50 protein-coding genes (2 of these 50 running past the window's edge) are annotated in these 57,671 nt (G+C 43.5%); 20 read left to right on the top strand and 30 right to left on the bottom strand.

Going from position 1 to position 57,671, the window contains the following annotated elements; translation table 11 throughout:
- Nucleotides 1-641, bottom strand: the 5' portion of a protein-coding gene (locus tag ACAM39_RS05275; RefSeq protein WP_369628481.1) for a hypothetical protein. It extends 22 nt beyond the left edge of the window; the window shows 641 of its 663 coding nt (coding positions 1-641); the start codon lies at nt 639-641; its stop codon lies beyond the left edge, outside the window.
- Between the two features lie 448 nt (nt 642-1,089).
- Between ACAM39_RS05275 and ACAM39_RS05270 the strand changes: the two genes are divergently transcribed.
- On the top strand, nt 1,090-1,362 hold the full coding sequence (locus ACAM39_RS05270) for an HU family DNA-binding protein (RefSeq protein WP_007116691.1): 273 nt from the start codon (nt 1,090-1,092) through the stop codon (nt 1,360-1,362).
- Nucleotides 1,363-1,523: 161 nt separating this feature from the next.
- Here ACAM39_RS05270 and ACAM39_RS05265 read toward each other — a convergent pair whose 3' ends face one another.
- Both ACAM39_RS05265 and ACAM39_RS05260 read right to left on the bottom strand, forming a co-directional pair.
- A complete protein-coding gene (locus ACAM39_RS05265) occupies nt 1,524-4,562 on the bottom strand; it encodes a LysM peptidoglycan-binding domain-containing protein (RefSeq protein ID WP_369628480.1) in 3,039 nt (1,012 codons plus the stop codon).
- Between the two features lie 227 nt (nt 4,563-4,789).
- On the bottom strand, nt 4,790-5,299 hold the full coding sequence (locus ACAM39_RS05260) for a hypothetical protein (RefSeq protein ID WP_369628479.1): 510 nt from the start codon (nt 5,297-5,299) through the stop codon (nt 4,790-4,792).
- Between the two features lie 346 nt (nt 5,300-5,645).
- Between ACAM39_RS05260 and yajC the strand changes: the two genes are divergently transcribed.
- The 5 genes from yajC (at nt 5,646) to ACAM39_RS05235 (ending at nt 10,497) form a co-directional block, all read left to right on the top strand.
- The gene (gene yajC, locus ACAM39_RS05255) at nt 5,646-5,990 is read left to right on the top strand and encodes a preprotein translocase subunit YajC (RefSeq protein WP_081454568.1); all 345 of its coding nucleotides are present in this window, start codon (nt 5,646-5,648) and stop codon (nt 5,988-5,990) included.
- A 155-nt stretch (nt 5,991-6,145) separates the two neighbouring features.
- Entirely contained in the window at nt 6,146-8,041 is a 1,896-nt protein-coding gene (gene secD, locus ACAM39_RS05250; protein WP_369628478.1) for a protein translocase subunit SecD, read from the top strand.
- A gap of 10 nt (nt 8,042-8,051) precedes the next feature.
- Entirely contained in the window at nt 8,052-9,302 is a 1,251-nt protein-coding gene (gene secF / locus ACAM39_RS05245) for a protein translocase subunit SecF (RefSeq protein ID WP_369628477.1), read from the top strand.
- A gap of 70 nt (nt 9,303-9,372) precedes the next feature.
- Entirely contained in the window at nt 9,373-10,080 is a 708-nt protein-coding gene (locus ACAM39_RS05240) for an AzlC family ABC transporter permease (protein ID WP_369628476.1), read from the top strand.
- A gap of 45 nt (nt 10,081-10,125) precedes the next feature.
- On the top strand, nt 10,126-10,497 hold the full coding sequence (locus ACAM39_RS05235) for an AzlD domain-containing protein (protein ID WP_369628475.1): 372 nt from the start codon (nt 10,126-10,128) through the stop codon (nt 10,495-10,497).
- A gap of 43 nt (nt 10,498-10,540) precedes the next feature.
- Here the strand turns inward: ACAM39_RS05235 and purF are convergent, their stop codons facing one another.
- The 12 genes from purF to ACAM39_RS05175 form a co-directional block, all read right to left on the bottom strand.
- Nucleotides 10,541-12,076, bottom strand: a complete 1,536-nt coding sequence (gene purF / locus ACAM39_RS05230; protein ID WP_369628474.1) for an amidophosphoribosyltransferase — start codon at nt 12,074-12,076, stop codon at nt 10,541-10,543.
- 130 nt (nt 12,077-12,206) lie between these two features.
- Nucleotides 12,207-12,713: a CvpA family protein gene (locus ACAM39_RS05225; protein WP_369628473.1), complete on the bottom strand. Its 507-nt coding sequence runs from the start codon at nt 12,711-12,713 to the stop codon at nt 12,207-12,209.
- A gap of 24 nt (nt 12,714-12,737) precedes the next feature.
- Nucleotides 12,738-13,781: a quinone-dependent dihydroorotate dehydrogenase gene (locus tag ACAM39_RS05220; protein ID WP_224053862.1), complete on the bottom strand. Its 1,044-nt coding sequence runs from the start codon at nt 13,779-13,781 to the stop codon at nt 12,738-12,740.
- Nucleotides 13,782-13,984: 203 nt separating this feature from the next.
- Nucleotides 13,985-14,497 carry a DUF4870 family protein gene (locus ACAM39_RS05215; protein WP_228288372.1) on the bottom strand — a complete coding sequence of 171 codons (513 nt, stop codon included), beginning with the start codon at nt 14,495-14,497 and terminating at the stop codon, nt 13,985-13,987.
- Between the two features lie 74 nt (nt 14,498-14,571).
- Nucleotides 14,572-15,624, bottom strand: coding sequence for a hypothetical protein (locus ACAM39_RS05210; protein WP_369628472.1), 1,053 nt, complete (start codon nt 15,622-15,624; stop codon nt 14,572-14,574).
- 61 nt (nt 15,625-15,685) lie between these two features.
- Entirely contained in the window at nt 15,686-16,996 is a 1,311-nt protein-coding gene (locus ACAM39_RS05205) for a TolB periplasmic receptor (RefSeq protein ID WP_369628471.1), read from the bottom strand.
- Nucleotides 16,997-17,134: 138 nt separating this feature from the next.
- The gene (gene tolA / locus ACAM39_RS05200) at nt 17,135-18,100 is read right to left on the bottom strand and encodes a cell envelope integrity protein TolA (protein ID WP_369628470.1); all 966 of its coding nucleotides are present in this window, start codon (nt 18,098-18,100) and stop codon (nt 17,135-17,137) included.
- 132 nt (nt 18,101-18,232) lie between these two features.
- Entirely contained in the window at nt 18,233-18,700 is a 468-nt protein-coding gene (tolR, locus tag ACAM39_RS05195; protein WP_369628469.1) for a protein TolR, read from the bottom strand.
- Between the two features lie 63 nt (nt 18,701-18,763).
- The gene (gene tolQ / locus ACAM39_RS05190; RefSeq protein ID WP_369628468.1) at nt 18,764-19,492 is read right to left on the bottom strand and encodes a protein TolQ; all 729 of its coding nucleotides are present in this window, start codon (nt 19,490-19,492) and stop codon (nt 18,764-18,766) included.
- 287 nt (nt 19,493-19,779) lie between these two features.
- Nucleotides 19,780-20,532, bottom strand: a complete 753-nt coding sequence (locus ACAM39_RS05185; protein WP_369628467.1) for a hypothetical protein — start codon at nt 20,530-20,532, stop codon at nt 19,780-19,782.
- 137 nt (nt 20,533-20,669) lie between these two features.
- Nucleotides 20,670-21,029 carry a hypothetical protein gene (locus ACAM39_RS05180; RefSeq protein ID WP_369628466.1) on the bottom strand — a complete coding sequence of 120 codons (360 nt, stop codon included), beginning with the start codon at nt 21,027-21,029 and terminating at the stop codon, nt 20,670-20,672.
- 283 nt (nt 21,030-21,312) lie between these two features.
- Nucleotides 21,313-22,437, bottom strand: a complete 1,125-nt coding sequence (locus ACAM39_RS05175; RefSeq protein ID WP_369628465.1) for a DUF805 domain-containing protein — start codon at nt 22,435-22,437, stop codon at nt 21,313-21,315.
- A 255-nt stretch (nt 22,438-22,692) separates the two neighbouring features.
- Here ACAM39_RS05175 and ACAM39_RS05170 point away from each other — a divergent pair, with 255 nt between their 5' ends.
- Nucleotides 22,693-23,646, top strand: a complete 954-nt coding sequence (locus ACAM39_RS05170) for a LysR family transcriptional regulator (protein ID WP_369628464.1) — start codon at nt 22,693-22,695, stop codon at nt 23,644-23,646.
- 46 nt (nt 23,647-23,692) lie between these two features.
- On the opposite strand, the gene lipB is transcribed toward ACAM39_RS05170, so the two are convergent.
- Both lipB and ACAM39_RS05160 read right to left on the bottom strand, forming a co-directional pair.
- The gene (lipB, locus tag ACAM39_RS05165; protein WP_060995006.1) at nt 23,693-24,373 is read right to left on the bottom strand and encodes a lipoyl(octanoyl) transferase LipB; all 681 of its coding nucleotides are present in this window, start codon (nt 24,371-24,373) and stop codon (nt 23,693-23,695) included.
- 43 nt (nt 24,374-24,416) lie between these two features.
- The gene (locus ACAM39_RS05160) at nt 24,417-25,760 is read right to left on the bottom strand and encodes a calcium-binding protein (RefSeq protein ID WP_369628463.1); all 1,344 of its coding nucleotides are present in this window, start codon (nt 25,758-25,760) and stop codon (nt 24,417-24,419) included.
- A 303-nt stretch (nt 25,761-26,063) separates the two neighbouring features.
- Here ACAM39_RS05160 and ACAM39_RS05155 point away from each other — a divergent pair, with 303 nt between their 5' ends.
- From ACAM39_RS05155 to accC, 6 genes are all read left to right on the top strand, one after another.
- Nucleotides 26,064-27,578: a protein adenylyltransferase SelO gene (locus tag ACAM39_RS05155; protein WP_369628462.1), complete on the top strand. Its 1,515-nt coding sequence runs from the start codon at nt 26,064-26,066 to the stop codon at nt 27,576-27,578.
- Nucleotides 27,579-27,719: 141 nt separating this feature from the next.
- Nucleotides 27,720-30,026, top strand: a complete 2,307-nt coding sequence (locus ACAM39_RS05150; protein ID WP_369628461.1) for an NADP-dependent malic enzyme — start codon at nt 27,720-27,722, stop codon at nt 30,024-30,026.
- An 83-nt stretch (nt 30,027-30,109) separates the two neighbouring features.
- Complete coding sequence (locus ACAM39_RS05145; RefSeq protein WP_369628460.1) at nt 30,110-31,291, top strand: tRNA nucleotidyltransferase/poly(A) polymerase-related protein; 1,182 nt, start codon at nt 30,110-30,112, stop codon at nt 31,289-31,291.
- A gap of 10 nt (nt 31,292-31,301) precedes the next feature.
- Entirely contained in the window at nt 31,302-31,781 is a 480-nt protein-coding gene (gene aroQ, locus ACAM39_RS05140; protein ID WP_369628459.1) for a type II 3-dehydroquinate dehydratase, read from the top strand.
- Nucleotides 31,782-31,949: 168 nt separating this feature from the next.
- On the top strand, nt 31,950-32,369 hold the full coding sequence (gene accB / locus ACAM39_RS05135) for an acetyl-CoA carboxylase biotin carboxyl carrier protein (protein ID WP_062330390.1): 420 nt from the start codon (nt 31,950-31,952) through the stop codon (nt 32,367-32,369).
- Nucleotides 32,370-32,425: 56 nt separating this feature from the next.
- Nucleotides 32,426-33,793, top strand: coding sequence for an acetyl-CoA carboxylase biotin carboxylase subunit (gene accC, locus ACAM39_RS05130; RefSeq protein ID WP_369628458.1), 1,368 nt, complete (start codon nt 32,426-32,428; stop codon nt 33,791-33,793).
- Between the two features lie 48 nt (nt 33,794-33,841).
- Here the strand turns inward: accC and ruvA are convergent, their stop codons facing one another.
- The 4 genes from ruvA to ACAM39_RS05110 all read right to left on the bottom strand — a co-directional run bounded on the left by ruvA (nt 33,842) and on the right by ACAM39_RS05110 (nt 37,606).
- Nucleotides 33,842-34,462 carry a Holliday junction branch migration protein RuvA gene (gene ruvA, locus ACAM39_RS05125; protein WP_062330386.1) on the bottom strand — a complete coding sequence of 207 codons (621 nt, stop codon included), beginning with the start codon at nt 34,460-34,462 and terminating at the stop codon, nt 33,842-33,844.
- Between the two features lie 124 nt (nt 34,463-34,586).
- Nucleotides 34,587-35,624, bottom strand: a complete 1,038-nt coding sequence (gene fba, locus ACAM39_RS05120) for a class II fructose-bisphosphate aldolase (RefSeq protein ID WP_369628457.1) — start codon at nt 35,622-35,624, stop codon at nt 34,587-34,589.
- Between the two features lie 211 nt (nt 35,625-35,835).
- Nucleotides 35,836-36,240, bottom strand: coding sequence for a hypothetical protein (locus tag ACAM39_RS05115; protein ID WP_369628456.1), 405 nt, complete (start codon nt 36,238-36,240; stop codon nt 35,836-35,838).
- A 175-nt stretch (nt 36,241-36,415) separates the two neighbouring features.
- Nucleotides 36,416-37,606: a phosphoglycerate kinase gene (locus ACAM39_RS05110; protein WP_369628455.1), complete on the bottom strand. Its 1,191-nt coding sequence runs from the start codon at nt 37,604-37,606 to the stop codon at nt 36,416-36,418.
- A 289-nt stretch (nt 37,607-37,895) separates the two neighbouring features.
- Here ACAM39_RS05110 and ACAM39_RS05105 point away from each other — a divergent pair, with 289 nt between their 5' ends.
- The gene (locus tag ACAM39_RS05105) at nt 37,896-38,222 is read left to right on the top strand and encodes a TraR/DksA family transcriptional regulator (protein ID WP_369628454.1); all 327 of its coding nucleotides are present in this window, start codon (nt 37,896-37,898) and stop codon (nt 38,220-38,222) included.
- Nucleotides 38,223-38,333: 111 nt separating this feature from the next.
- On the opposite strand, the gene ACAM39_RS05100 is transcribed toward ACAM39_RS05105, so the two are convergent.
- Together ACAM39_RS05100 and ACAM39_RS05095 are read right to left on the bottom strand one after the other, a co-directional pair.
- Entirely contained in the window at nt 38,334-39,368 is a 1,035-nt protein-coding gene (locus ACAM39_RS05100) for a D-alanyl-D-alanine carboxypeptidase family protein (protein ID WP_128677915.1), read from the bottom strand.
- A 356-nt stretch (nt 39,369-39,724) separates the two neighbouring features.
- Complete coding sequence (locus ACAM39_RS05095) at nt 39,725-41,476, bottom strand: glutamine--tRNA ligase/YqeY domain fusion protein (protein ID WP_369628453.1); 1,752 nt, start codon at nt 41,474-41,476, stop codon at nt 39,725-39,727.
- Between the two features lie 212 nt (nt 41,477-41,688).
- On the opposite strand from ACAM39_RS05095, the gene ACAM39_RS05090 reads away from it, so the two are divergent.
- Both ACAM39_RS05090 and ACAM39_RS05085 read left to right on the top strand, forming a co-directional pair.
- Nucleotides 41,689-42,198 carry a peptidylprolyl isomerase gene (locus ACAM39_RS05090; protein WP_060994994.1) on the top strand — a complete coding sequence of 170 codons (510 nt, stop codon included), beginning with the start codon at nt 41,689-41,691 and terminating at the stop codon, nt 42,196-42,198.
- A gap of 9 nt (nt 42,199-42,207) precedes the next feature.
- Nucleotides 42,208-43,011, top strand: a complete 804-nt coding sequence (locus ACAM39_RS05085) for a UDP-2,3-diacylglucosamine diphosphatase (RefSeq protein WP_369628452.1) — start codon at nt 42,208-42,210, stop codon at nt 43,009-43,011.
- A gap of 104 nt (nt 43,012-43,115) precedes the next feature.
- Here ACAM39_RS05085 and tkt read toward each other — a convergent pair whose 3' ends face one another.
- From tkt to ACAM39_RS05070, 3 genes are all read right to left on the bottom strand, one after another.
- Nucleotides 43,116-45,113, bottom strand: coding sequence for a transketolase (tkt, locus tag ACAM39_RS05080; protein WP_369628451.1), 1,998 nt, complete (start codon nt 45,111-45,113; stop codon nt 43,116-43,118).
- A gap of 189 nt (nt 45,114-45,302) precedes the next feature.
- Nucleotides 45,303-46,001, bottom strand: coding sequence for an N-acetylmuramate alpha-1-phosphate uridylyltransferase MurU (gene murU, locus ACAM39_RS05075; RefSeq protein WP_369628450.1), 699 nt, complete (start codon nt 45,999-46,001; stop codon nt 45,303-45,305).
- A 6-nt stretch (nt 46,002-46,007) separates the two neighbouring features.
- Nucleotides 46,008-47,150: an aminoglycoside phosphotransferase family protein gene (locus ACAM39_RS05070; protein ID WP_369628449.1), complete on the bottom strand. Its 1,143-nt coding sequence runs from the start codon at nt 47,148-47,150 to the stop codon at nt 46,008-46,010.
- A 165-nt stretch (nt 47,151-47,315) separates the two neighbouring features.
- On the opposite strand from ACAM39_RS05070, the gene lptD reads away from it, so the two are divergent.
- Nucleotides 47,316-50,285 carry an LPS assembly protein LptD gene (gene lptD / locus ACAM39_RS05065; RefSeq protein ID WP_369628448.1) on the top strand — a complete coding sequence of 990 codons (2,970 nt, stop codon included), beginning with the start codon at nt 47,316-47,318 and terminating at the stop codon, nt 50,283-50,285.
- Between the two features lie 247 nt (nt 50,286-50,532).
- Nucleotides 50,533-52,188 carry a peptidylprolyl isomerase gene (locus ACAM39_RS05060; protein WP_369628447.1) on the top strand — a complete coding sequence of 552 codons (1,656 nt, stop codon included), beginning with the start codon at nt 50,533-50,535 and terminating at the stop codon, nt 52,186-52,188.
- Between the two features lie 57 nt (nt 52,189-52,245).
- On the opposite strand, the gene pgeF is transcribed toward ACAM39_RS05060, so the two are convergent.
- From pgeF to ACAM39_RS05045, 3 genes are all read right to left on the bottom strand, one after another.
- On the bottom strand, nt 52,246-53,145 hold the full coding sequence (gene pgeF / locus ACAM39_RS05055; RefSeq protein WP_369628446.1) for a peptidoglycan editing factor PgeF: 900 nt from the start codon (nt 53,143-53,145) through the stop codon (nt 52,246-52,248).
- A 69-nt stretch (nt 53,146-53,214) separates the two neighbouring features.
- The gene (prpF, locus tag ACAM39_RS05050) at nt 53,215-54,396 is read right to left on the bottom strand and encodes a 2-methylaconitate cis-trans isomerase PrpF (protein WP_472828250.1); all 1,182 of its coding nucleotides are present in this window, start codon (nt 54,394-54,396) and stop codon (nt 53,215-53,217) included.
- A gap of 142 nt (nt 54,397-54,538) precedes the next feature.
- On the bottom strand, nt 54,539-55,585 hold the full coding sequence (locus ACAM39_RS05045; RefSeq protein ID WP_369628444.1) for a hypothetical protein: 1,047 nt from the start codon (nt 55,583-55,585) through the stop codon (nt 54,539-54,541).
- Between the two features lie 147 nt (nt 55,586-55,732).
- Here ACAM39_RS05045 and ACAM39_RS05040 point away from each other — a divergent pair, with 147 nt between their 5' ends.
- Both ACAM39_RS05040 and ACAM39_RS05035 read left to right on the top strand, forming a co-directional pair.
- Complete coding sequence (locus tag ACAM39_RS05040) at nt 55,733-56,620, top strand: glycerophosphodiester phosphodiesterase (protein WP_369628443.1); 888 nt, start codon at nt 55,733-55,735, stop codon at nt 56,618-56,620.
- 35 nt (nt 56,621-56,655) lie between these two features.
- The gene (locus ACAM39_RS05035; RefSeq protein ID WP_007116746.1) at nt 56,656-57,111 is read left to right on the top strand and encodes a DIP1984 family protein; all 456 of its coding nucleotides are present in this window, start codon (nt 56,656-56,658) and stop codon (nt 57,109-57,111) included.
- Between the two features lie 213 nt (nt 57,112-57,324).
- Here ACAM39_RS05035 and ACAM39_RS05030 read toward each other — a convergent pair whose 3' ends face one another.
- Nucleotides 57,325-57,671, bottom strand: the 3' portion of a protein-coding gene (locus ACAM39_RS05030) for a ribonuclease HII (RefSeq protein WP_369628442.1). It continues 376 nt past the right edge of the window; 347 of the gene's 723 nt are visible here — the last part of the coding sequence; its start codon lies off the right edge, out of view — the gene reads right to left on this strand; it ends in the stop codon at nt 57,325-57,327.

Below are 57,671 nucleotides of genomic sequence, written 5' to 3'. Positions count from 1 at the left end.
GCACAAATGATGAATAATACAAAAAATGCGATTGCCGCGCGTTTCATCCATTTATTTTTACTGTTTAATTCTAAAATTTGTGCTTCAAGCGCTGTTTTTTGTAGGGCTGCGGCGTTGACTTGGGTATTGAGTGCTTCGACTTGTTGTTTATAGTCAGCATCGGTTTTGATAGGTTTTTTGACTTTTGGCTGGTCTTTATCGCCTTTGACTGCTTTTGTGATGACTTGTAATAGCTGATTGATACCAATTTGATGTAAAAAAGCCTTCACCTCTGCCGTCTTTTGTGCTTCGCCGCGAATTTGTAGCTGCTCGATGGCTTTGGGCTGATTGGTAAATAAATTCTGGGCGATTTGCCAAGTAAAGCCGTTGATGGTCACGTCGACCTGCTGAGAAGGCTGTAATTGACTGTCTAACAAAATGCCGTTAACGGTAAAGGTCACATAAAAGGTGACGTTTGGGATATAAGCGTGAATACGAACGACAGTATTGGTAGTGGCTAAAGGATAGACAACCTTACGAAGATCGGCATCAAAACGTAGCAACAGGGTCAGCAAGGTTTCAATAATCACTAATACCACATTGAGCGCTGTGGTGGCTATATTGCTTGGGGCATTGGTCGAAGTTTGAAAATTATCGTTCATTAAATTTCCACAAAATTAATCAAATATGGGTTTTGTAATTTGTCGATAGTGTAGCTTTAAAAGGGTATTAATAACATTAATTATTGTAAGTCTGGTATAAAACACTGTCAGTCGCTGAGTATTAGTCAAGAAATCATTGCGAGATTGATTTTTAGCCACTTTTACTCACTATAGCTGTATATATCAAGTTTTAGCGGTTTTTGTTGAAATAAAATGTTATCGTTTGGTGTGCCAACCGCTATATTTTGCAAAAACACGTTAATCAATGCTTAATTGCACAGAAATTATGATTAAACTGCTTGTTAAGCCGCTTGAGTTTACTTATAATCGAAGCATAATTACTTATGCAACACTTGATACTCAAGGCTTTGAGCCTAATTACTTGTCAAGCGTATGCTTTGTATATATAACGTTTATTTTCATCCCTAAAAATTTGAAGGATATTCTTATGAATAAGTCAGAATTAGTTGATAGCATTGCTAAAAAAAGTGGCCTTTCTAAAGCCCAATCAACTGAAGCATTAAATGCCTTTATCGCAACGATTGGCGAAGCGATGAAAGCTAATGATACTGTATCGCTCGTTGGCTTTGGTACGTTTAGTGTCAAAGAACGCCAAGCACGTACTGGCCGTAACCCACAAACTAAAGAAGAAATCCAAATCCCAGCAAGCAAAGTCCCAAGCTTTAAAGCAGGCAAAAGTTTAAAAGATATGGTTAACTAATTAACCCTTATCTCTTTATAGCTAAAAAAGCGTATTTTTAATTAAATACGCTTTTTTATTGCCTTATAATTTCCTTACTAAGTATAAAAAATGAGTAAAAACTTAAGTAAAAAACCACTATTTTACATAGTGGTTTTTTTGTTTGACAAGATTTGGTTCATCTATCTTGGCACCGTAATGATTTGACCCACTTTTAGCGACGCCGTTGGTGACAAGTTATTTAAACTAGCCAGTTCTTTAGGGCTGATGCCAAAGCGTCCCGCCAAAGAAATTAAGCCTTCGCCTGCCTTAACTTTATAGGTTGTTGTGGTTTCTGGGATTTTGATGTTTTGACCAATCAATAACGACTCATTACCTTTTAAATTATTTAAGGCGGCAAGTTCGCTTTTGGAAACGCCATATTTTGCACTCAAGTTTGTCAGGCTATCACCAGATTTTACCTGGTAGCTTTGCGTATCACCACGGCTATATTTGCTTACTGGTTTTGACGCTGGCTTGTTATCATCCTCTGATTGGGTATCTTTGGCTGTTTTGGTCTCTTTTTTTGTTTCTTTTTTGCTCTCTGGTTTTGCAGAGTCCTGCTTGCTCATCGGTTCGCGGGTCGCTGTCACGCTAGCCACCGTACCCAATCCTGCTTGAGGAATAACCAGTTTTTGCCCTTGAATTAAATTTGCCGTCGGTTTTAGATAATTGGCTTTGGCTAAAGCTACTACCGTTAAATCAAAGTTATTGGCGACGCTACCTAAGCTATCACCTGGGCGTACCGTGTAGTTAATCGATTTGCCAGCTAGCGCATATTTGACCTTTTCAACTGTGACAGGCACGATGATGACTTGCCCTTTTTGCACACGATAATTGGTGTTAAAACCATTGATATCGGCAATGTCTTTGGGCGATACGGATAATCTATCAGCGATACCCGATAAGGTATCACCCGTCTGAACGGTATAACGACTTGATACCGGTTGCACTTCGGCTCTAGCAGGGGCAGGCTTTTGCGCTGCGGGCTGTGCTACTGGCGGCTTTGGCATTTTGTCTGGAATTAACCACAAGTTTTGGTTGGTACGCACTTGATAAGTGACTGGTAAATTATTAAATTTTGCTAACTCACTGACATTTAGATCAAACTTGTCGGCGATGCCTGTCAAGGTATCCCCCGCTTGCACGATATAGCTATTGGCTTTACGTTTTGGCGCTTCCGCTACTTTGGGTTCGATAGGCTTGGCGTTGTATAAGTAAAGTGTTGAACCTGCTAGCAAGGCAGCATTTGGGTCAATTTGGTTCCATTCAGCGATATCTCGCCAATTCACACCCATTCGACTGGCGATATTTACTAAGTTGTCGCCAGCTTTAACTTGATAGGTGCTGCGTGTGCCGCTTGGACGTTTTTTAGCAGCCGACTTGCTAACCGTGACAGCTTTGCTTTCACTGGTGGTATTGGATTTGCTCGTAGTTGCTGCTTTGCCATTTAAGCTCGACGCTTGGGTAATTTTGACCTCTTTTGGCAACACCACTGGCGGTTCTTCGTAACTGAGTTTTTTGGTTTCGCCTTTGGCTTCTAGCACAGATTGCTGGGTCTGAATGGCATTGAGCTTGATATTACCATCGGTAGGGTTAATGGCTTGCTCTACTTGTGGTGCGGTTTTTTCAATTTCTTTAGCAATCAAGTTACGCTCTTGATTGGATAAAGGCGGCTCTTGCACCACGGTGTTATTGGCAGTAACAACGGCTGAAGTGGTGGGTAATGTATTGGTAGACTGCATTTCAGCGGTCACTAATTTTTGCTCGGTTGCGGTAATCGGCGGTTCTTTGATGACCGTATTACGGCTTTGGATACTTGGCGCACTAGGAATGGGGGCGATATAAGTCGTGGTTTGGTTTTTAACCATATTATTTGCCATCGCCGCCAAGTCGCTGCTAGAGGATGGCAAGGTAACTTTTTCTTTTTTGCTATAGGCTTGCTTGGCAGCACTGATTGAATCACCCTGACGTGTGGTGGTAGTTCGGGTTTGGTTGCCAGAATTTGTCGTCGGTGTGTTATAAGTAGGCGTAGCAGTTTTAGGGGTGACATAACTATTGTTTGCCAAATAACCTTGTTGACTCATATAACCATTACCGCGTAATTGGGTGATTTTACGGTCAATTGATTCATTGAGATCATTGGGAATCAGAATACGGCTTGGGCCTGACATATCTACCGTACCTGCAATCAACGCAGGATTTAGGGCGCGCAGTTCATCGTAGCTTAGGCCTGTCAGACTGCCAATTTCATACAAGCTCACGCCAACATTGGCAGGGACACTTCTAAAATGTTGACGGTTCGCAATTGCGGGTAAATACACATTGTAGGCACTCGGATTTTTGACAATTTGCGCCACAGCCAAAAACCGAGGGACATAGTTCATCGTTTCAGTGGGTAATTTGAGCGACCAATAATCCGTGGGTAACCCACGTGCTGCATTATAATTAATCGCCGATTGGACACGGCCTGGACCGGCATTGTATGCTGCCAATGCCAACTCCCAACTCCCAAATTGGTTATACAAGGCGGTCAAAAAGTCATAAGCGGCACGGGTTGACTCAATCACATCACGACGACCATCAAAGGTACTGGTTTGATTCAACCCATAAATACGACCTGTACTTGGAATAAACTGCCATAACCCTGCAGCCGATGCGTTACTGTTGGCATTGGGATCATAAGAGCTTTCAATGACAGGCAATAATGCCAGTTCGGTTGGAATATTGCGACGTTCAGCTTCGCGCACTGTGTAGTATAAATAGCGGCTAGCACGCGCTGTTAATCGGTTTAGATAATCTTGGCGGCTAATAAACCAACTTTTCTGCGCTTCAATACGCGGATCGTACACGTTGGAGTTCATACGAAAATTGACGCGCAGCCTATCCCACAGATTACCATAGCGCTGAACCAACAAAGCGTTATTCTCTACCATGGTCATGTCGGTGGCTTCCAGCAGGCCTTCAAGCTCATCCAAACTATCCATATCCAGTAAGGCTGCATTTTCTTGTGCGCTACTCACCGTGCTTTTGCTGTGACTGGACGATCCAACCATGGGTTTACCCGCTGGACTGGTGGTGCTGGTTGGCGCACTGCTACAGGCTGCCAAAATAATAGAGGAAATAGCTAAACTTAACGGTTTGATAGTTTTTTTTGATGAATGGCTTATCGAAAGCAACATGATAATTCCTAGCTCTTTTTTGCAATTTAGATGTAGCACATATACCCATCCCATAGCGTAACACTATGAACGAATATAAGCTAAAATTTGACATTATAAATAAAAAAACGGCTGTGATTTCAAGACAGTGAAATTAAATATTGGCTGAAATTATACTAGAATCGATAAAAAAAGTGGCACAAAACTTTTGCACCACCCTTTTTAACACCACTTTTTATACCACTAACTTAGTGCTTTTCAATCACAAGTTGGCTAATCGCCCTAGACAATAACACCGAATTACCGCTTTCAGTAAAGGTAATACGTGAAGTTGTTACTAAACGTGTCGTCACGTTATTTTCGACGATGACTTCTGTCGTTACCGCATCTGCCTTAGCCTGGTTACCGCTAAATACCACGTTGTTTAATTGTATATCATAGCGATATTGCGTTGCTTTTGACCAGTTGTTTTGCAGCAGGTTTAGATAATTGCTTTTATTTAAGGTGGTGGTTTTTCCTTTACGCGACACAGATATCAAGGCATCATCTGCCACTAGGCTTGCAACGCGCGAAATACTTTTGGCATTTGCGGCAGCCGCCATTGCAGTAGCGTAATTGTCGATATCACGCTGAGTGATTTCAGCATTTGCCAGCGTTGGGACGGTTAACGAAGTCGCCATGACTAACCCTAAGCATAGTTTTGATCTCAGCTTTTTTTGGATTTTATCAATCGGTTGAAAATTTAATGTGATAGTCATGAGATTTTCCTTCAATTGGTAACACCCAATTGTTTGACCCTAAAAGAAATAATTTGTTACATCTAAGCATAGCATAACCATTAACTTTATTGTTACTTCATTGTTAATAATCAAGCATAAAATAGTGAATAACCCCAATAAAACCCTGTGACCCTACTATCCAAAACTATCCAAAATCGCTGGATTACCAAATCAATCATCGTTTCTACAGCGGTGAATTATTTCAGCAAACAAGGGTTAATCATTTATTAATTTGGCTAAATCGGTTATCATTACAGGTTGTTTTTATCACCATTTTATGACTAAATCTCAATTTAAGGGTATTTCAACTATGCTACTTACCGCTATTTTAGCATTTATCCAGTCTGCCCATGCGGAAGGTGCGGCAGCAGCGCCTACTGGAACAGGTGCTTCTACCATCATGCAAATGCTATTGCCATTGGCTTTTTTTGCTATTTTTTACTTCATTATTATCCGACCACAAAGCCGTCGTAATAAAGAGCATCGTCAAATGATTGATGCTATTAAGGAAGGCAATGAAGTGGTATTTGCCGGTGGCTTGATGGGAAAAATCAAAAAGCTTCAAGGTGAATATGCGGTCGTTGCATTAAACACTACCCAAGAGGTGATGGTGCAACGTGCCTCAATCATCTCAGTATTGCCTGTGGGTACCATTGATAGTCTTAAATAATTGCTGATGCAGCTCACCTGTCAGGTTGGCGACCTAGCAGTCTGTTAAGTTGCCAACTGGCTATTATGATATTGTACTGCCTTGTTGATCGCGGTTAATAGACCTAGTAGAACAACTAGTTACCTAAAAAAAATCAAGTTTAAGAAGTCAAGATTATGCACTACCCTGCTTGGAAATACTTTTTAATCGGCATTGTGCTGCTACTGAGCACCCTGTATGCCCTACCAAACCTTTATCCAGACAAGCCCGCCGTTCAAATCACGGGGGCTTCTGCTAGTACCACATTGACCAATGATGTGCTAAAGCAAGCGGAAACCATCCTAAACGCCGCCAGTATCCCAACCAAAAACAACAGTTTTGATGGTAAATCAGCCTTGTTAAAAATTGCTGATGAGTCGACTGAAACGCAGCTTAAAGCGCAACAAGTGCTAAAAGAAAAGCTTGGTGACAATTATGTTGTGGCGTTGAACTTGGCACAAACCACGCCAGCATGGCTACGTAATATTGGCGGTAATCCTATTAAATTAGGGTTGGACTTGCGGGGTGGTGTACGGTTTGTACTAGAAGTTGATATGAGCAAAACCGTCTCTCAGCGTTTGGAAAACTTAATCCGAGATGTTCGCACAGAGCTACGCATCCAAAAAATTGCCGTGACCAATTTACAAGCAGGGCAAAATAATCTGACGTTAAACTTTGTCGATAATGCCGCGCGTGATCAAGCCATTAATGTGTTACGTAATCGCTTTGGGACAAATTACGAGTTACAACCGCTCATCAATGCAGGGGGTCCAGCGATTAACATGACCTTGACCCAGTCAACGATTTCACAAATCTCTCAAGATGCGGTCACCCAGAACTTGACGACTTTGCGTAACCGTATTAATGAGCTAGGCGTGGCTGAAGCCGTGGTGCAATCACAAGGTGCCAATCGTATTGTGGTGGAATTACCCGGGGTACAAGATACCGCAGAAGCCAAACGGGTCATTGGTCGTACCGCCAATCTCGAATTTCGCATGGTGTCTGACCAAAACAATACTTTCCAAGCCAATCCATCTGGGGTATTGCCTGCAGGCACTGAAGCCTACTCATTTGGTGAGGTCGATAGCCCACAAAAAACCTTATTGGAACGTCAAGCTGTGGTCACCGGTCGAAACGTACAGGATGCCCAAGCAGGGATGGATGAAAACGGTCGCCCCCAAGTGAATATTACGCTGGATAATGCGGGTGGTCGTTTGATGCAAAATACCACAGCAAAATCAGTGGGCAAACAAATGGCGGTGCTGTTTATTGAAAATAAGCAGCGTGTCACCTTCCAGCCAGACCCAGTGACGGGTCAAAATAAAGAAGTAAGAACACCTTACGCAGAAAGCCACATTATCAATCAAGCGACCGTTCAAGGGGTGTTTGGGTCAACTTTCCAAATCACAGGCTTAGATAGTAATGCAGAAGCCTCAGAGCTGGCTTTGTTACTTCGTGCAGGTGCGCTAGCGGCGCCCATGTATTTTGTTGAAGAACGTACTATTGGTCCATCATTGGGACAAGATAACATCCAAAAAGGTATGTTCTCTACCCAAGTCGGCTACTTACTCGTGTTCTTATTTATGATTATTTTTTATCGTTTATTTGGTTTAATTGCCAATATCGCGTTGATTTTTAACTTAATGATGATTCTAGCCATCATGTCATTGATTGGTTCTGCCCTAACCTTGCCGGGTATCGCAGGTATCGTGTTAACCATCGGGATGGCGGTGGATGCCAACGTACTGATATTTGAACGCATCCGCGAAGAGCTTGCCAACGGTGCCAGACCCAAATCTGCGATTGTGGCGGGTTTTAACCGCGCATTTACCAGTATTTTTGATGCGCAGCTGACCACCTTGATTGTCGCATTTATTTTATTTGCGATTGGTACAGGTCCGATAAAAGGTTTTGCTGTCACCTTAGCCATTGGTATTGCCAGCTCTATCTTCACCTCAGTGACCGTCACTCGTGCACTGGTACAGTTAGCTTATGGCTACCGCAAAACTGTCAAACGCCTAAGTATTGGTTAAGGAGCGAATAATGAATGATGACAAATTAGAGGACCTAGACGGTTTAGACGGCTCAGAACCCATCAACCCCGAGCAAAAACTCTCAGAGCTGGGCGTACGTCGTAGTGATGAAATAGCATCAAATGCACAGCACCGCAAAACACCGCGCCGTAACGGTAAAGGGGTGAATAAAAATTTGGTCAAGCAGCCTGCTACTCCCACCGATACGATACCCCAAAACCCTGGGTTAGCGGTGGCTAACGCTGCCACGTCTGAATTTTCAGCAGAAGATTTTGGCGGTGAAAAATTCTTTGCCGGTCGGCGTATCATTGATTTTTTAAAGGTAGCTAAACCTTTTGCCATATTATCCGCCATCTTAACGATTCTTGGTTTGGTCGCTATTTTAACCAAAGGTTTAAATCTAGGCTTAGATTTTACTGGTGGTGTGTCAGCCACGGTTGTATATGAGCAACCGGTGCAACAAGCCCAAGTTCAGTCAGCCTTAGCCAGCCATAAAATCAATGACAGTGTGGTGCAATATTTGGGCAGTAACAAAGAAATTTTGGTACGCCTGCCGCCGCAAAAACAAATCGAAGGGTTATCAAACTCTCTTGATGCTGCGTTAGATTTACCCAACAACAATGCCACCATCAAGAATATTGACGTGGTTGGCAGTCAAGTAGGTAATGAGATTTATGTCAGCTCCTTGGGGGCAACGGCACTGGCATTACTGTGTATGTTTATTTATGTCATGGTGCGTTTCCAAGCCAAATTAGCCTTAGGCGCGGTGTTGGCGTTATTTCATGATAGTATTATCACCGTAGGTATTTTCGCACTTTTCGGATGGCCGTTTGATTTGACCGTGCTTGCAGCCGTGTTATCATTGATTGGTTACTCGATTAACGATACCATCGTCGTCTTTGACCGTATCCGTGAGAATTTCCGCCGTGTCCGTGGTGCCAGCCCAACGCAAATTGTCAATTTATCGCTCACTGAAACGCTACGTCGTACTATTATGACCATTTCAACGGTGTTGCTGGTGGTTGTCGCGATGCTGCTGCTTGGCGGCGAAAGCTTACATTGGTTCTCTGTAGCATTGCTCATTGGCTTGATTTTAGGTACTTTCTCATCAGTGTATATCGCCAGTGCAATTCCACTGTGGCTCGGTATGTCGCGCAAAGACTTTATTGTCGAAGTCAAACCAGAATTTGTTGAGGACGAAGTGGTTTTTGAAGACCGCAATGCGCCTATCTATGACAACAAAGTAGTAGATAATCAATAAATGATTTGAGCGGCAAAAATACCCTACTTGCTAGGGTATTTTTATGGCTAGAATCTAAACAAGAATAGCAATGATGAAAAATGAATTAATGAAAAATGGGTTATGGCAACAGGCGTTTAAAGTAAGTTTTCCTGTGGCAATGGGCTATATCCCCGCAGGGATTGCCTTTGGCGTGTTGTTTGTGGCAGCAAAACTTCCTATATGGGCGGCGATTTTATCTAGTGTGGTGTTATACGCGGGTGCGGCGCAATATGCTTCTATTGCGCTGTTAGCGAGCGGGGTTGGAATCTCAACCATCGCCAGCAATACCTTAGCGATAAATTTGCGCCATGCTTTTTATGCCATTCCTTTGTTAAAACAATTACCAACAAATCCTATCAGTCGATTTTATTGCTTGTTTGCGTTAACCGATGAAACTTTTTCCGTGTTAACCACCCTTCATGAAAATGAACGCCAAAAGCTCATATTACCTGTGAGTTTGCTCAATCAGTGTTATTGGGTTATCGGTACCATATTGGGGATTTTGCTGGGTGCAGGGCTCAATGATTGGGTGCCACATTTGGATTTTGCATTAGTGTGCTTATTTGCTATTTTAGCCTACGAGCAGTTTAAAGCGGTCAAGGCTTACTATCCCATCTTCATCGCCATCATTGCGTTCACAGCGGCGTTTTATTTTATACCCGATTGGCTTTTACTATCAGCGATTTGCGTGAGTTTGGGACTCATTATCATCCACTTTTTTATGGATAATAAATCCACTCATCAGCAAGCTCTCTGACACTTCACCTATAGAAAAATTTATTTGATTAATCGTTAGAATATTATGAACACACCACCTGATAACTTTTATTTAGTCGCCGCTACTTTTGCCATGGCTTTGGTGACTTTTCTCACCCGCTTAACCCCGATAATTTTGCCGAAGCGATTATTGGATGCGCCATTGTTGCTCGCGGTGAATAAAGCATTGCCATTATCGGTGATGACGCTGTTGATTTTAACTTCCTTGCATTGGCAGCAGCCTAAGCCTATAAGTATGAGTCTGGGCTTATCGCCATTACTTGTGGCAGAGATATTAGCGCTTTTAGTGGTATTGCTCAGCTATCATTGGAAAAAGCAATTACTGCTAAGTATGCTGGTGGGGATTGCTAGCCTTAATGGATTTTTATGGGGATTGAATCTGATAGGTTTTCAATAGCCATAAAAAAAGCCCAACTTGGGCTTTTTTTATTAAGGATAATTTACACCTCGGTTTGTACTCCGACGATATCTACGGGCGTATCAGCCACGTCTTGTATCCCAGATTTTTTCTGTTTGGCTTTATCACTGCGTCTACGCTGCAATTCATCCAAATAGTCTTCATCAATACCACCGGCGATGTATTTGCCGTCAAATACCGAACAATCAAATTTTTTGGCATCGCTGTGTTTGTCTTGTACCGCTTCAATCAAGTCATCCAAATCTTGGAATATTAAACGATCCGCGCCGATGATTTTACACACTTCTTCCACACTATGACCTGAGGCAATCAGCTCATTGCGCGCTGGCATGTCAATACCATACACATTGGGATATTTGACGGGTGGCGCCGCACTGGCAAAATACACATTATTGGCGCCAGCATCACGTGCCATTTGGATAATCTCGTGACAGGTCGTGCCACGTACAATTGAATCATCGACCAACAATACGTTTTTATTTCTAAATTCAAAAGGCACCGCGCTTAGTTTTTGACGTACCGATTTTTTGCGCTGCTGTTGACCTGGCATAATAAAGGTGCGACCGATATAACGGTTTTTCATAAAGCCTTCACGGTATTTTACGCCTAGATGCTGGGCAAGCTCCATCGCAGAAGTACGTGAGGTATCGGGAATAGGAATAACCACATCAATCCCGTGATCTTCGCCCCATTCTTTGATGATTTTCTGCGCTAACGATTCGCCCATACGCATACGGGCTTTATAAACAGAAATATTATCTATAATTGAATCTGGGCGGGCAAAATAGACGTATTCAAAAATGCAAGGTCTAAACTCTTTGGCTTCGACACACTGGCGACTAAAGAAGTTATTGTTTTCATCAATAAAAATCGCTTCACCGGGCTTCACATCTCGAACGATATCAAAACCCAATGCAGTTAACGCAACTGACTCAGATGCCACCACATATTCAAAACCGCCATTTTCCGCTAATCGTTGACCAAAAATCAGCGGACGAATGCCATTGGGGTCACGAAATGCCAAAATACCATAGCCCGTAATCATAGCGACAACCGCATACGCGCCTTCGATACGTTTGTAGACAGATGTCATCGCTTCAAAAATATCATCGGGGCTTGGATGCTGGATACCGAGTTTTTGCATCTCATGCGCTAGCACATTGAGCAAGACTTCTGAATCAGAATCGGTGTTAATATGGCGCATATCTTCCATAAACAGTTCTTTGGCAATCTCTTCGGCGTTGGTCAAATTACCATTATGCGCTAAGGTAATACCATACGGTGAATTGACATAAAAAGGCTGAGCTTCCGCACTGCTAGATGTACCAGCCGTCGGGTAGCGTACATGCCCGATGCCTTGATGACCGACAAGACGCATCATATGACGTGTCATGAACACATCGCGCACCATGCCATTTTCTTTACGCAAAAACAGACGGCCATCTTGACATGTCACAATACCCGCAGCATCTTGCCCGCGATGCTGCAGCATAGTCAGCGCATCGTATAGCATTTGATTAACTTCACTGTGAGCGGCTATACCGACAACTCCACACATATTTTACCCCTTTGATTTTTCACGGATGGCTATGAGACCTGATGAAAATTGAATGAAACTACCTTATTTGGCGGCTGACAATACTTTAGCCGTCAGTCAAACTTACCAATGCTATTGCCCATTTGCCCCACTATTGACCTATTTTATCGGTAGCGGTTTTACCGAGCGTGGTAGCAAGCTGTTGGGTGATTTGTGTCGCAAAAGGTGCCAGTGGCAGTAGCGCATTGGCAAACTTAGACTGCTGCCAAAAGTCACGTTGACTGACAAAAGGCGCCAATAAACTGAGCACCATTAACACAATGACCAGATTTTTGACCAAGCCAAACCCCGCGCCCGCCAATTTATCTAGGATGCTCAGTCTCAGCCCCTGCAAGGTTTTACTCATCACCCATAATACGATTTGCAGTCCCACGATGACAAATAAGCCAATTGCCAAAAATGCGGCAATGATACTAAGGCCGGTTGAGCCAGTCAGCGACACAAAAAACGGCGCTAAAGGTTTTGCCAAATAACTGGCTAGCAGCAGCGCCAATAGCCAACCGAACATGCCCACCAGTGAGCGCAGCAAGCCATTATTAAACCCCTGCCACAACCCCATAAACAATACAAACAACACTACCATATCTAACAAAGTCATCGGGTCAAGCTCGTATCATGGGATTTACAAAGTAGCGGGTGAATGTTGGCTTAAACGATAACCGTCAATGGCTTCAACACAGGTTTGAATGAGTTCAGGTCCTTCATAAATCAAACCACTATAGAGCTGAATCAAATCCGCCCCTGCTTCAATCTTTTTAACCGCACGTTGACCATTGTCAATGCCGCCTACGCCAATAAGCGCAACTGAGCTTGGTAAGCGTTCGGCAAACTGCTCAAGGACTTGGGTACTGCGGTGACTGAGTGGTCGACCTGATAGCCCGCCTGCTTCTTGACTGGTTTTGTAGTCTTCTACCCCGTTACGGCTTAAGGTGGTATTGGTGGTAATCAGCCCATCAATATCAAAACGCACCAATTCTTTAGCAATATAATCAATTTGGTCTTCTTCCAAATCTGGGGCAACTTTCAGCACTAATGGTACATAATACTGATGTTGGGTAGCCAGTTGGCTGTGACGTGATTTGATACCATCAAGCAGCGCCGTGAGCGCATCACCACTTTGCAAGTCACGCAGGTTTTTGGTATTGGGAGAGGAGATATTCACCGTAATATAAGACGCGTAAGGATACACTCGCTCTAGACAATAAATATAGTCATCTAGGGCATTTTCAACCGGCGTGCTGGCATTTTTGCCAATATTAATACCCAAAATACCTTGATATTTTGCACGCTTGACTTGCTCAATGAGATAATCGACGCCTTTATTGTTAAATCCCATGCGATTGATAATGGCATGGGCTTCTTTGATACGAAATAGACGCGGTTTGTCGTTGCCAGGCTGTGGTTTTGGGGTAATCGTACCAATTTCGATGTAGCCAAAACCCAATGCCGCTAACGCATCGATATATTCGCCGTTTTTATCAAGCCCTGCTGCCAAACCAACTGGATTGGTAAAGGTTAACCCCATACATTCGGTTGTTAATTCTTGTTTACCGTACAAAAACCCGAGCATGCCAAATTTTTGCGATTTTTCAAGTAACGATAACGTGATTTCGTGGGCTTTTTCAGGATCGGTATTAAATAAGAACGGACGAAGAAAGGCATACATAGTTGAATAAGCACTCACATTGCATGGGTGAATCTAATTGACTCTGCCCTTTATACAAGCAGAACTAACCTATTTAGCTTGAGAGATAGCAGCCGTTGACGCGCTGTCTAGACTACCTCGTCAAAATCAGAAAAGCTATTATATCAGTGTTGACGCTAAATAAACACCTGCAATTTTCTTTGCCTTCACCGCTATATCGAAGGCTAAGGCACAGCTCGACCATTTGACAAGGCAATCCAACCGCGAATAATGCGATACAGATGCCATAAGGCTGTGGCGACGATTATCAAGCCGCCTAAAACACCGACAATAAAGCTACCACCCATCGTATGATTGCTATCAACGGCGGCGCCAAAAAATAGCCCACCCGTTGCAAAAATCACCATGACAAAACCAATCAGCCAAAAAAATATACTGTACCAAAACGTTTTGATTTGCCAATCAAAGTGACTATAAAGCCACGTGTTTCTAGCCTCATCACGCTTTAAATAATTCATCACAATCGGAATAATCCAAGTCAGTCCTGCAGTAAAATAACTAAACAGCGCCAACGCATAAGTAATGTGGTTATAATTGATTTGACTTTGGGTCACCGGTAAGTTTTGACTAAGCTGCGTGTATTGCGGTAACGCTGATGGATAACCATTCGCCCCACTACCAAATTGTGGGTTGACTGGGTCAGGTGTGTGAGCATCTGTTGGTTTTTCTAGGTTCATTATAATTTTCCATCAATGATTATTACTTTTTTTATCGGGTCATACAGTAGAATTTCAATTGATTGTTATGGACTTTAGGGTATTACCCAAATCGGTTCTCGAATGGTAAATGGTTGGTGGTTGCTATCGGCAAACTCGATCGTCCAGCTAACAGGGGATTGCTGTGGTGTCAACGCCTCAAAGGTTGGTACTGGGATGATTTTTATGCGATTTTTTGCCGAATACAACAAATAGTTGCCATCGGGCGAAAAGTTGGCAGGTTCAGCCAATCCTTCATTATTAATAGCAATGCTTTGTTTAGTTGCCATATCTGCGAGCCTGCCTTGGCTATTATCGCTGACATAAGTTATCAAACGCCCTGTGGGACTAATCCGAGCGATGGCATTGGTTTTACCAGGCAAGTTTAAAGGCAGAAATTGTTGTTTTGCAAAATAGTATTGATAAAGTTGCGGTTGTAAAAATTTGGCTTTATCCGACGTAAATATAAATGACTTGCCATCTGGCAGCCACACAGGGGCTAAATCAATCGCTGGTTGCTGGGTCAATTGTTTTTTTATATTGCCGCTGCTATCAGTCAAAAAAATCTCTGGATTGCCCATTTGGCTATTTGCTAGTAACAATTGGCGTCCATCGGGGGAGATTGCCCCACTAAAATTATGGGTGCGTTTGGCAGAAACCCCCGACACCCCAGAAACCCCAGAAACCCCAGAAACATCAGAAACATCAGTGACTTGCAAAGTCGCTCTATCAAGGATAACAACTTTAGGATAACTTTTGCCTGCTTGAACCGTAAAAATCAGGCGGTCGCCTAAGCGACTGGCGGATAAGCTCATTATCGTCCCATTGACCTTATACAAAGTCTTTGGGTCGCTGCCATCCATTTGGGTTTCAATCAGCTGCGCTTGGCGATTTTCCCCAAAGCCGGTTAAATAAATAAAAATTAACTTGCCTGGCAGCTGGTTAGCATCCATGTGCGGCAAATTGGTTGGCGCAGTCGCTACCACTTTGGGCAGTGAGGACGAACTTTGCAGGATGGTGTTAGATAAGGTTGTTGATGGCGAATGCATGGTCTGACACCCTGTCATCGCCAAGCTAATTGCCATGACAATTGCCATGACAATTGCCATAACAGGGGCGCACCATAAACGGGGTAAGGGATAAACATATTTCATGTTATTTGTGGCTAGGCTACGGCAAAACATTATTGGCGTCTGGATTGAGCCAAAGTGGTCCATAAATCAAGCCATTGGGTACGCCATTTTGGGAGGGGCTAATACTGATGGATTTGCCATTGGAGACAATGGTAATGACATTTTTATTGGAGTAAATATAGTGTTGTCCATTGGGTGAGACACCTGGGGCTTCACTTAACCCAACGTTATTTACAGCAGTTACCGAGCGCGAACCCAGATCCATCACCACGCCTTGATTAGCACCCGACAAATAGGACATTTTTTTACCATCATTGCTGATGCGCCCCATGCTGCTCAGTCCGCCGCCCGTCAAACGCTGCTCACTACCGGTTGCCAAATTGTATAGATAAATTTGACCTTTATTACCGCCTTTTTTACCACCGGCTCTATCTGAAGTATAGACAAATGACTGCCCATCAGGCGCCCAACTAGGATAAATAGCCCCTACAGGGTCATTGGTCAAGCGACGAGAACTGCCACCTTGCGCCAAATAAATCTGCGGTATGCCGTTTTCAAAACTGCTACTAAATATCACGCGGCCATCTTTACTCACGGACGCACCATAGTTCATGGCTTTAAAATTCGTCAAATTGCTGACTGCCCCGCTGACAATATTGGCAGACATGACCTGCGGATAGCCTAGCGTGTCGGGCTGAACTTGGAAAGTGAAAGTTTGATTGTCAGCAGAGGTGTTTAGGGTTTTAATGGTACCGTTAAACTCATAAATCACTTTTGGGTTAAACCCATCCACATCAGAAATGACCAAACGTGACACACGGTTTTTAGGCTTGCCTGTTTCCACCACATACGCAATTCGCCCAGAAAAATCGCCTTTGATGCCTGTCAATATCTCATAGATACGGTCTGCAATCTTATGCCCTGCCATACGCAAACTTTGCGAGTTATTTTTGGTGGTGACGGTTTGCAGACCTTGCATCACCTCGCCTGTCGCCACATTAATGACTTCAAAATTAATTTCAACATTGCCCCGATTGCTGCGCGTATTGCCGACCACCAGATAAGGGACGGCTTTATGCTGCCAGACAGGCAAAGTGACTTCACTACTGCTATGAGGCCGCTCTGGCAAATTACTATCTAAAGTAAATTGCCCCAAATTGGTCAAATCATTGGTGACAATCCCTGAGATACTCTCTGCGCCAGCAAATGGTACGATGGCAACTTGCAAGTTTGACCGTGGTGCCTGCTTGACTAGAGTAAAGTCAACTTTATCGGCAGCGTTCGCTAGAGGTGGCATCGCAGTGGTAGCCAAGGCAATGACTGCCGCTTTAAAAAAAGTTCTGTTCATAATTAGCCTGCAATATTTATAATTATTAAAAAAGTGGTTTTCAGATAATAGCATTGTTTTAATCGCCAAAAAAGACTGGGCAAGACTAAGCGCTACAACACTATTAGCTTTACTACTTAGCTTTACTACTTATTTTTACTATTTAGCTTTAAAGTTGCCTGTCATGGTTCTTGCGCCATTGGGTGGGGGTGGCAGTGGACTTGATTGGTTGATTGCTTGTTGTAGGCTTGCTTTAAAAGCGGCATCACTACTGCCGCGAATAGTGATATTACTAATTGTACCATCCGCCGCAATGCTAAATGACGCCGTTAATGAATTGCCATTACTATTGGTTGGCACATTCCAGTTTGCATCAATCATCGCCATGACTTGGCTGACATAGCCTGCCGAGCTCCCACCCGATGCACCACCACGTCTGCTAGAACCTTGACCACCAAATGATTGCGATTGCGCTGCACCTGTAGATTGACCATCTTTACCCAAATCCAGTGATTTTATACTATTGTTACTTTGCCGCTCGCTATTGGCATTGAGGTTTTTATTGTAGGCGGCATTGTTGGCGCGTATTTCGTTTTTTACCTCATCAATATTGCTTTCGGCAATTTTATAATCTTGCAGATTTCGCTGCTGGGTTTCATTGCGCTGGTTTAATTCATCAATCACGCTCTGTCTTTCAGCGGCTACTTCCCGGTCTAGCTTTTCAGCAAATAATGCCTGCTCTTTTTCCCATTGCGCCTGCTTGGCGGCCAAATTATCTTTGACCATTTCAATTTGGTTGGTTGAGGTCGAATGAGGCGTGTTCATTGGCACAGTGGATAGGGTTTGGGAATTTAAAGACGGTGTGGGCGCACCAGCCATCTCGCCAGCCGTGGCTTGGTTTTGCGCAAGCTCATTTTGTTGGTTGGCTTTGATTTGCCCTTGCATTGCCGACAACTGCTCAGGGGTAATCAAAGAGGTTTCCATGGGCGCGGGCGGGGCGTTATGATAAAAGAAAAACAATAACCCAACCACCAACGCATGGGCAATGGCACTGAGCACAATCGCCCATACCGGGTAATCGGGTGTTTTGACGGGTACATAGACTGAGGTCACTTCAGCATACATCGTCTCAGTATTTCCTTATTCTAGCAAAAATGTTCAATCAAAAATTAAAAGGTCATCGTATTAGAAGGCTGCTTGATTAAAAAGCTACTTCATTAAAAAGCTACTTGATTAAAAGGCTACTTGATTAAAAGGCTACTTGCTGGCTGCTTTTGGCGGTGCCGTTAACAGCCCAACCTTTTGAATGCCCGCTTGCTGCAAGTTTGCCATCAATTGGATAATATCACCATATTGGTTATTTTGATCGGCATTAATCATCACATTGACATTGGGCTTACCATCGAACTGATATTGAGGTTGAGATTGTAAATTATTCAAAGTGGCGATTAACGCCGCTTCGCTCATTGGCTCATCGGTTTTGTCTTGGGTACTTAAATATAGCTGTCCATCAGATTTTAGTGACACAATCACCGGTAACTGCGTGCCTTGCTGCAGTGATTTGGTTTGCGCTTTTGGCAAATCAATATCTACTCCCGTCGTTAACATAGGCGCGGTCACCATAAATATAACCAGCAGCACCAACATAACATCAATATAAGGCACCACATTCATACCCGCATTGAGTTTTTGTGGACGGCTACGGCTGTAAGGGTTTGCTTTCATAGTGTCAAGTTGTTCAATAAAATTTATCTAACATTCATTTAGCGTTTAGCATTCAGCGTTTGTCTAGCGAGCGAGCGGTGGCATCATGGCAGCTGAATTCATCCCCGTGGGTAAATTGGTAGCCGTATCCACAGTTTGTCGCAACAACATGCCTGTCATCTCATCACAGAACAGGCTACGACTTTGATAAACTTTATCGTTTTTTGCGGTAAAATGGTTGAAAGCCAGTGCCGCTGGAATCGCAGCAAACAACCCGAGCGCCGTGGCAATCAAGGCTTCAGCAATACCAGGCGCAACCGCAGCCAGTGTGGCTTGCGCAGAAGTCGATAAACCCATAAAAGCCGTCATAATCCCCCAAACCGTGCCAAGCAGACCGATATAGGGCGAGACCGAAGCAATACTCGCTAGCAACGGCAATCCTTGCTCAAGCTCGAGTTGTTGACGACCCAAGCCAACGCGAAGTTTGCGCTCGACGCCTTCAATGACGTCGCTACGGGCTTGGGTGTTTTTGAGCAGTTTTAAAAACTCACTAAAGCCAATAAAAAAGATTTGCTCAAGTCCACTTCTATCAGGATTGCCTTGAACACCTTTGTATAGGGTTGGCAATTCAACCCCTGACCAAAAGGTTTTCTCAAAATAATTATCGGCGCGCGTGGCAATTGCCAAACGACTGCTTAAACGAAAAATAGTGACCCAACACAACAAAGAAGCAAATAATAAAATGCCCATGATAATTTTGACGAAAATACTGGCATGCGTCACCAAACTAACGAGATCAATCGAGCCTTCCATAAGTTATGCTTCCCCAACCATCCAAATCACTAAATATAAATTACTAAATATAAATCACTAAATATTTTGATGCCAGCCTGTCAACAGCCTGCTAGCAATACCCGATTAAAACCAAAAACCAAAAACCAAAAACTAGTGCAATTATAAGGTCGAGCACTAGAATTAACATAAGCATATTGTAACCAATAACATTGGCTAATCGTATAAAAATTTTGGGGCGTTGCTAGTATTGATGATGGCATGGCTACTATGACTAAAAGCTAAGGCTAAAAAGCTACTGATAAAAGTCATGGCGCTGCAATAAACTGCTGTGTTTGGGCATAAGATTGTGCTTCTGATTTGATTAGCGTCAACCATTCATTGGCAATGACAGGATGCGACTGAAAATATGCCATCATCCAATGGGCTAACGGCGTAGGCACGGGCACAAATTGGGTGGAAGGCAAAATGGATTGGGTGCCATTGGTTTCATCACTGTCATACACAAGCTCAACCTGCGGATTTTTTTGAATAATTTCTACCCCGATAATCTGCCAATTGGTAAAAGCATTATCAATCGCATAAGGCAAAGCTTCTGTTTTAGATAATTTTGATGAGAGGTAGATAGGCTCAAATGTTTTGCTAGTATTCACCCAATGCAAACGCAATGCAATATCAGGTTGTTGGTAAAACACCACCAATTTGCCAGCAAACTTTATTTGCCAAGGATTGACAACTTGGCTTAGATGAATGCCAAGCATTTGCGCAAATTGTTCTCGCGTCAGCAATCGATCAAAGCTTGCTAGCAATTGACCATTTAATGAATGTTGCAGTTTGAGTAAGTCGGATAAATACTCATAATGGTAAATAAATTTCATAGGCAGGTGCTGTGAGATAACCCCGTCCGTCACTTGACACCGATGCACTTTCCACTGCGGCATGGTATCGGTAATAAGCGCAAGCAAGTCTATGATTGTATTGTTTTTAGTTTTGGTTACGGTTTGATTATCGAGCGTTGAATCGATAGTTGGCGTATTAGCATCCGTTTGAGTGACTAGCAAGCGATTTCCTTTTAACTGGTTGGTTTATCACAATTGCTTCATTATAAAACTTTTTTCATGCATTTGAGCCAAAAAAAATCATCACATGGTGAAATGCAATGATTCATCTAAAAAACTGTTGTAACTAATAGTTTTAGTTAATAATAGGCAGCGTTTAGCAATAAACCCACCGCTAAAAAGAACCAAATCATAAATACGACACTGAGCCATTTACGATGATATCGCCAAGATTCATTATCGATTTTGTTATCGGTTGTCAAATCATCCGTCGAATCATCTATGGCTGATTTTCTTGGTAACTTTGCAGACTTTTTAAAAATATCTTTAAATCGTAAGTCTCTGGTTAAGTGATTGTCCTCATCTTTTATGGTAAAAAAATTAGATGAGTAATCTGCCAAATAAGTTTGAGGATTAGTCGAACTCGGTAATACCGATTTGACGGTTGCTTGGCGATAATCATGCTCAAGCACGTCAGCAAAAACTAACTGAGACGCCAAACTTTGAGATGCTAAGCCACTCCTTATTAAGCCACCCCTTATATTGTTATGTGTTTTGTTAATCTTCATGTTAAATACCCCTTCTTGATAGGTAACATTATAGGGATATCATGCCGTCATTTAATCATAGGTTTGATTGTGGTTTTGTTATACTTAGCTAACTTGTATTAGCAAATGTGCAGATTTGAAACCGTTTGTAAATCGTGCATAGTTAAATTCATTGACAATTAATTTACACTTTGGTCAGGATTAAAGCATTGATTTAGCCTTAGCTTTAAACAAATTATCTTCTATCGATAAATATTTGTTGTTCAGAGGCTTTGACAAAGTCTTCATAAGAAACTACCCCTTGACTACTAGGGGCATCCGTTGTTGAATTACTGCCCGTCTGCGCGCGCTCATCTGAACCTTGATTTAGGTTATTGGGATTTGAGCCATTAGGATTTAGGGTACTGGGATTAGCGGTGTCAGTTGGCGCATCAGGCATCTGATTAGTCCTACTTGGCGTGTTGGCGAGCGTATCTGTTGACACTTGATTGGTGGTTGTAGCGGGATTGACATTCGCTGGCGCGGTGGGTTGTGGGGTGGAAGACACGCCGTTTCCTAATTGCTCACCGGTAATTACCACCGCTTCTGTTCTTAAATTCTCTGGTTGAGTAGTCGAGGCAGCAACCGCTGAAGCAGTTGCAGGCAATGTCTGCGCCGATTGGCTAGGGTTTGTTGCCGTCACAATGACATTGTTTTGGGCGTCTCTACTGTTTCTTATCGCTTGATAACTGTGATAGCTGGGCAAGACAATTTGGGTTAACAAACCGATGAGTGAAATGACTAAAAGCGGAATCAATACCATCAGTACCGTTTTTAACTGGGTAGCAGGTCTAGCAGGTAAGCCATAATAATTGGAGCCTGCCGTCCCTTCGACTGCTAGCAAGTAAAGGTAAACTAAGATATTTACCCCAGGCACTAACATCAATAGCACAAGCCACCCTGTTTTGTTAAGGTCATTGAAGCGCCGTTTGCTAACGGCAAGCTGTAGATAAAACAAAACCGCCACACCCACACTACTTGCGCCAAGCAAACTCATCGGCAACTGCTCACTACTGGCATTCACCATGCCCTGAAAGCCACCAATCGTCACAAATAGCAAAGCGACCAGCATTAGTGCTATCAATGCATTAAAGGTGGAATACGCTAAAAATTGAACACGACTAACCCGACCGTGCCAATCAAAAAACCGACGATTATTAAAACCTTCTTGCATCTCGGTTAACGTGACAAAAGACCTGCCTGCTTCAGTTGCAATTATTTCATCAACTTGCATTTCATTAACTTGATGCACATTATCGAAACTGGGTTCAATGGGCGGTAAAGACTGGGCTTTTTTTGGCTTGGGTAGACGGATGGCCATAATGAGCAACTTAATCTAGAGGTTTAAACTTTTTTTAGCGTAAGGTTTTTAGCATAATATTTTTAACGTAGTATTGCCCAAATTTTATAATATATTGGTTAGAATATCTTGAAATGGCGACATAAATTTGACATTTTTTGTAACATTGATTTAGTGACATTGATTTAATGGTTTGGCTTGATAGCAAATTTATTGAATGAGTAAACAGCTTTTAACCCCGATAACACAACGCTGTAATTATCATTGAGTATTGATATGGATATTTCACAACTCACTTATTTTGTGGTAGTGGCAAAAGCAGGTAGTTTTAGCCAAGCTGCCAAAACCTTGGCTATATCACAGCCATCGCTAAGCCGCCATGTCCAGCAACTTGAAAGCGAGCTGGGTGTCGAGCTGCTGGATCGCTATCACCGCCCAATGACCTTAACCGCAGCGGGGCATTTTTTTTTGGCACAGATTGAGCCAATATTGCTACAGCTTGAGCAAGCCCGTGAGTTGACTCAGCGCTTTGCCCAGCCGCATCGAACCAATCATTTGACAATAGGATTTGTCGCCTCGGTGCTATATGGTTTGTTGCCTGAGATTATTTCTACAGTCAAACAGCGACACCCAAATTTGGATATCAAGCTAGTCGAAATCAATTCGGAGCAGCAAATGTCAGCGCTAAAGTCGGGAGACATTGATGTGGGGTTTGGAAGGTTTCGGCACAGTGACAACTTTGTGCAACAGATATTTTTACGTCATGAACGCTTTGTGGTGGCGCTGCCGATGGCTCACCCCTTGGCATCACGCCCGGATGATATTGGCATTGCATTTAAAGAGCTGCTAGAAGATACGCTCATTTTGTATCATCGCACGCCCTTGCCAATCCTGCAAAATCCGCTATTTAATGGCGAAACTGACCAACTCATGTATTTGTTTGCCCGCCATCAGTTGTCACCTCATTTGACCACCAAAGTGCGCGATATCCAAATTGCTTTGGGCTTGGTGGCGGCAGGTGAAGGCATTACCTTAGTGCCTGATAGTTTAAAAACCGTGCGTACCGAGCAAATTCATTATCATCGTCTACGTCACGAAGATGCGACAACCCCGATTTTTATGAATGTACTGGCACACCAATCCAATCCATATATTGATGATTTACTGCAGGCGACTTACCAAGTGTATGAAATTAAAGGCATTACCTACTCTACCCAATCCTTGAATTAAAGACATTGGTAATAAAGGCTCTTATATTTAAGCCCTTAGTAAGATTTTATTTGCTTAGGCTAAATTGGCGTTCTTGGTTGACACGGCTGATGAATTGTTGGGTAAATACTTGATAATCCACGTCCGCAAAATCTGCTAGACGCAACATGGTCATGCCGGCATAGCCACAAGGGTTGATCATTTGAAACGGGGTCAAATCATTTTGTACATTGATGGCGATGCCATGATAACTAAAGCCGTGTTTTATCTTAAATCCCAATGACGCAATTTTACCAAGTTCTAAATCGTCTTGGTTATACACATACACCCCTGGCGCATCCGCGCGCGCTTTGGCATAAAAATCTGGCGGCAAATAAGGCGTGATGACATCAATGATGATGGTTTCAGCTTTGCTGACCAAATCACGCACGCCCCACCCCAACGCATTTAAATCAAATAAAAAATATACCACCAACTGCCCATGACCGTGCCAAGTGACTTGACCGCCCCGATCGGTGTGGATGATGGGGGTATTATCTCTTTGTAAAATATGTTCAGGTTTGCCCGCTTGACCCAGCGTAAACACATTATCGTGGTCCACAATCCATAACTCATCAGCGCTAAGCTGCGCCTGCTCGCTGCTGGCAGATTTTTTTTGCTCGATACGCGATAACACGCGCGCCAGCATCGCTGCATGGGTGGGTTCATATTGAGCGTTTTGCAAATATTTAATTTCTAATGGTAACATCGCATTTCCTTGCAGTAGCTTTCAAGTTTGTGTGACAAACCGCTTATTTGTCGTTTGTAGCAGTAACATTGACTTTGCCCAGTTGTAAAAGAGATTTTTCTAGCACTGGCTGATAATCAGTCATATCACGCTGCGCGACTGAGCCAAAATTTGTTAATTGACTGGTTAATTGACTGACTGGCATCAGCATCGCAGGGTTGGTGTTGCCGCTTTTTGCAAAACCGATGGCTAAACTTGCGTTATCACCGCCCAAATAAAAATCTTTGATGGTAAGTTGATCGTCAGTCGCTTTACGGGTTTTCTCATTGTCATTGGGCGAACTAGTTGCAAAATCCAGCGTTAAATCCTGCTTTTCTTGAGTGACTAGGCTGAGCTCGTCATAGCCTCTATCCGCAAGATAAAGCATATCTTTACCACCGCCCACATTGATAATGGTATCATGACCAAATCCTTTGGTGAAATAATATAAATCATTGCCCGTGCCACCCACCAGCACATCATCACCAGCATTGCCGATGAGCACATCATCATCAGCACCGCCTAGCAGCCTATCTTGACCGCTATTACCCACTAGCACATCGTCCCCCTGACTACCCCATAATAAATCCCCTACGCCCTGCCGTCCAAGCACAGAACCGTCAGTATGGTGATTGATGATGACATCATTAGCCAAGGTGCCAAAATGCTGGTTGGCTTTATTGGCGAGGGATTTGGCTTCATAACTGTTCCAATCCAGTGCCTTGCCAAATGCTTGCTGATAATCTTGCGATATACGCGCAATGGCAAAACGGTTATTCAAGAACACCAAGGTATTGTATTCATCATACGTATAAAGCGGCGCATGAAACTGCCCACTGGGCAACATGCTTTGATTGAGCACTGCCAATTGGGTTATTTTGTCGTTTTCACTGATTGCTTGGCGCATGATTTCATCGACTTCAGTAAACACATCTTTATCTTGCGGTTTTGCCGCGTTATCGAGCCACAATGGTTTGACAAACCGTTGATAGCCTAATTCTTTTGCCACCAAAAACTCATAATAAGTTGCCTCACCCTCCGCTTTGGCGCGTGCCATTCCATAGGCTTGTGGCGTATCAAATTGATACAAATTGTCTTTATCACTATTGATTTGTTGGTATTGACCGGTTGCGTGCCCTAGCTCGTGGGCGATGTTCAAAAAATTTTTGTAACTTTTAGCAATATGAATGGTATTGCCGTAGGCTTTTGCGCCGACACCGACCGTGGTATCTTGCTCATCAATGCGTAAGTTACCTTGGAATCGATTGAGCAAATTGACCAAGGTAGGCGATTTTTCGATATCTTCGACATTAAACCCCGACTGAACCAAATAGACATTGTTGGGATTGTTCAGATCTAACGCAGGCATGACCTTCCTTTAAGTGAGTGGCTTTTTAGGTAGTTTTTTTAAGCAGATTTTCTAACAAGTAACACTTAATGACAGCAAAAAGTGAGTTTTATAGCGGCATTGCCTTATGCACAGTTATCGCACAGACCTTATCGTCGGATAAAGGTATAGTAAGCAATATAAATTTTAAAAAACATCAGCAAGCTTAATCAAATTTTCAGCCGGCTGTTAACGCGCTATTATAGCGCAATTAATGACTTAAAATGCCCTAAACAGGGGGCATTTAACCGCCAGATTAGTCATGCCTATAAAAATGGAAAAATTATGAAAATCGAAAACTCGTATGCCACGCTCGATCCAAGGCTTTATCATAAACACCCCCCCAAACCACTCATCAACCCGCAAGCAGGGCATTTTAACCCGCAAGTCGCCAACCAAATTGGTTGGGCAGATGATGAGTTTTTAACACAGCATTGGGTCGAAATCTTGGGCGGTGACATCGTTCCCGACGGCTTTGAACCATTAGCCATGGCGTATGCTGGACACCAATTTGGGCAATGGGCAGGGCAACTGGGCGATGGTCGTGGTCTATTACTCGCGCAGGTAATCGATAAAGACGGACAATTGACCGATTTACATCTTAAAGGCGCAGGATTAACCCCCTACTCGCGCATGGGGGATGGTCGTGCGGTGATTCGAAGCGTAGTGCGAGAGTATTTGGCAGGTCATGCGCTCAATTGCTTGGGCATTCGTTCTAGCAACGCGCTGGGCTTTGTGGTTTCAGATACCCCTGTCAACCGTGAGACACGTGAACGCGGCGCGGCGCTATTACGTACCGCAGATTGTCATATTCGCTTTGGGCATTTTGAATGGGTGGCAAATTATGCGCCTGATTTATTGCTGTATTTTACCCGTTATGTCATCAAAACCTATTTTAACCCGTGTTTTGACAGTGACACGCCCATTCAAGATTTTTTGAGACAAGTGGTTGATAAAACTGCCAAAACCCTTGCTGATTGGCAGCTAATTGGCTTTGCCCATGGGGTGATGAATACCGACAATTTATCCATCACGGGTGCGACCATCGATTTTGGTCCTTACGGTTTTATGGAGCGCTTTAATCCGATTTGGATCAATAACCATTCTGATTACAACGGGCGTTATGTTTATCAAAACCAGCCATCTATTGGACTTTGGAATTTGTCACGTCTGATTACCTTATTTTTACGTCTTAATGGCGAAAAACTGACCGCTAATCACCCGCCAGAAGCCTTGTCGCGTGAGCAGTTAACCGACATTTTAGACAGTTTTGGCGAGATTTTTTATCAGTACTATCAGCAGGGTCTCTGCCAAAAATTTGGCTTAGCCATCAGTGAAGAAAACTGTGACTTTGCTTTGCAGTACTTAGAGATCATGCAGCAAAACAAACTTGACTTTACCAACAGCTTGAGAGCGCTGGTAGCTATTGTTGCTGACGCCAAGCCCAATGATAAATTAAACCTATTACATGAATTTAATTTACTTAATCAGTTGAAAATTTCAATTAGCAGCGCTAACGGTCAACCCAATGTCACATTAGCGGACTGGATTGATACCTACCATACTAAATTACAGCAGGATTCTTTGCAGTTGGTAATGAGCCACAATCCCGTGTATGTCCTAAGAAACAGTATGGCACAGCAAGCTATTGAATTGGCTGAACAAAATGACATGAGCGAGGTGGATAGACTGTATCAGCTACTGGCTAATCCTTACCAAGTTAGTGCATTAGCCAAGCCAAGTGACAGCGAGCCACCGTCGGCAGATGCGCCTGAAATATGTGTCAGCTGCTCATCTTAAGGTGATAGACAAGGTCGGTAGCGCGATTTTTTAGCTCACTAGTTTTATTTTTTGCCGGTACTCAACTAGTCATCAATCTGTCAATAGTGCTAGAATAGCGAACACTACGATTCGAAAACGACTGTCGCAACGAAGGATATTATGGATAAATTATCGCCGACCAACAATGGCTTATCAGACAAAGAATTATTTGAACAAGCCGCCTTGCATTATCATGCCAATCCACGCCCAGGTAAAATTTCTGTTACCCCTATCAAGGCACTTGCCAACCAACGGGATTTGGCACTTGCCTATTCGCCTGGCGTCGCCGTACCTTGTCTAGAAATTGAAAAAGACCCCAAAAAAGCCGCGCTTTATACCGCTCGTAGCAACTTAGTTGGTGTGGTGACAAATGGTACCGCTGTTTTAGGATTGGGCAATATCGGTCCTTTGGCGTCAAAACCTGTGATGGAAGGTAAAGGCGTGCTGTTCAAAAAATTTGCCGGCATTGATGTATTTGATATTGAAGTGGCACAAAACGATCCGGATAAATTCATCGAAGCGATTGCCTCTTTAGAGCCTACCTTCGGCGGTATCAATCTTGAAGATATCAAAGCCCCTGAGTGTTTTTATATCGAAAAAGAACTGCGTAAACGCATGAATATCCCTGTGTTCCATGATGACCAACATGGTACCGCGATTATTGCGTCGGCCGCGTTATTAAACGCGCTACAAATTACCGGCAAAAAAATCGAAGATATCAAAATTGTGGTATCTGGTGCAGGTGCTGCAGCGATTTCTTGTTTAGATTTGATTTGTGCGTTGGGCGCAAAAAAAGAACACATCTTTGTCGCTGACTCAAAAGGTATTATCACTAGCAACCGAGCAAACCTCGATGAGTCAAAACAGCGTTATGCCCGCGATACTGAAGCCAAAACCTTATCGGATGTGATTGAAGGCGCGGACATGTTCTTAGGTTTATCTGCCGCTGGCATGCTGACCCAAGATATGGTAAAACGCATGGCGCAAGATCCCATTATCTTTGCCCTAGCCAATCCAAACCCAGAAATCCTACCTGAAGATGCCAAAGCGGTGCGTCCCGATGCGATTATCGCCACAGGCCGCTCTGACTATCCAAACCAAGTAAACAACGCACTGTGTTTCCCATATATCTTCCGTGGGGCGCTTGACGTCGGTGCCACGACCGTCAACGAAGAAATGAAAATTGCCTGCGTGCGAGCCATTGCTGCCATGGCACATGTGGAAGCCACGCCACAAAAAGGTCAAAAAACGGTGGATGAAACCAAACGTTTTGGTCGTGAATACCTAATCCCTGGACCGTTAGAGCCAAATTTGATTTTGGAGATTGCGCCAGCGGTTGCCAAAGCGGCGATGGATTCTGGCGTTGCCACGTTACCGATTGAAAATATGCGTGCTTATCGCGATAAACTCTCAGAGTTTGTTTATAACTCTGCGTTCTTGATGAAACCTATTTTCACCCGTGCCAAACAAGAGCCAAAACGTATCGTTTACTGTGAAGGTGAGGATGAAAACGTATTACGGGCAGTGCAAGTGGTGGTGGATGAAGGCTTGGCAAAACCTATCTTGGTCGGTCGTCCAACCATTATTGCCAACCAAATCCAGCGGTTGGGCTTACGTATGGTGGCAGGTGAAAATTATGAATTGGTTAACATCGAAAGCGACCCACGTTATAAAGACTACTGGCAGTTTTATTATGAGATGAACAAACGCAATGGTGTGACGGTTGAATTGGCGCGTCGTGATGTTCGCCGTAAAACTTCTTTGATTGGCGCGCTAATGGTTGAACGTGGCGATGCCGACGGTATGATTTGTGGTACGTTTGGTTCATATCACTTGCACTTAAACTACGTGCAAAACGTCATCAAAAAACACGCGGATGCTAAAGATTTTTATGCCTTAAATGCCTTATTAATTCAAGGTCGTAACTTGTTCATTGCTGACACTTATGTGCATGAAGACCCAAGCGCTGAACAACTAGCGGAAATGACAGTATTAGCAGCGCAAGAAGTCCGCCGCTTTGGTCTTGAACCGCGTGTGGCATTGCTATCACATTCAAACTTTGGTTCATCTGACTTTGAAAGCGCCAAAAAAATGCGTCAAGTCTATGATTTACTGACCGATATGAATGTTGATTTTGAGTTTGATGGCGAAATGCATGGTGACACCGCGCTTGATGACCGTATCCGCCATACTTCATTCCCATTTAGCAAATTGACAGGTTCAGCTAACCTACTGATCATGCCAGACTTAGATGCGGCTAACATCGCATTTAACTTGCTAAAAACGGCGACCAATAGTGTCACCGTCGGTCCATTGTTATTGGGAGCGCAACGACCTGTGCATATCTTGACATCTTCTGCGACAGCACGTCGTATCGTCAACATGACTGCTGTAGCGGTAACACAAGCGCAAGAATTGGCAAAATAATTTTGTGTTGATTGATAAAACCAGTTTAGTGCTCTAAACTGGTTTTTTTATGGGTTTAATTTAGTTAAAACATCGGGGTGGTCATGCAAGTTTATTTGGTCGGTGGTGCGGTACGCGATTATGTATTGGCGCGCGAGGTCACTGAACACGATTATGTGGTGGTCGGCGCAACGCCTGAGCAGATGCTGGAGCTGGGATTTTCGCAGGTAGGGGCTGATTTTCCGGTTTTTTTACACCCAAAGACCCATGACGAATATGCACTGGCTCGCACGGAACGCAAAAGCGGTAACGGCTATCTTGGTTTTAAGGTACACGCTGACGCCGCTGTCACCTTAGAAGAAGATTTAGCCAGGCGCGATCTCACCATCAATGCCATGGCTATAGAAGTCAATGGGTTGTTTGACTGCAGTTTTAAACAGGGCAAATTTGATACCCGCGATATCATCGACCCGTATGGTGGCTTAGCAGACATTGAGCAAAAAAAATTACGTCATGTGTCCATCGCTTTTGTAGAAGATCCGGTACGCGTATTGCGCCTTGCCCGTTTTGCCAGTCGTTATGCGCCGCTCGGATTTACGGTCGATGAGTCCACCACGAAACTTACCAGTCAAATGAAAGCCGCAGGTGAGCTGAGTCATCTTGTCGCTGAGCGGGTATGGTCAGAGATGTCAAAAGCGTTAACGCAGGCTTGGTCGGATATTTATTTTGACACGCTTTATCAGCTTAATGTCCTCGATATCATTATGCCAAAATTGTATCAAGCATCCAATGATAATCCTAGCCAATGGCAATTGATGCTATCTGCGCTGCGAATGGTGGGAGAGCAACAAGCGGACAACGTCATGAAGTTTGCTCTAGTTGCAACCTGCTTTAAGTCTCACCAGCAACACAATAACCCAACTAGCGAGTATTTAGAATTTTGCCAAGGTTTAAAGGTACCAAAAAACGCTGAGCGATTGGGGTTATTTATTGTTGAGCATTTTGATGAATTAAAAAATTTCGATCACTTAACTGCAGAACCATTATTTGAGCTGTTAAGATTAAGTAATAGCCTTAAAGACACCTCACTTTTAGAACAAGCCTTGAAAGTCGTTCATCTTTATCAACAGGTCAAACAAACCGCGCTATTAACCACCATCAAAACGCAATTAACTCAAATTTCTGCCAAAGATGTGGCAAGCGAGCTGACCGGCAAACAGATCGGTGAAGCCATTGACAAGCTGAGGTTGCAAAAACTTGAGGAAATTTTAAATCACCCACGATAAAGGAAGCATCATGACTACAACAACACAGACTCAACTAACCCATGTGTTAGTACTAAATGGTCCCAATCTCAATTTGCTTGGCAAGCGAGAACCAGAAATCTACGGATTTCAAACCCTACAAGATATTGAAGATGATATAAGACAACTAGCCAGTAATCATCAAATTAAACTCACCTGTTTTCAAACAAATCAAGAATCTGCCCTGATTGATAAAATCCATCATCACGGTTTATTGACCACAAATCCTGAAGAGCAGATTGACGCGATTATCATCAATCCCGCCGCCTTTACTCACACATCGGTAGCAGTTCGCGATGCCCTACTCGCCGTGAATAAACCTTTTATAGAAGTTCATCTTTCCAATATTCACACGCGTGAGCCATTTCGACAGCATTCTTATTTTAGTGACAAAGCTGAAGCGGTCATCTGTGGTATGGGGGCTTTTGGCTATACTGCAGCGTTTAATTATCTGGTTCAAAAACATCAGTAGCAACATAATTTAGCCTAAAATAAATAGCAACATGGCAGCAAATTTTAAGTGTACAAACGTACACAAATATACCCTGCTATATCTATTTATTTTAGAAAAATCTTGTTACAATACGGCAATCTATGAATTAGTTGTCTATGAAGCGTATAATTTTAAGGTAGTTAGGATATGGATATAAGTAAAATCAAACAACTTATTGACTTAATGGAAGAGCGAACGTTAGCAGAATTAACCGTACAAGATGGCGATAAAAAGGTCTCTATTTCACGCCATTTACCCCAAGCGAATATTCAACCTGTGACAGCGACTACAGCCACCACGACAACCGCTAACGCTGCCCCTGTAAAATCTGGCATGGTAGAAACATCACCGATGGTTGGGGTCTATTATGTTGCACCGAGTCCTAATGACGCGCCATTTATCAAGGTGGGTCAACAGATACAAGCAGGCGATAGTTTAGGCATTATTGAAGCCATGAAAATCATGAACCCGCTTGAAGCAACCCAAAGCGGTATCATTGCAGAAATCTTGGTACAAAACGGCGATGTGGTGCAATTTGGTCAACCGATTGTCCGTTACGAGTCTTAATTTTTAACTTTTTTGTCTATTTGAAGTTTGTTTATCGATAAAAATTAGGGATAGCAATGATAAAAAAATTACTGATCGCCAATCGTGGTGAAATTGCGCTGCGCATTGTTCGCGCTTGTAAGCAGCTTGGCATCCAAACGGTGGGCGTGTACTCAACTGCAGATGACAACTTGATGCACCTTCGATTCGTTGACGAATCCATCTGTATTGGCAAGCCCAATGCCAGTCAAAGCTATCTCAATATCGATACTATCTTAACAGCCGCAGAAATCTCTGGCGCTGATGCCATTCACCCAGGTTATGGGTTTTTATCTGAAAATGCTGAATTTGCCGAACGCGTGGAAGAGGCAGGGCTAACTTTCGTAGGTCCTGCGCCTGAGCACATTCGCTTAATGGGCAACAAAATATCCGCTATCAACGCCATGAAAAAAGCCGGTGTGCCTACCGTCCCTGGCTCAGTGGGTAGCGTCACTCTGGCTAACGCTGAAGAACAAGCTAGAGCCATTGGTTTTCCTCTGTTAATCAAAGCAGCAGCGGGTGGTGGTGGTCGTGGTATGCGCGTGGTTGAACGCCTTGAGCAGTTATTGTCTCAAGTGCAAGCCGCCAAACAAGAAGCCGAATTGTGGTTTGGCGATGATAGCGTCTATATGGAACGCTTTTTAAAAAACCCGCGCCATGTTGAAGTGCAAGTTTTAGGTGACGGCGAAGGCAATGCCATTCATTTATTTGATCGCGATTGCTCGCTACAACGTCGTCACCAAAAAGTGCTTGAAGAAGCCCCTGCCCCAGAGATTCCTGATGATATCAAAGAGCCCATTTTGCAAGCTTGCGTCCGTGCTTGTGAGCAAATTAACTATCGCGGCGCAGGGACGTTTGAATTTTTATATGAAGACGAGCAATTTTTCTTTATTGAGATGAATACCCGCGTACAGGTTGAACATCCTGTCACCGAAATGATTACCGGCATTGATGTGGTGGTTGAACAACTCAAAATCGCATCTGGCTATGGCTTATCGTATCGTCAAAACGAAATCGAAATTCGCGGGCATGCCATCGAGTGCCGTATCAATGCCGAAGATCCAGTAACTTTCATGCCGTCACCTGGTACGGTGACCCACTTTTTTATGCCAAATGGTAGCGGTGTACGTTTTGACTCGCACCTTTATCCTAACTATGCCATCCCTACCTTTTATGACTCATTGATTGGCAAATTAATCTGTCATGGTCAAACCCGTGAACAAGCGATTGCCAAGCTTCGCCATGCCCTTGACGAGCTGATTATCACCGGCATCAAAACCAATGTGCCATTACATCGCGATGTGATTTTGCAAGACGAGGCTTTTTGTAAACAGGCACAAAACATTCATTATCTGGAAAAAAACTTATTATCCCAGCCAGAGACGCCAAAAACCGAAACAGAATAAGGTTAATGGTTAAAAAAGAGGGTCGTTTGAGCCTCTTTTTATGCAATTTTAATTCATCGCCAAATTTTTAAGAGACGCTTTCAGCAGATTTTGGATGGTTAACGGTGAATCAATGGCAGATTTTGCCAGTTTTATCGCAGCTTGGGCTTCTTTATCGCGATAACCTAGTGCAATCAACCCCGCTTCCACTTCAGCAATAATAATGCCTTCATTGCCGCTATCGGTCGCTAGTGGTAATGAAGGGGCAAAACCTGATGTATCACCTAAGTGCTTGATTTTGTCTTTTAATTCAACAATCAATCGCTGTGCGGTTTTTTTGCCAACCCCTGGGATACGCGTCAATGCCAGCTCATCATTGTTCATCACAAACTGGTGCAATTCCTGCACCGTTACGGTTGACATCATCGCCAACGCCATTTTTGCCCCCACCCCATTGACTTTAAGCAACAGTCTAAACACTTCCCGATCGCTATGGCTTAAAAACCCAAATAACAACTGAGCATCCTCGCGTACCAAAAAATGTGTCCACAAGGTGACGGACTGATTTAATTGTACTTGGCAAAATGCATTAAGCGGCATCTCAATTTCATACCCAACGCCCGCTGTAGTCATCACCACTACCGTAGGTGCCATTAGATGATGCACTTGCCCTTGAATTAATCCTATCATTGATGACTCACTACAAATAATTTAATCCAATAAAAAAGTGGGCAACCTAAGTCCACCCACTTGAATCTCACACTCTCTTGAATATCATGCTTTTTAGTCATTTGCTAAAACTTAGCTCTAGTATTTAGTTATAGAAACTAACCATTTTTTCTAGACTAATTGGGCGGATTTTATCCGCATTACCCGCCGTACCAAATGCAGTATAGCGATCGATACAAACCGCTTTCATGGCATCGATGGTTTTGGCAAAATATTTGCGTGGGTCAAATTCTGCTGGGTTTTCAGCGAGGAATTTGCGAATCGCACCGGTTGATGCCAAACGTAAATCGGTGTCGATATTGACTTTACGTACACCATGTTTGATGGCTTCTACGATTTGCTCAACTGGCACACCGTAGGTTTCACCGATATTGCCGCCATTTTCATTAATCACTTTGAGCCATTCTTGTGGCACACTTGAAGAGCCATGCATTACAAGGTGAGTATTAGGAATACGGGCATGAATTTCTTTGATACGTGCAATCGATAAGATATCATCGGTAGGTGGTCGGGTAAATTTATACGCCCCGTGGCTAGTACCGACTGCAATCGCTAGTGCATCAACATGGGTGTCATTAACAAATTGCTCAGCTTCATCAGCACTGGTTAACAGCTGTGAGTGGTCAAGTTTACCTTCCGCCCCTACGCCATCTTCTTCGCCAGCCATACCCGTTTCAAGGCTACCTAAAACACCAATTTCACCTTCTACTGATACACCACAAGCATGAGAGAGTTTTACCACTTCACGCGTCACTGCCACATTATAATTATAGTCTGCAGGGGTTTTACCATCACTCTTTAATGAGCCATCCATCATCACCGATGAAAAACCCAACTGGATTGAACGCTGGCAAACTTCTGGACTGGTACCATGGTCTTGGTGCATAACCACTGGAATGTGCGGCCACTCTTCAATGGCAGACAAAATAAGATGGCGTAAAAATGGGGCACCTGCGTATTTGCGTGCGCCTGCCGATGCTTGCACAATCACAGGTGAATTGGTTTCATCGGCTGCCATCATAATGGCACGCATTTGCTCTAAGTTATTGACGTTAAATGCAGGAACACCATAGTTGTTTTCTGCTGCATGGTCTAAAAGCTGACGCAAAGAAATCAAAGCCATATTACTTTCTCTTGGTAAAGTTAATAATCAATTGAAAATTTTAGAAAAATTGGGTTTTGCCGTGTTGGACAAGGCTTGAGTATAACAGAAGTGCGTTATAATTTGAATTCAAAAAATATAACTTTGAACTGAACGATATTATGGCAAACTACCTAACCCAATCAAAAAGCCCCAAAATGATTTCGGGGCTTTTTTAGGCTGAATACTAAAATTAGTATTTTTGTTTTTCTGGCACGGTTGTTTGGATGTCAGTACTACTATTTGCTGCATCGTTTTTAACCGCTTCTGCACCTTGTGCTACATTGGCTGCACCAGTCGCTACAGCAGAGGCTACGTTCGCGGTGGCTTGGGCGGCACCATTGGCAACAGCTTCAGTCGCGTTGATTGCTGCGCCTTGGGCAACCGCAACACCCGTGGTAGCAGCACTAGCCACAGCTTCACCTGCATTTGCTGTTGCACTAGCGGCACTTGCAGTCGCGTCTTTAATGTCTTGACCCGCTGCGCTTGCTGCGGCTTCAGGTTGACCGTTAGCTGCGGCTTCTTCGGTTTTTTTACTACATGCAGTAATTGATAAAGTTGCTAATAAAGTTGCCAATACTAAATTACGTTTTAACATATTCATTCCTTAAACGCCAAACATATGGGTATACATACTTGCATAATATCTTATCGACAATATATTTTTAGTGCAATTGCTTACAATGTTTACCATACAAATATTAACTTAACATTACATTAATTCAGCGATGATAAATTTAAATCGCTGAATTAATGATAACGATTGTTAGCATTTAGGCACGTTGGCTCAGTGCGTGCACGGCAGGTAAGGTTTTACCTTCCACAAATTCTAAGAACGCCCCGCCCCCGGTTGATGTGTAGCTTACTCTATCGGCGACCTTGTATTTATCAATCGCAGCGAGCGTATCACCACCACCTGCAATGCTAAAGCCTTCACTTGCTGCGACTGCTTCACTAACGATTTTGGTACCTTCACCAAATTTATCGACTTCAAATACGCCTACAGGTCCATTCCATAAGATGGTTTTGGCATTTTTAATCGCATCGGCAAGTTTCGCCGCACTGCTTGCACTTATATCTAAAATCATTTCATCATCAGCAATGGTATTGACCGATTTGGTTACGGCATCGACAGATTCTAGCGAGCCCAAAAAATCATCAAAATCAATCTGTGATTTTTTAGCGACGACCACTTCCTCAGGTAGTAATACATGGGTCTCTTGCATAATGCTTTTCGCCGTTTCCACCATGTCGGCTTCATATAGGGATGCACCAACATTGGCACCTTTGGCTGCCAAGAATGTATTGGCAATACCACCACCCACAATGATTTGGTCACAGATTTTTGCCAATGATTTGAGCACATCTAACTTCGTAGAAACTTTCGAGCCACCAACAATCGCAAGCATGGGCTTGGCTGGGTTATCTAAAGCTTTGGCTAATGCATCAAGTTCTGCCGCTAACAACGGGCCTGCACAAGCAGTCTTTGCTTTGGCGATAACGCCTTCTGTTGACGCTTCAGCACGGTGAGCCGTACCAAAAGCATCCATCACAAATACATCACATAAAGCGGCATAGCGTTCAGATAAAGTGGCATCGTTTTTCTTTTCACCCGCATTAAAACGTACATTTTCCAGTAGCACAACTTCACCTGGGGCTACTATCACATTATTTTGGGCATAATCGGTCACCAATTTGACAGGTTTGCCCAAAGCATCGCTCAAATAATCTGCGACTGGCTGCAACGAATATTTGGCTTCAGGGTTTGATGGGTCTGGGCGACCTAGATGCGAACACACGATAACCGCTGCGCCTTTATCTAAAGCCAATTGGATGGTGGGCAAGCTTGCTTTTAATCGGGCATCATTGGCAATTTTGCCATCTTTTAACGGTACATTTAAATCTTCGCGGATTAAAACTGTTTTGTCAGAAACATCAATATCGTTTAAACGAGCAAATTGCATGGATTAACCTCTAAGTTAATAACAGGATGGTGACCCGTAGGGGTTGATAAAACGTTGTCACATGACAACAAAAATTGAATAAAAAAATAAGCGTAGATTAGCATAGTTTGAGTATTTTTAACATTATTGATGCTATCAACTAACGCCCAATTAATGCCACGCACGGTGATAACACGGTATGACTACTTTATTACTACTTTATTAAGAAGGGTCTTAATGATAAGCTTATAAGGACAAAAACAGGAATGCAGCACTGCATTCAATATCTTATTCTAAAATTGGAGTATTTATGGTTGACCTTGACAAAGCAAAACAACGATTACTTGACCTAAAACAAGAATACCAAACTCGCGTGCATAAAATCCAACATGATATGCAAAATCCTGATACGGATATGACCCAAGATTGGGACGACCAAGCGGTGATTAATGAGCAAAACGATGTACGTAAAAACTTGCTAGTCGAAGCCCAGCACAACCTTGAATTGGTGAATAATGCCTTACTTCGTATCGAAAATGGGACTTATGGTATTTGCGCTGTGAGTGGTGAAGAAATCGAGCCCGCACGTCTTGAAGCGGTACCCTTTGCCACCACTTGTATGAAACACGCTAAATAGCTTATAAAACACACCAAATAGCTGATTTTGGTAGTTTTTCGCCCATAAAAAAGCAAGGACAGTTATCCTTGCTTTTTTTATCAAAAAATTAGTCAGTAAATTGCGACTTGTTTAGGTGAATCGGCGCATGCTTAAATTAGCAATAATGTTTTCTGCATCGTTCCAGCGGGTTTTTGAATCACTTGCACCGAGTAATACGACAATGGCTGGACGATTACCCACATTGGTTTCAAATAGTACGCAGTTGCCTGCTTCACGAATATACCCTGTTTTTGACAAACCAATATTATATAACCCATCACGCACCATGTAATTGGTACTGCGAGCGGCTACGGTTCGAAACCCCGAATTGATATTATATACACCGAACTGACGGCTAGGCGTAGTACTAAACTGGGTGACTAGGTTCATCTTTTGTGCATAACGGGCAAGAATTGCCAAATCACGCGGTGATGCCACATTACGAGAGTCTAGACCTGATGGGTCATAGAAACGGGTTTGGGTCATCCCCAATTCACGCGCTTTTTGGTTCATACGGCTAATAAAATTGTCATACCCCATAGGGTCGGTACGTGCTAATGCTTTAGCCGCTGGATTTTCTGATTTCATCATCATCATCAGTAGCATTTCAGCACGATTAAGCTGATCGCCAACTTTTAAACGGTCACTACCCGATTGCTTTGGGGTTTTGAAATCTAATGAACTAATCGTCAATGTTTCGCTCATGTTAGCGCCTGATTCCGCCACCACCACAGCCGTCATCAATTTACTGATTGAGGCAATCGGACGGGCAATATCAGCATTTTTTTCATAAATCGTATTGCCTGTTAACGCATCCACTACCAAAGCACCTTTGGAATTGGCAAAATAGCTGCCCGAAGACCGCGTGCTAGCTTGAGACCATGCAGGATTATAGCTTTCATCCTCACTGTATGCATTGTTATAGCTATTATAATTACCGCTATTAAAACTTGTCGTCTGTGGCGTGCTGTTGTACATGATGGCACGGGCTTTGTCTAAACTACCCTGCCCACCCCAACTAACTTTAGCTTGGCTACCTGTCTGCATATTTAATTCAGCATTACTTTGTACGCCAACCAGTGCAATGACAGCACCTAACAACGTTTTCTTTAACAATGTTTTCATTTCAACACTCTCAATCAAATCATGGTTAACTTGCTGTTGGATAAAGCATACAGTTACCAAAACTACCAATATATTTACGAAAAACAGATGAACAACGATACCTTAAGCCCAATAGCCATTAAAATCAAGCCATTAAAAGTTACAAAATCTAACAAGAATAACGGATTGATTACGCAAGACTGACTTAAATTTACGATGAGTAGTTTAGCACAGTACATATGTTACGCATGTAAAAAAACAATAAAACCGCCCGGCTAATACAATAATAAAACCATAAGTAACAATAGGTTAAGATATCCTTTTACGAAAAAAGCTGACATATTGCTATGCCAGCTAATTTATAAGTTAAAGATGATTTATGGTTTGAAACTGTCTTTTAAGGTCACAATACGGTTAAACACCAAATGCTCTGGTGAATAGTCTTTACTATCTGCCACAAAAAACCCTTCGCGTTCAAATTGGAACCGCTCGCCTGCATTGGCTTGTGATAAAGAAGGCTCGACAATAGCATCTACTTCACGTAGTGAATTGGGATTAATCTCTGCGGCTAAATTATTGATGTCAATTTTGGCAGGGTCTTCTTGGGTAAACAGCTGCTCATACAGACGTACCTTCGCGGGTACACCTAGACTGGCTGACACCCAATGTATCACACCTTTAACCTTACGACCTTCTGGATTGTTGCCCAACGTTTTTGGGTCAATAGTCGCTGTTAACCCCACCACTTCGCCATTGTCATCGGTGATGTGCTCCTCAATCTTTAACACGTAACTATTGCGTAAGCGGATTTCTGGGTTTTGCGGTGACAAGCGTTTATAACCTTCAGGCGGCGTGATTTCAAAATCCCCTTTATCAATATAAATTTCTTTAGTAAAAGGAATGTCACGCGTACCTTGGCTGTCATCATGGCTATTTTTAGGCTGGTTCAACCATAAAACACCATTGTCGAGTTTAGTTTTTACACTGTCTTTTTTGAGTGTTTCAACATTGGCGACGGCTTCATCAAAATTGGTAATCGTCACTTTTAGTGGGCTTAGCACCGCCATGGCACGATTCACATGCTCTAATGAGTTACGGATACTAAACTCGAGTAAGCCAAAATCCACCACACCGTCCGACTTGCTGACGCCCACACGGTCACAAAAATCCCGCAAGCCTTCAGGGGTATAACCACGGCGTCGCATGCCGGCAATTGTCGGCATACGCGGATCGTCCCAACCACTCACCAAGTCATCTTCGACCAGTTTTTTAAGTTTGCGTTTACTGGTCAAAATATGGTTCACGTTTAGGCGGGCAAATTCATATTGGTGTGGTTCTTTGTCAAAGCCCACTTTATCTACCACCCAATCATAAAACGGACGGTGGTCTTCAAATTCTAGGGTACAAATCGAATGCGTAATACCTTCGATTGCATCTGACAACGGGTGAGCATAGTCATACATGGGATAAATACACCAATCATCGCCTGTTTGGTGATGCGCTTGGTGCATGACACGATACAAAATTGGATCGCGCATATTCATATTGGGGCTTGCCATGTCGATTTTGGCACGAAGCACCGCTTCACCGTTGCCATATTTGCCAAGTTTCATATCGTTAAAGCGTTGCAAATTCTCTTCAACACTGGCATCACGGTATGGGGAGTTTTTACCTGCTTGACCGAAATTGCCGCGGTTTTCACGAATATCCTCAGGACTTTGTAAATCAACATAGGCATCGCCTTGTTTGATTAATTTCACCGCCCAATCATATAACTGAGCAAAATAACTGGACGCATAGCGCGCCTCGCCTGCCCAATCAAAACCGAGCCATTTGACATCATCTTTGATGTTATCGACAAACTCCTGATCTTCAGCATCAGGATTGGTATCGTCAAACCGTAGGTTACACAGCCCTGCAAACTCCTTGGCAAGCCCAAAGTTGAGACAAATAGATTTGACATGACCCAAATGTAAGTAGCCATTGGGCTCAGGTGGAAAACGGGTCACAATCTGGCTATATTTTTGCGAAGCAAGGTCATCACGTACGATCGCACGGATAAAATCATTTTTTTCACTATTGGCTGCTGTATCGTCGGTTTTTGTATTTTTGTCGGTCGTCGCCGTCATTTGGTTGCCCCTTACCTATTACAAAAATGGTGAACTAATCTGCCATTCTAGCAGTTTTTTGACATTGAAAAAACTTAAATGAATTTAATTGAAACATTTAATTTTGCCAACTTTGCAAACTAAATACTGACTTTTTGATTGAAAATCGCTAGGATAGCCACAACAATTGCAAGACGCGTTTCTTTAACCATAAAAACCATTAGGAGCACACAATGGATATGCCATATGTAGAATTAGAAACCACCATGGGTAACATCGTTATCGAACTGAACCAAGAAAAAGCCCCCAACACGGTGGCAAACTTCTTAGAATACGTTAAATCAGGTCATTATGATGGCACGATTTTTCACCGCGTCATTGATGGTTTTATGATTCAAGGTGGTGGTATGGACGCCAACATGACAGAAAAATCTACCAATGCCCCAATCCAAAACGAAGCAGATAATGGCTTAAAAAATGAAGTCGGCACTATTGCGATGGCACGTACTTCTGACCCACATTCAGCGACTGCGCAATTTTTTATCAATGTAAAAGACAATAGCTTTCTAAACTTTTCTGGTAAAAACCCACAAGGCTGGGGTTATGCGGTGTTTGGTAAAGTGACTGAAGGCATGGACATTGTCAATAAAATCAAAGGTGTGCCGACTGGTAAATACGGTTTCCACGCTGATGTACCAACCACGCCTGTGGTGATTACCCATGCAAAAGTAATTGAGAAATAATTTTTTTGTATGCAAAGTTTTGCAGATTTGGTCACCGATAATCCCTCTGTCATTGCGCAGGTTGTTATCAGTGATTTACATTTGAGCATGAATGAGCCTGCCACTAATCCTTTAGGGCAGGCTTTTTTAGATTTTTTAGATAAACTGGCTTTATTGCCCAATCTAAAACAGTTTTTTATTCTCGGTGATTGGTTTGAAGCTTGGCTAGGGGATGATGTTGCCGATACAGACACCTTAACAGATGCGCTGCAACCGATTATAGAAAAGCTCAAAACACTATCCGATAAAAACTGCCAGATTTTTGTCATGCATGGTAATCGGGATTTTCTGCTTGGACAACAATTTTGCGACAAGTTTGGCGGGCAATTGATTTTTGAGCCGTTTTATTTGACATTAAATGGCAGAAAAGTTCGCCTAGAACATGGCGATGCACTGTGCACCGATGATAAAGGTTACCAACGCTTTCGCAAAATCATCCAACATCCTATCACTAAAAAAATTTTACTCGCGCTACCCATCAAAAAACGCCAACAAATTGCGCAAGATTTACGCCAAAAAAGTAAAACTGATAATGCCAAAAAATCCCTGCAAATCATGGATGTCAATGAACAAGCCGTCAAACAAGCCTTGCAAAAAGCCGATATACTGCTTCATGGGCATACTCACCGCCCTGCTATTCATCAAATTGGCGATAAAAAACGGTTAGTGCTTGGCGATTGGCGATTGAATGACAACAGTGTTAATGCTGTCATTGGCGTTACAATGTCGGGGCAACTAAACTTGGTCGAATTTTTTTATACAGTTAATCGCTAAAATGCTCTCAAAGAATTTACTATTATTTGTTGCGGTGTTTTCAATTTAATTGAGAAATAAAAAAGGCGAGCATTGCCCACCTTTTAGTAAGTCAACAATTCAATTTAAACAACCGCTTTCACGGCTTGAATGACCGCATCAGTGGTGATGTTAAAGTATGGGAATAAGTCTTTGGCAGGGGCAGACTCACCAAAGGTGGTCATACCCACGACTTTACCATCAAGCCCTACAAACTTGTACCAATAATCGATATGGCTGGCTTCAACCGCCACACGGGCACGCACTTGCGGTGGCAACACGCTGTCACGGTAGTTGATTTCTTGTTTGGCAAACACTTCAGCACAGGGCATTGATACGACGCGCACGCCCAAACCTTCGGCAGTCAACTCAGTGTAAGCATTCATTGCAAGCTCAATCTCTGAACCTGTGGCGATGATGACGGCACGTAGCTCACCTTGTTCTTTGGCTAGTACATAACCACCTTTGGCAATATTGGCTACTTGCTCGATATCTCGCGCTTGGTGCGGTAGGTTTTGACGGCTAAAAATCAGCGCGGATGGGGTTGATTTTGCTTTCAAAGCTTCTACCCATGCCACGGCTGACTCGACCGTATCACATGGTCGCCAAGTACGCAGGTTTGGGGTGGCACGCAGGCTAGCAAGCTGCTCGACAGGTTGGTGAGTAGGTCCATCTTCACCCAGACCGATTGAGTCGTGGGTATAGACATTAATGACGCGTTGTTTCATCAAGGCTGACATACGCACCGCATTGCGCGCATATTCCATAAACATCAAGAACGTCGCGACATATGGAATAAATCCGCCATATAAGGCAATACCATTGGCAATCGCCGTCATACCAAATTCACGCACACCGTAGTGAATATAGTTACCTGCCGCATCATCTTCGAGCGCTTTGGCATTTTTAAACCAAGTGAGATTTGACCCTGCCAAATCAGCAGAACCACCCAGTAGCTCTGGCAATAATGGCTGTAAGGCATTGATTGAATTTTGGCTGGCTTTACGCGTTGCAATGTTTTCTGGGTTATCTTGACACGCCTTGATAAATTCTTGGGCTTGTGTCTCAAAATTTGCTGGCAAGTCACCATTCACACGGCGAAGCAATTCACTGGCAAGCTCTGGGTAAGCGTCTTTATAAGCATCAAACTCACTTTCCCATGATTGTTGTAGCGCTTGACCTTTAACTGTACAGTCCCACCCTTCATAAATATCGTCTGGAAGTTCAAAGGCTTCGTGATCCCACTTGAGTGCTTGACGGGTGAGCAAGATTTCATCCGCGCCAAGGGGTGCGCCATGTGAGGCCTCCAAGCCTTGCTTGTTGGGTGAACCTGCGCCAATCACGGTTTTACAGATAATGAGTGAGGGTTTATTTTTTTCAGCTATGGCATTTTGGGTCGCTTGGGTGATGGCATCGGTATCGTGACCGTCAACTTTTTGCACTTGCCAACCATAAGCTTCAAAACGTTTTTGGGTGTCATCTGAGAACCAGCCTTCGACGTCACCATCAATCGAAATACCATTGTCATCATAGTAGACAACCAATTTGCCCAGTTGCAGCGTACCGGCTAATGAGCAAACTTCGTGCGAAATACCTTCCATCAAACAACCATCACCTAGAAAGCAATAGGTTTGGTGGTCGATGACTTGGTGACCATCTCGGTTAAATTGCGCGGCTAGGGTTTTTTCTGCAATCGCAAAACCTACAGCGTTGGCAATCCCTTGACCCAACGGACCTGTAGTAGTTTCCACACCTGCGGTGTAGCCATATTCAGGGTGACCGGGTGTTTTAGAGTGCAATTGGCGGAAATTTTTGATATCCTCAATGCTAACGTCATACCCTGTTAAATGCAGCAAAGCGTAATGCAACATTGAGCCATGACCATTTGAAAGCACAAAACGGTCGCGATTTAGCCAATTTGGGTCGGTTGGATTGTGCTTTAAAAACTTACGCCATAACACTTCAGCGATATCTGCCATGCCCATCGGCGCGCCTGGATGTCCAGAATTGGCTTTTTGCACCGCTTCAAAGGCTAGGGTACGGATGGCGTTGGCAAGACGACGTTCAGAAATTGGGGTTGTCATTGGCTTTCCTATATTACAGAATTAGTTACAGAATTAATTGCAGAATTAAATTTTGTCGTATGTAACATGCTAAAAATAAAACTGTGACAAATTTTATCACAGTTTTAGGTCATTTTTTAGCTTTAACCGTTTAGTTTGCTCGACTTTCAAATAAAAGCAAAATGGCAAAAGTTGCAATTTTGTGCCAAATCACTTGTTAGCCGACAATTTTTGGTTCAAATTTTCTAAACGCTCAAGCGTGCCTACATCGACCCACGCATCGCTCAGCAAATCGCCAATTACTAAACCTGCTTGCATGGCTTGTTTGAGTAGTGGTGCAAGCGGCGCAGTCTCCCCTACCTTGACCGTATCCAATAATCTTGGTGACATAACACTAATCCCTGCAAAGGTATATTTTGGCGTGCCATCTGCCTTGACCTTGCCATTTTCTAAGGCAAAATCGCCCGTTGGGTTGTGCGCCGCTTGGTCGGTGAGTAGCAAATAAGCCTGCGAATCGTTTAGCTTAAGCTGGGTTAGTTGAGCAAAATCAAAAGGCGTCCACACATCCCCATTGACCAAAATAAATGGCTGGTCTTTTAATTTGCCGGTAGCCAAAGCCATCTTGATACCGCCTGCTGTCTCAAGCGGTTCTTCGGGTTCAATCGACCAATGAATGGTGACACCGAATTGACTGCCATCCCCGATTGCATTGAGCAGTTTATCAGCAAGCCATGACACATTGATGGTGATATCGGTGATACCCGCTTGTTTGAGCGCTTTGATATGCCACACGATAAGCGGTTGCCCGCCGACTTCGACAAGTGGTTTTGGCGTGGTCAAGGTTAAAGGGCGTAGCCGAGTGCCTTTACCCGCGGATAAAATCATGGCTTGGGTGATGGTGGTTGACATGGGGTTTTATCCTTGGATTTTTTGATGAAAAGCAGGTTCAACGACGGCGGTCATCCAGTCAGCAAATTTATCAAAAGTATGACGCTCATCCCTTTGGGTGATAGCTTTTAGACAAGTTAATAAATCATTGAAAACTTTAGGCAAGTTTACCAAATAACGGTCTTTGCCATCTCGCTCAAACAAGCGTACAAAAATTCCCAACACCTTGAGATGACGCTGCATACTCATGATATTAAAATCCACAGTAAACTCTGCCAAGCTTTTGTCAATTTGCGCCAATTGATAATAATGAGCCAGATGCGTATTGACCCATGTTTCATCATAATTGATATAGGCATCTCGCAATAAAGACGCCAAATCATAGGTGTAGGCACCGATGACAGCATCTTGAAAATCAATCACGCCCAACTCATCGCTGTGATTTAATACCATCAAATTACGGCTGTGAAAATCACGGTGCACCACCACTTGAGGCTGCGCGATGACTTGCTGGATAATATCAGACTGTAAATCTTGCCACAGCGTCTCTAAGTCTGGGGTCATCGTCACGCCGATATAGGGTAAAAACCACTCGCTAAACAAGCCCATTTCTCGGCGCAGCAAGGCATCGTCGTAACTTGGGATAACGGCTTTGGCGTCATCGATGTCAATCTTTTGAATCGCCAAAATTTCCTGCATTGCCTGCTGATAATAGCGCGCAGTTTTTGCCAGCTCGCCTGCATCCGTTAAATCCTTGGCAATGACATCGGCAAAATCCGTGTTTCCCAAATCCTCAAGGACGATAAAACCTTGCTGTTCATCCGTGGCAATCATTTTTGGCACATGCACATAACCTGCCATTAAATTGTCCACGGCGATAAATTCTTTCACCGATTCTTTTGCTGGTGGCGCATCCATCACGATATAGTGTTGATTGTCGACGGTTAAGCGATGATAGCTGCGAAAGCTGGCATCGCCAGGTATTTTTTTATGCTGCAATGACTGGTTTGGAAAAACTTGGGTTAACCAAGTGTGCAGCTGTTGTTCACGTGACTGTTGCTTAAGTAATTGTTGTTCAAGTGGCTGTTGTTCACATGGCTCGGTATTTGATGGCGAAGCTGTGCTATCGCAAGAGGCTTGATTGGCAAGTTGTGCGGCAGGATGGTTCATAAGATGGGCTTACTCAATAAAAATAAGTTATGCTACCGAAAATCTGCGTATCTCTCAAGTGGCGTCTATCATGTTTGCAATTTTAAACATCTTTTGCAATAGTATATTGATGACGCTAGTGATATGATGTGAAGGTTTTTATATTGCGTCTTTGGTAAATGTCTAATGAAAAAATCTGTGAAATTGTCGCCTATTTCGTCAACTTCTAATCGTTTAACTTCACATTCGTCTTTGCCAACCCAGCCCACATGCCTGCATCAATCACTACACCAAATTTATCGACATACCAACGTTTTAGCGATGACGCTTGGTGCGATGTTTACTACTTTGTATTCAACCTCAGCGCTTGCGGTGTTGCCGACAGCCGCCGTTACGGAATCGACTGATGTAGCGACAGCACAAAGCACAGAAGCTCAAAACATTGAGTCACAAAGCACTGAATCACAGAGTATTGAAAAACAAAACCTTGATACCTCAGCTGCAAAGCCCCATACCGATAGTAGTATCGCCACCACAGCAGACAGCGTTACTACTGTCGATGTAACCACCAATCAAGGCATCACACCGATTAGCGTGCCTGACATCAAACCAAACTCTGCGCGTACTCGTCCCAACTTTACCCCAAATCAACAGCAGCAAGCCAGTCTAGATAAGCTCAAAACCTTTTATCAACCCAAAACCCAGCAAACCACGGACGATACTAGCGCCACGGTTGCTAATTCAAATTCTAATACAAATTTACTGAACCCGCTCACGCCTGATAGTCAACAGTCAGGTGCTCAAGCAAATACGCAATCAAAAGCAGCCACCCGAAAAGACGCCATGTGTCATGGTAACTGGGTATATCCCACTTCGACCATCTATCAACAGCAAGCATTAGCGGCAGCCGCTACCGACCAACCCAATAGCAGCTTCCCAATTTATGCGTCGTCTGACTATGGGTATTATGACAATGAAAACTACGCTGAATTGTCAGGCGATGTGCAAATCAACCAAGGTCGTCAGCAAATCTCTGCCGATAAAGTGGTCGTTAACGTGCAAGATGGTATTGCAGCAGCTCAAGGTAATGTTTTGTTAGTGGATGCCGCGCAAAGTACACAATCGACAGACGGTAACCCACGTGTAAGCCTCAAAGATAGCCCAAAAGGGGGGCTGATTACCGTTGCCGACGAACTGGCGTACCAAACGGATAGCACCAAAGCAACCGCCAAAGACGTGGCATTTGCCAGCGTCCCCCTACAAGCGTATGGTTATGCCAAACGGCTTAATAAAGTCGATGAAAGCCGCGTTGAAATTGACGATGTCATGTTTACCACCTGCGCGCCTGACAATCCGACTTGGCAGATTAATGCCAAAAACATCGATATCAATACCGACACGGGTCGCGGTGAAGCCTATAATGCCACGTTAAAAGTTAAAAATACCCCAGTATTGTACCTACCCTATTTTAACTTTCCGATTGACGATCGCCGCACCAGTGGTTTTTTGTTACCACGCGGCGGTTTTAGTACGGAAGGGAGTTTTAATGTACAGTTACCTTATTACTTTAATCTAGCGCCAAATTACGATGCCACTGTCACGCCTACCATTTTTACTGACCGCAATCCGATGTTGACAGGTGAATTTCGCTATCTGACAGAAAAATTTGGTTATGGTAGCTTGACAGGCTCTTATCTGCCAAACGACAAACAATATAATGATGAAGACCGTACCCGCTTTTATTATAATCATCATTGGCAGTCAAAAGATATCCCTAACCTATCCATTGATGCGCTATATCAGTATGTCTCAGATCCTAAATTCTTAAACGATTTTGAGACATTGGGTGACGAAACCGTTCAATTAAATTTACCGCGCCGCATTCAAGCCAATTATTACAATGACTATTTAACTGCGCTTGCCAAGATTGAAACCTTTCAAACACTGGATCGTAATTTAATTAATTCAGACAAAATCTTGGATAAAGACAAACCGTATGACCGTCTGCCGCAGTTATCGGTCAAATATCGTGTGCCTTGGGTGACCCAATTTGATTTAACGGGTATCAGCGATTTTGCCTATTTTAAACGCCCAATCGATGATGGTTCTGCGCCTGAGCAAAGCGGTGGCAGACTGTATAACAAACTCACTGCCGCCTATCCAATGACGCGAACTTGGGGATACGTGACCCCTTCAGTGAGTTTACAGCACCTTTATACCCAATTTGACCAAGAATCAGCCGACGCCAATGGACTGGATAAAAATAGCAAAAGCCAATCTATTTTTGTACCGCAGTTTAGTATTGACAGTGGCTTAAATTTCTTTAAATCAGGCACCCCATTTGGTAAATTTGATGACTCCTTGGGCGGCTATCAGTTATTGAGCCCGCGCCTAAAATATGTGTACTCGCCCTATAAAGACCAGACTGACGTACCCAACTTTAATACCCGTTTGGCATCGCTCAATTTTTCGCAATTGTATGAAGATTCATGGTTTTTGGGATATGATCGTCTGCCTGACAACAATCATCTAACCCCTTCATTAAATTATCGCTATATTGATGGCAATGGTTTGACTCGCTTGGATGCCAGCGTGGGTAAACAAATTTATTTGAGTGATATTCGGGTACATCTTGACGATACCGATGATGGGTTAAAAATTGACAATACCGGTACCGTCTTTGAAGTAAGCACCCAACCGCGTCAAGATTTTTGGGTAGATTTAGATGGCTCGGTTGATGACAACGCTGATTTAAACTATATCAACACCCAATTTCGTTATGCGCCAACTTTCAATAGTCTTTATAACTTAGGTTATATCAAACGCAATGAGAGTAGATTTGGACAAAAAGCCCTCTCTGCTTTCACAGGCTCCGCTGTTTTGCCTATTGGTGATAATTGGCAGTTTTTAGGGGCTGTCCAATACGACAATGAGAAAAGTCGTTTTAGTGATGTGTTAGCGGGCTTTACTTATGATAGTTGTTGTTATGGCTTATCGATTTATGCTCGCCGTTATTATGATGAATTAAGTGATAAAGACAGTGCTGACCACGCTATCATGGCAGAAATTAGCTTAAATGGGTTATCCAATAAAGGTGACGGTCGACTGGCTAGCTTGATGCGTAATCGGGTATTGGGTTATAACCCTAGATACTAAATGCCTTTTACGCAAAAAACCGCCTAAAATTTGACGTTTTTTAGGATTTATTATGATACAGACATACGCTAGCAAATATTATTGTATAAAATGACCCAAACTTAGCAACATCTAAATCTAAGAAACTTGATGTAAGAAACTTGGTCAAAGACCCGTCATTTAAGCTAAATGGTTTTGCCACGATTTTTGAGTGATCAAATTTACTTTTTTTATTTTTTGGTTTTTATTTTTTTTAAGGATACATGCCATGAACCATGCTGTCATGCATAATTTACCCAATTTTCACCGTAACACCCTATCTGCTCTCACTAGCGCTTTGATATATGGCACCCTATTGGTCATGCCAACATTGAGCGCGCAAGCCGTGACTGCAACAGCGGTAACCGCTAAAACTAACACCACCACCGCCAAAACGACGGTCGAGTCTGGTAAAATATCCACTACTAAAGCTGCCGCTCAAACCACGAGTAAGTCAACCAAAGCAACAACAACAGCAAAAAAAACCACCAACGCTGCCAAATCAGTCAAAGCTGACACCAAAGCCAGCGGCTCAAAACCTACCAGTCAAAAAACAGCAAAAGTTGTCTCCCAAACTGCGCCCATAGCACCAGAGGTCGCCAACTCATTGGTTGAGCCAGCGCCTGTCGTCACTAGTAACTCGCAAGATCAGGTCATTGATGGCGTGATTGCTATTGTCAACGACACCCCTATTTTACGCAGCCAGTTAGATCGCGCGGTTGCTCAAGCTTCTGCACAGCTTCAAGCGCAAAACAAACCTGTACCACCCGCACAGCAACTTTATCCGCAAGTATTGGATCAGCTAATTACTAAGCAAATTCAACTGGATTTAATCAAACGCCAAGGACTGCAAGCTGAAGAGAACGCAGTGAATGCTGCGTTGACCAATTTGGCACAACAAAATGGGGTCGCAAGCCTTGCCGAATTCCAGCAAAAACTTGACGCCCAGCGCGTAGGTAGTTACCAAGCATTGCGTCAAAAAGTCAGTGAAGACTTGGCGATACAAACTTTGCAGCAGCAACAACTTGCCAGCCGCATCAAAATCTCCGATCAAGATGTTAACAACTTCCTCAAATCACCAGAGAGCAACGCTTTAGAAAAATCACAATATCGCACCTTACATATTCGCGTGCCTTTTGAAGCCGATGCCGCAGGTAAAACCAGCGACAAACAAAAAAAACAAGCGCTGACCGTAGCCACCCAAATTGCCAAAAACTTGCAAGCTGAGAATGCCAATATTGAGCAAATCATGACTGACGCGCAAACCAACTATAACGCGCAAATTCAAGGGGGCGATATGGGCTACCACGTCGCGGCAGAGTTACCGACAGAATTGTCAAAAAACATCACCGCCCTTGAAGTCGGACAAGTCACCAACCCGATTGCCACGGCAGAAGGTTATAACGTGATTAAACTCGTTGATAAACGCGGTGGTCAAAAAAAAATCATCGATCAATGGCATACCCGCCATATTTTAATTAGCCCATCAACTGCCCTACCGGCTGACATGGCGAAACAGCAGATCGACACTATCTATGATAAACTGCGTCAAGGTGAGGACTTCGCTACCTTAGCAAGCACCTACTCAAAAGACCCAGGAAGCGCCAGCAACGGTGGCGATTTGGGCTGGGTCAGTGAAGGTGATATGGTACCAAGCTTTGAAGCAATGATGAAAAAAACGTCGGTAAATGACTATTCTGTGCCATTTCAATCACAATTTGGCTGGCATATTCTTAAAGTCGATGAAAAACGCCAGAAAGATGTGAGCGATGTCTATCGTAAAAACATGGCGCGTGAAATCCTATACCAACGTATGGCACCGCAAGCGCTAGACGATTGGATGCAGGAATTAAGAGCGCAGGCTTACGTCAAAATCATGCAATAATTTAGCTTTCACAAAAAAGGCAGTGTGATTAACACACTGCCTTTTTTTATGATTAAATTAGTCCATAAAAATCAGCGTTGCCATTCTACCTGTCGCAGGCAATTGATGCTGGGTTTGCCGACGATACGAATAAAATCGTGCATCACTATGGCTATTTAATCCGCTTTTATGCACCTGATGAATACCACAAGCCTTGAGCTGTAATTCTGCTATTGCAGGCAAATCGGCAAAATAGTGACCGACCTTATCAGCATTTGGCTGAAACAACCGGATAGCGACAGCCTCAGATACGTTTAACACTGATAACACGGCATCTTTGACACGACTGTCCACTTCATAGCTCGATTGTGCGATGCTAGCGCCTATCCAAGCGTGCCACCCACGAGTGACCTTGTGCATTTCGGCAGGCGCATTGTCCCCCGCTGCCAAATCAAACTGATGTACCATTTTTTGCACCGTTTTTGCAATAATATTTTTATTAAGACCTTGCCAGCCAGCGTGAATAGCCGCAATCAGCTTGTTATCATCTGCTGCCTCCGTCGCTATCATGACAGGTACACAATCTGCTGTCATAATCGCTAAGGCAACGTTAGGCAAACGAGTGATATGCGCATCAGCCGATATCGCTGCTGTGCCAATTTTATCAGTAACTTGATAAATGTCATTACCATGAATTTGATTAAGCCAATGAACGCTCTTTAATGCGGGATGATATTGTTGCAAGGATTGTAGCAAGTGCGCACGATGTTGATGCACCTGCACGCTATCATCACCTACATGCAAACCCAGATTGAATTGACCATACACAGCATTCAAACTAGACTGCCCCACTGCATCATTGCTTGAATTGCTTGGCTTTCTTGGCAGGGACTCACAGCCAGATAGGGTTTGAACCACGGTTACCCCTTGGCTTGGCGCTTGCGTCAGTTCAATCCAGTGTGATTGCTTATCTGTCATTATTAGGCTCTTAGTTATTGGGCTCTTAGTGTTATTAGGCGCTCAGTTGGCTTGTGAATGATTTGTCGATTAAAACGCATCGCCAGGCACATACACCTCACCCACCATCAGACGTCGCGCTGAACGGCTCATAGACACTTTTTTGGCTTGCCATTTACCATCCACTTGTGAGGACTCACCCCCGACCAGTAGCGTGCCTGAGGGGTGACCAAAGCGTACTTCAGACAACGCTTTGCCACCTGCCGCTTGGTTAACTAGCGTACCTTTAATGGTCGCTGCGGTGCCAATCGCAACCGAGGCTGTACCCATCATGGCATGGTGCAGTTGACCCATGCTCATCGCGCGGGCAAGCAAATCAATATCGCCTGCCTTGACTGCTTTGCCACTAGAGGCGGTATAATCGGCGGGTGGCGCAACCCAAGCAATTTTTGGGGTATGCTGACGGGTTTGAGCTTCTGTTAGCGCTGTAATCAATCCCATTTTAACGGCGCCATGAGCACGGATTTTTTCAAGCTTAGCCAAAATTTCTTGGTTGCTATTGATGTCTTTTTGCAGCTCCGCGCCCGTAAAACCTAAGTCTTTGGCATTTAAAAAAATCGTTGGGATACCTGCATTGATCATCGTGACATCAAATTCACCGATTTCAGGTACATTAAGTTTGTCAATCAAGTTGCCCGTCGGGAACATATCGCCATCGCTGTCCACAGGGTCGATAAATTCAATTTTGACTTCGGCTGCTGGGAAAGTTACACCATCTAGCTCAAAATCGCCCGTTTCTTGCACTTGACCATCGGTCATGGGTACATGCGCGATGATGGTTTTGCTGATATTTTGCTGCCAAATACGCACTTCACAGTTACCATTTTGGGGCACTTTACTGGCATCCACCAACCCATTGGCAATCGCAAATGAACCGACCGCAGCGGTTAAGTTACCACAGTTACCTGACCAATCGATCATCGCTTTATCAATGGCGACCTGACCGAATAAATAATTCACATCATGATCGGCAACGTCAGTTTTTGACAAAATCACCACTTTGGAGGTTGATGATGAGCCATTCCCCAAACCGTCAATTTGCTTACCATACGGATCTGGACTACCCACCACCCGCAGTAAAAAGCTATCTCGGGCTTGCCCTGGGGTTTGGCAGCGTTCAGGTAGGTCATCAAGCTTGAAAAAAGTACCTTTTGATGTACCACCGCGCATATAAGTAGCTTTAACAGCGATTTGTGGGGCAAAATTGGCCATGTTCATATCCTTATGGTGGCAGGCAGAGAATTGACGCATCAATTTGTTTTATGTTTAGTCACATTACTACATCAAAAACATGATAAAACAAATTGATGACTGGGTGGCATACGTTAAACACGTCATTTAACAGTGGTTTACGTTAGTATTGCTCATTTTTTTCTTCAATGGTTAATTTTACATTGGTGTCGGTTGGGACTTTTTCATGCGATACTGGCTTGGTTGATTTGTCTGTGCTGTTGCCAGTGCTAGCCGCTGACTTAGTAGCAGTTGATTGGGTATCAGCATTTGAGGTGGTTGACTCAGATTTTTTCACCGACTTTTTATCCGCGCTATCTGATTGCGTGTTTTTCTTGGCTGGTGTGGTGGTGGTCACGTCAGTCTTGGTTTTTTCGCTGTTGTTTTTTTCACTGCCCGTTTTTGGTTTTTCTGCGGTTTGTTTCTTGACAGGTTTGGTCGTTGAAGTTTGGCTGTTGTTGGCCGCGACACTGGGTTTGCTAGTCACGGGTGGCAAAACAGCGATAGCGCCTGCCGAAGAACCGGCTAACGGCGTATTAGATGGCTGGGTCAGCGTTTGCGCTAATGCCGAATTTGCCATAATCTCACCGACTAGCCCAATCACATCGTCGCCTGTGGTGCTATTGACTTGGTAATTGGTGCCACTGGCTGATAGACCAAACCCAACATTGTTTGCCACCAACGTGCTATTTTTCAGTTGATACCCACGCGACGCGATTTGCTCGGCGGCGGCTGGCATTTTTAGACGGGTATAAATTTTATTCGCGTTATCGAGCTGCGCTTGAGGCATATTAAATGACACCGTCGCTTGGCACTTACCATTGCTACCATTCACGCCTTCTAGGTTAATGGCCACTTGCGACAAGCCATTTTGCAAAATAGTCATATCAACCACCGTCCCTGCTTGCTGCTGGATGATGTCAGACTGTTTTTTGGCTTGCTGGTCGATGCGATTGACCAGATAACTGTGAATAGCACTGGTTGCCTTCTCAGTGTTACAGGCAATATCAGACGTTTCAAGTGTCTTTTGCTCACTGTTTGCAGCACTGCCAGTTTGCTCATCTTTTTGCTCATTGCGACTACATCCCACGACGGCTAAGGCAAAACACGCCAATAATAACGGCGTACGCATTTTTTTTGACAACGTATTTTGTGGGAAAATCATAGACATAAGGCACCTTCACGCAGAATTTATTACCATGCCATTATAAAGCAAAGTTTTGCAAATTGGGTAGTTGTTCACTATTATTTATAATAAAATTTAGTTGTAATAATTTTTAGTAGTCATAAAATTTTATTGTCTATTGCGAGCCATGGTATGCGCCATCCAAATCAAACGTATTATTTACTCGGTCATCGTGCTGCGCGGGCTGAACGGCTAGAGAACTGTCAAGACGGCTTTGCCTACGTGCAGCAATTGCAAAAACATGGTAAGCAGCTTGATGGGGTTGAATTTGATGTCCAAATGACCGCCGATGGCAAATTTGTGGTGGTACATGACGAAACCTTAAATCGGCTGGCAAAACAACAATCGTGGATTGCTGATAAAACATGGGCGGAATTAGACGCCATTGTGCAATCGGACTATGGGCGTTTTTCCCAATGTTTTGAACTAGGGTTTTTAAAACATCACCTATTGTTGCTAGACGATTTACCACCCTATCTGCAACACTTTTGCCATATTGAACTAGAAATCAAAACCCATGCCAAAACTCATCCAGCCTTGTTGGTTAAAAATCTGCTTAGGCTATTATCTCAAGAAATATGGCAAGCTTTACCCATCACTTTGACCAGTTTTGATACCGATATTTTGTACCAAATTCAAAACCAACAGCAATTTTTAAATTTTCACTTTCCGACAGGCTTATTACTTGAACCCAAAACACTTGAGCCTAAAACACTTGAACCCAACACCACGCTGGCAAGCCAAATTACTTTTTTGCCGACGCCTGATGCAGCGGGTAAAAATTTAATATTACAAACCTTCAATCGCGCTTGTGCCTTAGGCTGTAGCCAAGTGGGCATTTATTATGCGCTTATCACCCCAACCCTGTTGGAAATTGCCAAAATATATGGCTTAACAGTCACCGCTTGGACGGTAAATGAGGTTGATGTGGCAAAGCGCTTGATTGAGATGGGCGTGGATTGTTTGATTACAGATTATCCTACCCAATTTTTAACCCAATTATATGATTTTAACGTTTAAATTGACCCACTAAATTGACCAATAAGGAGATAACAATGAAACTTGCAGAAGCTTTGTTACGACGTGCCGATATGCAAAAAAAGCTCGCCAGCTTGAAATCGCGCATTGCTGAAAACGTCAAAGTCCAAGACGGCGATACCCCAAGTGAAAACCCGAATGAACTGCTGCTACAAGCCAATCAAGTCATGAGCGAGCTGTATGCGTTAATAGACCATATCCATCGCACCAATGCCATCGCTGTCATGCCCGATGGCTCAACCATGCTCAGCACTTTAGTCAAGCGTGATGAACTTGCCGAACGCCATCGCCTGCTGCAAACCGCGATTGATAATGCTAAGACGGAAGGCGATCGTTATAGCTACCGAGAAATCAAATGGCAAAAAGTGATTGAACCCGTCAAATTGCAAAAACAAGCAGATGACATAGCGGTCAAACTCAGAAACTTAAATATCCAATTGCAAGCCGCTAATTGGCAGATTGATTTAGTATAAGCTAGTTTGAAAAAAGCCTACAATTTGCTATGATGGATTTGAACATACAGGGCGACTATCAGACCTTGTTTGGCGCGCTGTCCACCGAGAGGTTGAAAACAAATCGGGCACAGCTTGCAGGTCTGCGAGCAAGACCATCTTTTTACTCGTCATGCTCAGCACACCTTACGAGTTAAACTCGCTCACAAGGCGACTTTAGACCTGCACTCATTACTACCGGATATTGACTGTATGTTCACCTTTTTTGTCTAAAACCCTCTGTTTGATGGGGGTAAAACTTTTGCGGTGCATGGGCAAAATACCGTAATGCTCTATCGCTTGGATATGGGCGGCGGTGGGATAGCCTTTATGCTGCTCAATGCCATAATCAGGATATAACTTTGACAACGCCACCATGTCTCGGTCACGCGTCACTTTGGCAATCACGCTGGCGCCACTGATACACGCATGTTTGCCGTCCCCTTTCACAATCGCTTGCTCATGCGTAATTTGCTGATAATTAGGCAAGTCAAACAACACGGGCAGTTTATTGCCATCCACCATGACGCTAAAAGTCGCTG

Source organism: Moraxella sp. K02, assembly GCF_041154755.1.
Taxonomy (GTDB): domain Bacteria; phylum Pseudomonadota; class Gammaproteobacteria; order Pseudomonadales; family Moraxellaceae; genus Faucicola.
The sequence above is the reverse complement of the archived record's forward strand: the minus strand, read 5'-3'. Positions and strand labels throughout refer to the sequence as shown.

What these genes read in the sequence shown, in the direction of transcription:
- ACAM39_RS05270 (WP_007116691.1), top strand. Translation starts at nt 1,090, where the DNA reads ATGAATAAGTCAGAATTAGTTGATAGCATTGCTAAAAAAAGTGGCCTT.
- ACAM39_RS05265 (WP_369628480.1), bottom strand. Translation starts at nt 4,562, where the DNA reads ATGTTGCTTTCGATAAGCCATTCATCAAAAAAAACTATCAAACCGTTA.
- ACAM39_RS05260 (WP_369628479.1), bottom strand. Translation starts at nt 5,299, where the DNA reads ATGACTATCACATTAAATTTTCAACCGATTGATAAAATCCAAAAAAAG.
- secD (WP_369628478.1), top strand. Translation starts at nt 6,146, where the DNA reads ATGCACTACCCTGCTTGGAAATACTTTTTAATCGGCATTGTGCTGCTA.
- secF (WP_369628477.1), top strand. Translation starts at nt 8,052, where the DNA reads ATGAATGATGACAAATTAGAGGACCTAGACGGTTTAGACGGCTCAGAA.
- ACAM39_RS05240 (WP_369628476.1), top strand. Translation starts at nt 9,373, where the DNA reads ATGATGAAAAATGAATTAATGAAAAATGGGTTATGGCAACAGGCGTTT.
- ACAM39_RS05235 (WP_369628475.1), top strand. Translation starts at nt 10,126, where the DNA reads ATGAACACACCACCTGATAACTTTTATTTAGTCGCCGCTACTTTTGCC.
- purF (WP_369628474.1), bottom strand. Translation starts at nt 12,076, where the DNA reads ATGTGTGGAGTTGTCGGTATAGCCGCTCACAGTGAAGTTAATCAAATG.
- ACAM39_RS05225 (WP_369628473.1), bottom strand. Translation starts at nt 12,713, where the DNA reads ATGACTTTGTTAGATATGGTAGTGTTGTTTGTATTGTTTATGGGGTTG.
- ACAM39_RS05220 (WP_224053862.1), bottom strand. Translation starts at nt 13,781, where the DNA reads ATGTATGCCTTTCTTCGTCCGTTCTTATTTAATACCGATCCTGAAAAA.
- ACAM39_RS05215 (WP_228288372.1), bottom strand. Translation starts at nt 14,497, where the DNA reads ATGAACCTAGAAAAACCAACAGATGCTCACACACCTGACCCAGTCAAC.
- ACAM39_RS05210 (WP_369628472.1), bottom strand. Translation starts at nt 15,624, where the DNA reads ATGGCAATTGTCATGGCAATTGTCATGGCAATTAGCTTGGCGATGACA.
- ACAM39_RS05205 (WP_369628471.1), bottom strand. Translation starts at nt 16,996, where the DNA reads ATGAACAGAACTTTTTTTAAAGCGGCAGTCATTGCCTTGGCTACCACT.
- tolA (WP_369628470.1), bottom strand. Translation starts at nt 18,100, where the DNA reads ATGTATGCTGAAGTGACCTCAGTCTATGTACCCGTCAAAACACCCGAT.
- tolR (WP_369628469.1), bottom strand. Translation starts at nt 18,700, where the DNA reads ATGAAAGCAAACCCTTACAGCCGTAGCCGTCCACAAAAACTCAATGCG.
- tolQ (WP_369628468.1), bottom strand. Translation starts at nt 19,492, where the DNA reads ATGGAAGGCTCGATTGATCTCGTTAGTTTGGTGACGCATGCCAGTATT.
- ACAM39_RS05175 (WP_369628465.1), bottom strand. Translation starts at nt 22,437, where the DNA reads ATGGCCATCCGTCTACCCAAGCCAAAAAAAGCCCAGTCTTTACCGCCC.
- ACAM39_RS05170 (WP_369628464.1), top strand. Translation starts at nt 22,693, where the DNA reads ATGGATATTTCACAACTCACTTATTTTGTGGTAGTGGCAAAAGCAGGT.
- lipB (WP_060995006.1), bottom strand. Translation starts at nt 24,373, where the DNA reads ATGTTACCATTAGAAATTAAATATTTGCAAAACGCTCAATATGAACCC.
- ACAM39_RS05160 (WP_369628463.1), bottom strand. Translation starts at nt 25,760, where the DNA reads ATGCCTGCGTTAGATCTGAACAATCCCAACAATGTCTATTTGGTTCAG.
- ACAM39_RS05155 (WP_369628462.1), top strand. Translation starts at nt 26,064, where the DNA reads ATGAAAATCGAAAACTCGTATGCCACGCTCGATCCAAGGCTTTATCAT.
- ACAM39_RS05150 (WP_369628461.1), top strand. Translation starts at nt 27,720, where the DNA reads ATGGATAAATTATCGCCGACCAACAATGGCTTATCAGACAAAGAATTA.
- ACAM39_RS05145 (WP_369628460.1), top strand. Translation starts at nt 30,110, where the DNA reads ATGCAAGTTTATTTGGTCGGTGGTGCGGTACGCGATTATGTATTGGCG.
- aroQ (WP_369628459.1), top strand. Translation starts at nt 31,302, where the DNA reads ATGACTACAACAACACAGACTCAACTAACCCATGTGTTAGTACTAAAT.
- accB (WP_062330390.1), top strand. Translation starts at nt 31,950, where the DNA reads ATGGATATAAGTAAAATCAAACAACTTATTGACTTAATGGAAGAGCGA.
- accC (WP_369628458.1), top strand. Translation starts at nt 32,426, where the DNA reads ATGATAAAAAAATTACTGATCGCCAATCGTGGTGAAATTGCGCTGCGC.
- ruvA (WP_062330386.1), bottom strand. Translation starts at nt 34,462, where the DNA reads ATGATAGGATTAATTCAAGGGCAAGTGCATCATCTAATGGCACCTACG.
- fba (WP_369628457.1), bottom strand. Translation starts at nt 35,624, where the DNA reads ATGGCTTTGATTTCTTTGCGTCAGCTTTTAGACCATGCAGCAGAAAAC.
- ACAM39_RS05115 (WP_369628456.1), bottom strand. Translation starts at nt 36,240, where the DNA reads ATGTTAAAACGTAATTTAGTATTGGCAACTTTATTAGCAACTTTATCA.
- ACAM39_RS05110 (WP_369628455.1), bottom strand. Translation starts at nt 37,606, where the DNA reads ATGCAATTTGCTCGTTTAAACGATATTGATGTTTCTGACAAAACAGTT.
- ACAM39_RS05105 (WP_369628454.1), top strand. Translation starts at nt 37,896, where the DNA reads ATGGTTGACCTTGACAAAGCAAAACAACGATTACTTGACCTAAAACAA.
- ACAM39_RS05100 (WP_128677915.1), bottom strand. Translation starts at nt 39,368, where the DNA reads ATGAAAACATTGTTAAAGAAAACGTTGTTAGGTGCTGTCATTGCACTG.
- ACAM39_RS05095 (WP_369628453.1), bottom strand. Translation starts at nt 41,476, where the DNA reads ATGACGGCGACGACCGACAAAAATACAAAAACCGACGATACAGCAGCC.
- ACAM39_RS05090 (WP_060994994.1), top strand. Translation starts at nt 41,689, where the DNA reads ATGGATATGCCATATGTAGAATTAGAAACCACCATGGGTAACATCGTT.
- ACAM39_RS05085 (WP_369628452.1), top strand. Translation starts at nt 42,208, where the DNA reads ATGCAAAGTTTTGCAGATTTGGTCACCGATAATCCCTCTGTCATTGCG.
- tkt (WP_369628451.1), bottom strand. Translation starts at nt 45,113, where the DNA reads ATGACAACCCCAATTTCTGAACGTCGTCTTGCCAACGCCATCCGTACC.
- murU (WP_369628450.1), bottom strand. Translation starts at nt 46,001, where the DNA reads ATGTCAACCACCATCACCCAAGCCATGATTTTATCCGCGGGTAAAGGC.
- ACAM39_RS05070 (WP_369628449.1), bottom strand. Translation starts at nt 47,150, where the DNA reads ATGAACCATCCTGCCGCACAACTTGCCAATCAAGCCTCTTGCGATAGC.
- lptD (WP_369628448.1), top strand. Translation starts at nt 47,316, where the DNA reads ATGAAAAAATCTGTGAAATTGTCGCCTATTTCGTCAACTTCTAATCGT.
- ACAM39_RS05060 (WP_369628447.1), top strand. Translation starts at nt 50,533, where the DNA reads ATGAACCATGCTGTCATGCATAATTTACCCAATTTTCACCGTAACACC.
- pgeF (WP_369628446.1), bottom strand. Translation starts at nt 53,145, where the DNA reads ATGACAGATAAGCAATCACACTGGATTGAACTGACGCAAGCGCCAAGC.
- prpF (WP_472828250.1), bottom strand. Translation starts at nt 54,396, where the DNA reads ATGGCCAATTTTGCCCCACAAATCGCTGTTAAAGCTACTTATATGCGC.
- ACAM39_RS05045 (WP_369628444.1), bottom strand. Translation starts at nt 55,585, where the DNA reads ATGTCTATGATTTTCCCACAAAATACGTTGTCAAAAAAAATGCGTACG.
- ACAM39_RS05040 (WP_369628443.1), top strand. Translation starts at nt 55,733, where the DNA reads ATGCGCCATCCAAATCAAACGTATTATTTACTCGGTCATCGTGCTGCG.
- ACAM39_RS05035 (WP_007116746.1), top strand. Translation starts at nt 56,656, where the DNA reads ATGAAACTTGCAGAAGCTTTGTTACGACGTGCCGATATGCAAAAAAAG.